The organism is Pantoea sp. GM01, assembly GCF_000282675.1.
GTDB lineage: Bacteria > Pseudomonadota > Gammaproteobacteria > Enterobacterales > Enterobacteriaceae > Pantoea > Pantoea nemavictus.
In genome coordinates this window covers 1-57,671 of record NZ_AKIU01000033.1, presented here as the reverse complement: position 1 = coordinate 57,671, position 57,671 = coordinate 1, and the positions used below count along the sequence as shown (strand labels likewise).

Below are 57,671 nucleotides of genomic sequence, written 5' to 3'. Positions count from 1 at the left end.
GCAGGGCAAATCACGCTACGTCATCTTTAGCCAGGTGAACATCCATCAGGATGGCAGCTTCCTGAAGGTGATGCCGATGCAGCCGCCCGGTAAAAATGAAACCGTGGCGGAATATCTGTTTGGCTGTTACGGCTTTATTCAGACCAGCACCATTGTGCTGAAGCGTGAAGATGCCGCGCAGATTCAGTTTGATGCGCGTTATATCCGCCATCAGGATTACGATTTCTGCATCCGTGCCGATCGCATGGGTTACGCCTTCGTGATGATCGACCAGCCGCTGGCGACTTACCATCTGGTGACCAAGTTTGGTTCCAAGCACAAGGGCGAGTCGGTGAAATACTCCTTCTTCTGGCTGGATACCATGAAGCCGCATCTGACGACGCGCGATATCCATACCTACAAAGCGTTCAAGCTGCCGCTGCGCTACAAGATGGATGGTAAATCGCTGCAAGCCAGTCTCAGCTTTGCGCGCTACTTCTTCCTCACCAATCGTGATAACCGCGCTTACTTCATGAATCGCTTACTCGATAAGGTGAAGTCGCGCTTTTCTGGTAGAAGAGCCGTTTCCTGATTCACATTTTTTAGACTTTCACTTGCTCCCATCACGGGGGCAATTTTTTGGTTCCTGAAACTCCGGGTAGACAAATGACAAATCATGTTGGCACCATCGGTATTGTGATGCCGATGTATAACGCGCGAAATACGGTACTGCGTGCGGTGGATTCGATCCGCAATCAGACCTACAGCGACTGGCATCTTTACCTGATTAACGATAAATCGACCGATGACTCTCTCGCCGTGGTGCGTGAGCAGTGTCAGGATGCGCGCATTACCATCCTCGATAATGAGAAGAATCTCGGTGCGGCGGAAACCCGCAATGTCGGTTTGCGCGCGGCGCAAGAAGAGATTATCGCTTTCCTCGATAGCGATGATGAGTGGCATGGGGAAAAGCTGGCCGAACAGGCCGCTGCGATTGCCGCGGGTGACGATTTTGTTATCACGCATTATCACTACAAAACCAAAACTGCCGACCACGACATTAACTACAACAAACCCTATCTGCAGCAGGAAAACTTCGTGAAGAAGCAGTATCGCGTGTGCTTCTCTTCAGTGTGTTTCCGCCGTCCTCCGCAGGGCATCTTCTTCCAGCGCAAAGGCCACGAAGATTTCCTGTTCCTCTATGAGCTGTTCCTCCGCTACAAACAAGCCCGCGTGATCCAGAAAACCCTGGTCAACTATTACGAGTTGGGCGATTCACTGTCGCGCAACAAAAATAAAGCGGCGAAGTGGCACCTCGAACTATTAAGAATTATCTATAAAAACAATCCGTTAAAAGTATATTACTATTACACGTGGTACATGGTTAATGGCGTCCTCTTCGCTCTGAAGCATCGTTAGACCCGGCATCCTTCGCGCCGCAGCCGCGTTGGCCGCGCACGTCCACCCCGGTCACTTACTGAAGTAAGCTCCCGGGGATGAACGCACTTGCCGCCTTGCTGCGCCACGAATGATTTGGGTCTCTTTATTCGGTATTTTTGAGGTGGAAAGGATTTTATGAAAAAGATCGTTTTGGTGATTAAAGATGCCTACTCCTATGCGGGCACGGAAAACATCTGCAACTTTATGTCTGAGTGCCTCGGCGAGCAGCATGAAGTCACCATTTATTCGCTGGAAGGCAATGGCAAAACCTTTTATCCGTTCGATCGGGTAAAGAAAATTGTCAGCTTTGAAGGCCACAGCAATCCGATAAAAAGCGCCGTCGCTAGCATTCATCAGGAAGGCTTCGACAGCGTATTCCTGATCAGCATGGGCCGCCTGAGCGTGATGTTTGCGTTCTGGAACCTGATGGCACTAAAGAAAAAGCGTTTCAAAGCCTATGCCTGCGAACACATTGCAATTAACTCATTTAGTAAACCGATCAAGCTGCTGAAGTGGCTGATGCTGCGCTACTACGACCAGGTGATTGTTTTAACCGACAAAGATCATCAGGTGTTTAATCGCTGGAACATCGCCAGTCAGCAAATCCCCAATCCCGTGGTGTACAAAGCGTTTCAACGCCAGACGCGCAGCCGCCAGGCGTTAGCGGTGGGGCGTCTCGATAACCAAAAAGGTTTCGATCTGCTGCTGGATATCTGGGCTGATTTCAGTAAGAAACACCCGGAGTGGAAACTGGTGATTGCCGGTGACGGCGAACTGCGCCAGCAGTTGCACGATCAGGCGGCTGCACTGGGTATCACTAACAGCGTCAACTTCGTCGGCAAAGTCAGCAACATCAACGATTACTACCGCGAAAGTGACATGGCGCTGATGACCTCGCGCTATGAAGGTTTGCCGCTGGTGCTGCTGGAAGCCAAATCCTGGTCGCTGCCGGTGGTGGCTTACGACTGCCCAACCGGGCCGCAGGAGATCATCAACCACGGTGAAGATGGCTTCCTGGTACCGATGAATGATAAAGCCATGTTTATCAAGCGCATGGAGCAGCTCGCCAGTGATGATGGCCTGTTCTACGCCATGAGTGAAAAAACCAAAGAAACCGCGCTCAAGTTTGACGGTAACCAGATCAAACAGAGCTGGCTCGCGCTTGTTTAGTGCCAATTATCGTGCCTCGGGAATCCTTTTTGGCCGCATAACCACGGGAATTGAAGCATGAAAAGAAGAGAAGTCTTGCAGACCGCAGCCTCCTCCATTGTTGCCGCGCTCTCAGTCAGCGCGTTTTCCAGCTACGCCGCAAAAAGTGGTCAGCCAACGTTAAAAGCCGTCGATCCTTCCAGCGTTCCGCAGGGCGATGTGCCGATTCTGACGCCAGAAAACGTCTATACCATGCCGCCGCAGTTCTGGCAGAACTTCGAAGGCAAACTGTGGATTGGTAAGGCGGGCAGCGATGCCAGCCAAACCGGCAATCAAATCCCGGTATTCCTGCGCGATGCCAATGGCAAAGTGTCACAAATCAGTCAACCGATTGCGTTGAACAAGGGTAACTTCGCGCAGTTTATTCATGATAATGCCGCGTTGATTGCCAATCCTGCGCACTCAATGGTCGTCGAGGACGATCAGGGCAACACGCTGTTCTCGATCAGCGATGTGTCGCGTCCTAACCAAAGCAATTTCAGCCAGCGACTGGCGCAGCCGAACGGTTATCAGCTGATCGGTGAAATTCCGTCGGTGGAGGAGTTGCGTAAAACCCGTCCGCTGTTTGCCGGTGCCAAAATTAAGCTGAAAAGCTGGCATGAAGGGCTGGAAGTGGGCGGCGGTGAGTTTGTCGGCACCTTTGGCGATGCCAAAGATGATGGCGGTGTGAACTTCAGCGGCAACGGTTTCGCCTGGCGTCGCGTGGTAGAAGACTTCAATCGTCTGACGCTGTTTGATTTCGGCGCCATCGCCGATGGCAAAACCGATACTGCACCGGCGATCAAAGCCATGTATCAGTGGTCGATTGATGCCAGCCAGCAAATCTGCGTGCAGTTCCCAGCGGGCACATTCTTCGTGTCCGAGTGTGATTTCGGTGATACGCAACGTCGCTTCTTCCGTATTTCCGGTGCCATGGTCAACTTTGGCTATTTCCCGGCGACCACGCTGGTTTCCGATGGCCGCTCCGAATTCCTGTTCCAGGTAAATGCGCGCTGGACTGAAATCTCCAACCTGAACTTCAACGGCAACACCGACAAGCGTCCGAATAAACAGGGGTTGTTCCGCAATACCTGTCCGGGCGGCCAGTTCTTCCGTGGCGCGTGCTTGCGCTTCAATCAGGTGGGCGGCGTCTCGCTCAGCCTGCTGGATACGCTGGATTGTAAAATCGACCAGTGGTACGCCAACGCCTGTACCGGTGATGTGATTAAAGCCAGCTGGTCAGGTCAAAAGGCCGGTGCGTGGGATCACAGCACCGCGATTGAGCTCTCCAACTTTAATGCGCAGCACTGTAAAGGCGGCATGGTGTTGAACCTGCCGCGCTGTAGCCAATCGATCATTCACAACGGCTGGATTGAACACAGCGATTTTCCTGGCGATATCTCGAACGGGCAGTGGATTGTTGATGCGTTAAGCATTGAGGATTGTAAGAACCCGCTGAATGCGCGCAACTCGCGCCTGAATATGCGTCAGACCAACTTACAGGCAGGCAGCTGGATTGATAACTCGCTGGAAGGTGAGCGCTGGCTGAATATTTGGGAGATGGGTTCCACGCGCGTTGAATCTTATGGCGTCGCTATCGACGGCAGCCTGAAATACAACTACATCACTTCACGTTTCCGCCTCACCAATAACACCAACCAGGAGACCTGGTTTGAGCTGGGCAACTTCTATTCGCCAGCGGTGGGTGATAGCTGGGAAATCGAAGTGTTTGGTCAGTCTCAGTTCAGTAACGGTACCGCCAATCAACCGCTGATGGATCTTATCGACGGCAAAGGCACTGGCGGACGTACGGTGATCCATCTGCAGCGCAAGAAGAGTAAAGCGGAAGCCAGTTGGTCAGCCGAAGGCAGTTCGCCGGTGGTGGATGTACGTTTCGAACCGCGCACAGAAACGGACACCAAGGTGTACGTCAAGCTGGCGGGCTGGACGCCGACCACCGCGGTGTTGATCAAAAGCACCGCCAAGGATCGCTTCCTGACCGGTCGCTGTGCGCGCGTTGATGCCGTGATGGATAAAGGTGCGCCGGGCAGCGGTGCGCAACAGGCGCCGCAGCGCTTCAGCCTGCACAACGGCAAAGCCGGCGTCGGCGGTAACGAGCAGGGTGATTTGCTGTTGGCGTCGCGCGCGCTGAAGCCGGAACAGGTGGATGCGCGTGAGCCGAAAGGGTTTATTTCCGTCGTCATTAATGGCGAGCAAGTTGCGATGCCGTATTTCGCCATTAAGTCGTAACACGTAGGAACCCAACGTAGCGGCGCAATTTATTGCGCCGCTACGGAATATGCATAATTTGTAAGCAGTAATGAATAGAAATGCATTTAGCAGCGCTTTTTTGGGGTTTATTCCCATTGCAGTCATTTAACACAGAGTTCATTTTGCCAGTGCGGTTATTGGCGGCTTGTAAAATTACAAAAATTTTTCCGGAGTTTTTTTATGAAAATCTTATTGGTAGGAAACCATACCTGTGGAAATCGCGGGGATGGCGCGATTTTACGAGGACTGATTGATTCGCTCAAATCTGCGCGCGCGGATTTGGATATCGATGTCATCAGCCGTTATCCAACAAGCTCAGGCTATTTACTGCAGCAGCACATCCAGCAGGATTCCCTGTTCCTGCACAACAGCAAATCGGGCAAGGGTTTGGTGGGCAGCCTCAAGCGCAAAGTGGCGAACCGTCTGATGCCGGACATCATGATGGCGCACCTGGGCAAAGGCGGTTTATACAAATCGTTCTCGGTGCCACCGCACCTGGCGGCCTTCACCCAAAGCCTCGCGCAATATGATGCAATCATCCAGGTTGGCGGCTCGTTCTTCGTCGACCTGTATGGTGTAACGCAGTTCGACCACGCGCTATGTGCGCTGATGGCGAAAAAGCCGCTGCATATGGTTGGCCACTCGGTAGGACCGTTTGAAAACCCGCGCGTTAATGCGCTGGCAAACTTTGTATTCGATCGCGTCGACAGCCTGGTGCTGCGCGAAGAGGTGAGCCACGATCGTCTGAAACAAGATGGTGTGACCACCAGCAAAGTGAAGAAGGGCGTTGATACCGCGTTCCTGGTGCAGGCGCGTGAAGTGGCGAATCCTAGCCATAACCTGCTGCACTGGCAGGCGATTATCAGCGCACGTAAAACCATTGCGATTACCGTGCGTGAACTGGCGCCGTTCGATAAACGTCTCGGCGTGACGCAGAAAGAGTATGAAGCTGCCTTTGGCCGCGTGATCAACGCGATGATTGCCGAAGGTTATCAGGTGGTTGCGTTTTCTACCTGTACCGGTATCGACAGCTACGCGAAAGACGACCGCATGGTGGCGCTGACGCTGCGCGATCATGTCGAGCATCCCGAGCATTACCATGTCATCATGGACGAGTTCAACGACCTCGAACTCGGCATCCTGCTCAGCCATTGTCATCTGACCATTGGTACCCGCCTGCACTCCGCCATCATCTCCATGAACTTTGGTACGCCAGCCGTGGCCATCAACTACGAGCACAAATCGCTCGGCGTGATGAAACAGCTCGGCCTGCCGCAGATGGCCACCGATGTGCAGAGCCTGATGGACGGTTCACTCATCGACAAAGTGCAGACGGTGCTGGCCGACTACGACAACGTGAAACACAAAGTTGATACCGCGGTGGCGCAGGAGCGTGAGATTGGTAACCGCATTACAGCAGAAATTCTCAACGTCCTGGGGTGAAGTGATGAAGCTGACCTTTTTCACCATGCGTTTTCCTGTTGCCTCTGAGACGTTTGTGCTCAATCAGGTGACGCATTTCATCGACGCAGGCTACGACGTGGAGATTATCTCCGTGTTCCCAGGCGATATGATCAATCGCCACGCTGCGTTCGATGACTACAATTTGGCAGCGAAAACCCACTATTTACTGCCGGAAGAGAAAGTATCCAACCTCGATAAGCTAACGCAGCGTATCGGCTTGATACTGCCGAAAATCACCAAAGGCGCGCTACTTAAGTCGCTGAATGTGCGTCGCTATGGCGCACAGGCCAGCAAACTGCTGCTGCCGGCCATTGTCGCCAACACCAAGCAGCCTTATACCGCTGATGTGTTTCTGGTGCACTTCGGCTATGCCGGCGCGCTGGCCAACAAGCTGCGCGAACTCGGCGTGTTGAAAGGCAAGCAGGCGACGGTGTTCCACGGCGCGGATATTTCGCGCCGCCACATCCTCGAAGAGCACAAGCTCGACTACATCAACCTGTTCAAACAGAGCGAGTTGATGCTGCCTATCAGCCACTTGTGGGAGAACAAGCTGATTGAGATGGGTTGTCCGCGTGAGAAGGTACGCGTGACACGCATGGGCATCGAGCCGGAGAAGTTTAACTTCCGTCCGCGTGAAGCGTTCCATCAACCGCTGCGCATCGTTTCCGTCGCGCGTTTGACCGAGAAGAAAGGGCTGGATGTGGCAGTGAAAGCCAGCGAAATCCTGCGCAATAACGGTGGCCAGTTCCAGTTCACCATCATCGGTAACGGCGAGCAGGATGGCATGATGCGCGAGCATATTGCGCGCGCCGGATTGCAGGAGTTCGTCACCATGCCGGGCTTTAAGCCGCAGGATGAGATTCGTCAGGCGTTGAACGAGGCGGATATCTTCCTGCTGCCGTCCAAAACCGCTGCGGATGGCGATATGGAAGGCATTCCGGTGGCGCTGATGGAAGCGATGGCGGTGGGTTTACCGGTGGTGTCTACCTATCACAGCGGCATTCCTGAGCTGATTGAGAATGATGTCAGCGGCTGGCTGGTGGCGGAAAACGATCCGGACGAGCTGGCGGCCACGCTGCTGCGTCTGTCGCGCGGGGATGTCGATGTGGCACCGGTAGTCGCGGCAGCGCGGCAGAAAGTCGAAACCGAGTTCAATCAGCACATCGCCTACGGTGAGCTGGCGAAAATTCTGGAGCGCATGGTGTGAGCGGATTAAAAAAACAGGCCGTTTGGCTGTTTGGTAGTACCTGTTTTGCCGCATTGCTTCAGGTGTTACAGCTCGCCGTACTGGCGCGCAAACTCGAAACGCACGAGCTGGGTTTACTGGCGATCATCAATGCGATTCTGGCGGTGGCGACCGTGCTGCAGGATATGGGCATGAGCAGCTACATCGTGCATCGCCAGGATATTAATCGCCGCGAGCAGAGCACCATTTACTGGGTGAACGTCTCGCTCAGTTTCTGCACCGGCTTGATTATGTTGGCGATCGCTTATCCGGTGGCGTGGTTCTATCACCTGCCGGAGCTGGTGGGTTTGATCATGCTCACCAGCCTCAACTTCCTCGTGCTGGGACATCTGTCGCAGTATCAGGCGCACTATGTAAAAACCAAACGCATGGTGACGCTGGCAAAGATTGAGATGGCCACCAAGCTGTTTGCCTTCCTGTGCACCGTCGCGATGCTGTATTACACCTCGTTAACCGTGGCGGCGGCGATTCTTGGCCTGTTCATCAACGCCTTCACGCGCATTCTCTGCATGATCTACTTCGGCGAGAAGTCGTGGCGTCCAACCTGGGAATTCGACGGCAAAACCTTTGTTAGCGCAGTGCGTTACGGCGTGTATCAGCTCGGTTCGCAAACCATTAACCAGCTGCGTACCCAGGCGGATGCGCTGATCGTCGGTAAAGTGATGGGCGCCGAGATGCTGGGGATCTACTCGCTGGCAAAAGAATTGATCCTGCAGCCGCTGAAACTGGTTTCGCCGGTGATTAACCGCCTGGCGCTGCCGCGTTTTGCTGAGAAGCAGCACGATCCTGAGCAACTGAAAAAGCTGTTCCTGAAGGGCACCTTCGTCATCATGCTGTTCAGCAGCGTGATGTATCTGGCGATTGGCATTCTGTCACCGGTGATTGTGCGCGTGCTGTACGGTCCTGCACATGAGCAGGTTTACCATCTGATTCCGCTGATGCTGCTGTTCGGCATGCTGCGTCCGATGGGCGGCTTAACCGGTGCGATCTCACAGGCTAACGGGCGCACCAACGTTGAGTTCTACTGGAACATTGTTGCCAGCCTGGTGGTGGTGGCCGTGTTGGCGACCACCTACATCTGGCCGAACGTGCTGTATGTGGCGCTGACGCTGTCGATCTCGCAGGTGCTGATCTCGGCCTTTGCGCATCCATTCTTCATCAAACCGGTGATTGGCATCCGCTTTATGCCGTATGCGCGCCAGTGGGTTTCGGTGTCGGTGGTGTTTGTTGGTCTGATGATGCTGGTAAATCATTTCAATCTGTTCGTCATGCCGGAATGGTTTGAAGGCATGCTGTAATTGTGTCACCCAGGCGGGTGACCCTGCCATCTTCCCAGGGTTCGCATGAGTGCGAACCCTGTTCATTTCCGCAGGACTATTTTCACACCTCACTATTCTGAAAATCTCTGGTCTCACTCGTCGCAATGTTGACCCAATCCTTCCACTGTTTTTCAGCGGTTTAGCGTAGCCGATTGCCTGGTAAATCAAGCTGCAGTTGAAGGGCAAATTGGCGTTTTTTGATGGTGCGACAGAGAGTTAGTGCCGGTTTTTCAGATTAAGATTATACTTGCTCGACCGGCCGATCCTGCATAATCGACCTCACGCATTCACTTCATGAAATGGAATAAATATGACCAAGCTTAAAGCAGTAATCCCCGTTGCAGGTCTCGGTATGCATATGCTTCCTGCGACCAAAGCCATTCCGAAAGAGATGCTGCCAATCGTCGATAAACCAATGATTCAATACATTGTTGACGAATGCGTCGCGGCGGGCATCAAGGAGATTGTGCTGGTCACCCATGCTTCCAAAAATGCAGTGGAAAACCACTTCGATACCACTTACGAGCTGGAAGCGCTGCTCGAAGCGCGCGTTAAGCGTCAGCTGCTGAGCGAAGTACAGTCAATCTGTCCGCCAGGCGTGACCATTATGAACGTGCGTCAGGCCAACCCGCTGGGTCTGGGCCACTCTGTTTTGTGCGCGCGTCCGATGATCGGCGATAACCCGTTTGTCGTGGTGCTGCCAGACGTGCTGCTGGATGATTCTACCGCTGACCACCTGCGTTATAACCTCGCATCGATGGTTGCTCGCTTCGAAGATACCGGCCACAGCCAGGTGCTGGCGAAACACATGCCGGGTGCAGACCTGACCGAATATGGCGTGCTGACCACTGAAGAGCCAATTGATAACCCAGGCGACATCAGCACCATCACCAGCTTTGTTGAGAAGCCAGAAGCCGGTTCAACCGATTCTGACCTGACTGCCGTTGGCCGTTACGTGCTCTCTGCGGATATCTGGGAAGAGCTGGAGCGCACTGAGCCGGGCGCATGGGGTCGTATCCAGCTGACGGATGCCATCGCATCGCTCAGTAAGAAGAAGCCGGTAGATGTGCAACTGCTGACCGGTACCAGCTATGACTGTGGCCGTAAACTGGGTTACATGCAGGCCTTCGTCTCTTATGGCTTACGTAACAACGCACAGGGCCGTGATTTCCGCGAATCTATTCAGAAAATCCTGGCGAAATAAGCTTCCTCATTCTCTACCGCGCCATTCGCGCGGTTTAAAGGAGTACACATGGCTATTTTGGTAACGGGCGGGGCAGGTTACATCGGCTCCCATACGGTGCTGGCGCTGTTAGAGCGCGGCGACGACGTTGTGGTCCTGGATAACCTTTGCAATGCTTCCCGCGAAGCCATTAACCGCGTGGAAAAGTTGTCGGGCAAGAAAGCGGTGTTCGTTGAAGGCGATATTCGCGATCGTGCGTGTCTGCGTGACTTGTTTGCCAGCAACGATATCAGTGCCGTGATTCACTTCGCCGCGCTGAAAGCCGTGGGCGAATCCACGCGCATGCCGCTGGAATACTACGAAAACAACGTAGCGGGCACCGTGGTGCTGCTGGAAGAGATGCGCGCTGCTGGCGTGTGGAACTTCATCTTCAGCTCTTCTGCTACCGTGTATGGTGCAGATGCGCCGGTACCTTACGTAGAAACCACGCCAATCGGCGGCACCACCAGCCCGTACGGCACCTCAAAGCTGATGATCGAATTCGTGATGCGCGATTTCGCTAAAGCGGATCCGAATTTCAAAGCTATCGCGCTGCGCTACTTCAACCCGGTTGGCGCGCATGAATCTGGCGAAATCGGTGAAGACCCAACCGGCATCCCGAACAACCTGCTGCCGTACATCGCACAAGTGGCGATTGGCCGTCTGGAAAAGCTGGGCGTGTTTGGCGACGATTACGACACGCCGGATGGCACCGCTCAGCGCGATTACATCCACGTTGTCGACCTGGCAGAAGGGCACCTGAAGGCGCTCGATCACCTGGCCAAAGTTGAAGGTTACAAAGCTTACAACCTTGGCGGCGGCGTTGGTTTCTCGGTGCTGGAGATGATTAAGGCGTTTGAGAAAGCCTCTGGTAAGCCGATTCCGTTTGAGTTCAAACCGCGCCGTGACGGCGACTTGCCAGCCTTCTGGGCCGATGCCACACTGGCGAACAACGAACTGGACTGGCGCGTGACGCGCGGGATCGACGCCATGATGCGCGATACGTGGAACTGGCAGTCGAAGAATCCGAACGGGTTTCGTTGATTCTTAATTTATTGCCAAACCTGACGTTATCAAGCTAAAAATTTATTGGGGTAATCACGAGTGATAACAAACTACGTGATTACCCCAATTTTTTTGCAAAAATTATATTCTTATCCAGGTTGGGTAAGTTATAAGCCAACCGTCATACTCGCAACAGCTCAGAGTATTCCGAATCACCCAGATGTGTATAAATTAAGCGCATGAAACTGTATTAACTAAATTTTAAACAGCTGGTCTGCAATACATGTCTTTAACGCTTGTAACTCGCCATTCAACGTACGAGAATCATTAGCTGTTTTGTTTCGCTACGTCTTAACGCAAGCATTGTTCACCACAAAATCTGGGGTTTGTACTTCCTTAGTGCACACTTAGGGAGCAAGTTGACTGGTAGCTTCAAGCCAGGGGCGGTAGCGTGGTGTTTTTTCAAGTATCCGATAGAGAGATGATTAAGCGTGAAAATACTGGTTACAGGTGGTGCGGGGTTTATAGGATCAGCCGTTGTCCGTCACATTATCAATGAGACTCAAGACTCGGTCATCAACGTTGATAAGCTAACATATGCAGGTAATCTTGAGTCACTTGTAGATGTGGCTGCATCAGAACGTTATGCCTTCGTACAGGCTGATATCTGTGACCAATCTGCAATGATAAGTATTTTTGAACAGCATCAGCCAGACGCAGTGATGCATTTAGCTGCCGAAAGCCATGTTGATCGCTCAATCACTGGACCAGCAGCATTTGTCGAGACCAATGTTGTTGGTACTTACACACTTTTAGAAGCGACACGGCAATATTGGGCAAATCTGGAGCCGACGCGTAAAGCTGCATTCCGCTTTCATCACATTTCCACAGACGAAGTTTATGGTGACTTACCTCATCCAGATGAATGGAAAGAGGATGCTCCCCTGCCTTTATTTACGGAAAACACACCGTATGCTCCGAGTAGCCCATACTCCGCATCTAAAGCATCCAGCGACCATCTAGTTCGGGCTTGGCAGCGTACTTATGGACTGCCTACGTTAGTAACCAACTGCTCAAACAATTATGGTCCTTATCACTTCCCTGAGAAGCTCATTCCCTTAGTCATATTGAATGCTCTGGAAGGAAAACCTCTTCCTGTATATGGGAAAGGCGATCAAATTCGTGACTGGCTATATGTAGAAGATCATGCTCGGGCGCTTTATAAGGTGGTAACCGAAGGAATCGTCGGCGAGACCTACAATATTGGCGGTCACAATGAGAAGAAAAATATTGATGTAGTGCAAAAAATATGCGAACTACTTGATAAAATGGTGCCTAAAAAAGAAACCTATAAAAACCAAATTTCATATGTTACTGATCGTCCAGGCCATGATAGACGATATGCAATTGATGCAAGCAAAATTTCAAAAGAATTAAATTGGCAACCGGATGAGACATTTGAAACTGGAATTGCAAAAACCATTAAATGGTATCTATCCAATACTGATTGGTGCCAAAGAGTTCAAGATGGTACTTATCAACGTGAACGTTTAGGGATAAATTAAGATGAAAGGAATTATACTTGCAGGTGGTTCTGGAACTAGATTGTATCCTATTACTCTAGGGGTCTCTAAACAATTACTGCCAATTTATGATAAACCAATGATCTACTACCCTTTATCAGTGTTAATGTTAGCAGGTATTAGGGATATTTTAATCATAACAACACCGGAAGACCAATCGAGTTTTAAACGATTATTAGGAGATGGAACGCAATTTGGCATTAAATTAAGTTACGAAATTCAAGCCAAGCCTGAAGGATTAGCTCAAGCTTTTATTATCGGCGAAGAATTCATCGGTAACGAATCAGTATGCTTGGTTCTAGGTGATAATATATTTTTTGGGCAAGGGTTTAGTCCTAAATTAAAAAGAATCGTCTCAAATAATTGTGGTGCAACAGTATTTGGTTATCAAGTAATAGATCCTGAACGTTTTGGCGTAGTTGAATTTGATACAAATAATAAAGCAATATCTATAGAAGAGAAGCCTATCAACCCAAAATCACACTGGGCCATTACTGGGCTTTATTTTTATGACAATGATGTAGTTAATATCGCAAAAACAATAAAGCCTTCTGTAAGAGGTGAGTTAGAAATAACGTCGATTAATGAAGAGTATTTACGATTGAACAAGTTGCAAGTAGAACAACTTGGACGTGGCTTTGCATGGTTGGATACTGGTACACATGACAGTTTAATTGAAGCTGGTTCTTTTGTTGAAACTGTACAGAAAAGACAAGGGATGATGGTCGCATGTCTCGAAGAAATCGCATGGAACAATAATTGGCTATCGACTGAAGAACTTGTCAACATAGCTGACAGTTTGAAAAAAAATAACTATGGTAAGTACTTAAGAAAAATCATTTCGCAAAAGTAATTTCTTGAGTTGCAGAGATATATCATGACAGAAAATAAAATTACGAGTAGTAATATATTGGTTTCAGTTGTTACAGCCACTTTTAACTCAGAAAGATTTATAATCGATACCTATAATAGTATTTTAAATCAGACTGTCACTAATTGGGAATGGATAGTTACCGATGATTGCTCATCGGACTCTACCATGGAAATACTTAAAGATATTCAATCGAAAGATAAAAGAGTAAAGGTTTTTACCAATGAAAAAAATTATGGTGCTGCCGTAAGCAGGAACAAATGTTTAGCTAACTGTAAAGGTGAATACATAGCGTTCGTGGACAGTGATGATATTTGGTATGAAAAAAAATTAGAAAAACAACTAAAATTCATGAATTCGAATATTGATTTTTCATTTACTGCTTTCGAAATAATCAGTGAGGATGCACAATCCAAACAATGCCTTATTGATATTAAAGAAATCCCGCCGTTATGTTATCGAGATATGCTTAAAAAAAGAGCTACACTTGGATGTTCAACCGTAATTTTAAGAAGTAGGTCATTTCCTAATTTGCAAATGCCATTATTACGCACTGGGCAAGACTACGCTACATGGCTTTTGATTTTGAAAAGTGGAAATAAAGCACATTTATTAACTGAAGCTTTAACGAAATACAGAATAGTAAATAACTCCATCTCAAGAAATAAGTTTAAAAAAGCATTAAGGCAGTGGCAAATTTATAGAGAAGTGGAAGGGTTAAGTTTATCTAATTCATTATATTATTTTTGTCATTATGCATATAAGGCTTTGTCTAGGTAAAAAATGAAAATTGAATTGTTAGATTTGAAAGAAATCGGTGATCAGCGAGGTTCATTGGTATCGCTTGAGTCTTTGATAAACGTTCCATTTGATATTAAGAGAATCTATTATATTTTTTCCACCAAAAAAAATGTTATTCGCGGTTTTCATGCTCATAAAGATCTGCAACAATTAGCTATAGCAATTAATGGCTCATGCACTTTCATTTTAGATAACGGTGTTGAAAGAATCGAAGTACTCCTTGATACACCTACAAAGGGTTTGCTAATTAATTCGTTAACGTGGAGAGAGATGAAAGATTTCTCTTCTGATTGTGTTCTACTTGTTCTTGCAAGTAATTACTATGATGAAAGCGACTATATAAGAGATTATAATGTTTTTTTAACTGAGGTTCATAAGCATGTCTCTGATAAGTAAAAGTATATTTTTTGAGTTAGTAACGGAGAGTGATGCTGGGTTTATTTTAAGCTTACGAAATGATAATAAATATAACCAACACCTCTCTCAAACTTCTAATGATTTTGAAGATCAAGTAGAGTGGTTGAGGAAATATAAAGAACGAGAAATAAATAATGATGAATTTTATTTCATCATAAAAAGAAAATTTGATGGGGAAAAAATAGGCACTGTTCGATTATATGATTTTACTGACAATCCACACTCTTTTTGCTGGGGGAGTTGGATACTAAATAATGATAAAACCTTATCTTCAGCAATTGAAAGTGCGTTATTGGTATACTCATTTGCATTTCGGGAATTAGGTTTTTTACAGTCTCATTTTGATGTTAGAAATGAGAATGTAAAAGTTATAGGTTTTCATAAAAAAATGGGGGCAATTGAAATTTCTAAAGATAATGAAAATACGTTTTTTATTTATAAAAAAGAAACTTTTGAAGCAAATTTTGAAAGTTACAATCGTTTTATGAGGTAATTATGGTTAACTTTTTAGATTTAAAGAAATTAAATGATAAATATAATGATGAATTGAAGAAAGCTTGCTCTAGAGTCATAGACTCTGGTTGGTATATCCAAGGAGAAGAACTTGAAAAGTTCGAGCAAGAATTTAGTGAGTATTGTGGTGCAAAATTCGCGATAGGTGTAGCAAATGGGCTTGATGCGCTATCGCTGGTTCTACAAGCATGGAAAATACAAGGAAAACTAAAAGACAACGATAAAATTTTAGTTCCAGCTAACACCTATATTGCATCAATATTAGCTATAACCCAAAACAATCTTGTTCCTGTATTTGTTGAGCCCGATGAAAGAACATTTAACTTGTCCTTAAGCGGAATTGAAAAATCAATCTTACCGGGTGTTAAAGCTATTCTGGTTGTACATCTATATGGGAAAATAGCGCCCATGCATGAGATAATACCTTTTGCTAGTAGTAATGACTTGTTGGTATTGGAGGATTCAGCACAGGCACATGGCTCAAGTATAGGCGGAAAAAAAGCAGGCTCTTGGGGCGCTGCTTCTGGTTTTAGTTTTTACCCCGGTAAAAACTTAGGAGCACTAGGTGATGCAGGGGCTGTGACAACAAATGATGACGAATTTGCCAATGTACTTAGAGCTTTAAGAAATTATGGCTCCATAAAAAAATATGAAAATATTTATAAAGGTTTCAATAGCAGGCTTGATGAAATGCAGGCCGCAATGCTTAGAGTTAAATTACCTTATTTAAATGATGAAATAAATAAAAGAAGGTATGTTGCCAATAGATATCTTAATGAAATCAAAAATGAAAATATCGCTCTTCCATTAAAAGAAAATGATGAAGGGCATGTTTGGCATTTATTTGTTATTAGAACCAATTACCGAAAAGAATTACAAGATTTTTTAAATAGTAAAAAAATCCATACTTTAGTACATTATCCAATACCACCACATAAACAAATGGCATATAAAGAATATAATGATTTATCTTTGCCAGTCACAGAATTAATCCACAATCAAGTTTTGTCTTTACCTATGGATCCTAATTTAACCGATAGTGAAGTAAGTGAGGTCATTAATGCATTAAACGAGTTTAAAGTATGAGAAAGATGTTGTCTGTAACTTTATCAACCGCACTGCTTACTTTTTATAGGATACTAAGTCAGTTTATAATTGCTAAGTTGGTTGCAATATATACTGGTCCAACAGGTATAGCAATGTTGGGTCAGCTCCAGAGTTTATTTTCTTTACTAAATGGAGTTGTAGTTTCTCCAGTAGGTAATAGTATTGTAAGGTATACTTCTGAAAATATTGATGCTGGGTTTGGAAAAACTGCTAATTGGTGGCGTGCAGCGATATTGTGCTCGAGTGCTCTATTTTTATTTTCACTACCACTGTGTTTGTATTTTAGAGATTTTTTAGCTGAATTTCTTTTTCAAAACTATAATTATAATTGGTTGATAATTCTAAGTTGTTTTATGTTGCCAATGTCGATTATTAATACTGCATTTATCTCAGTAATCAATGGATTACAACAATATAAAAAATTTATTCTTGTAGGTTTTGTTTCTGTGACAGTATCAACAATTCTTGTCTTATTTTTGATATATAAATATCATATTGTTGGTGCTTTAATCGCTGCGACTATCAACACTTCTTTGTCTGGCGTTATTGTATTAATAGTTTCATTTAGAGAACCGTGGCTTAAGTTAAGGTTTTGGTTAGGTCGCGTAAAGACTAGATATATCTATGATATATTGAAGTACGCAGCTATGGCTATTACTTCTGCTATAGCAGCACCTCTCGCTCTAATGTTTGTTAGAAAAATTTTAGTTTCCCACGTTGGTTGGTCCACAACAGGTCAGTGGCAAGCAGTATGGAAAATTTCAGAAGTTTATCTTTCAATAATCACATTAGCATTGAGTACATACTATTTACCGCAATTGTCTAAGTTAACAACTGCAAATGAGATAAAGCGGGAAATAAATAGTGCAATAAAAATTATACTACCTATTGTTACTGCGCTTTCACTAGCTGTATTTTTTATGCGTGATATAATAATTAAGCTTTTATTTACAAATGAGTTCGCTGCTGCGCGTGAATTGTTTAGTGTCCAACTAATTGGTGATGTAATAAAAATTACTGCCTGGTTATATGCATTTCCTATGATATCGAAAGGGGCTATAAAGTGGTTTATATCATCAGAAATATTTTTCTCGTTTACATTTGTTCTTTTCACATATTTTTTCGTTAGCAAAATTGGTGTTAATGGTGCAAATTGGGCTTACCTGACTAATTATGGATTGTATTTTATTTTTGTTTATTTAAACCTCAATAAGATTATTGGATTGCCAAGAACCTAATGGAAAATAAAGTTTCAGTAATGGTTGTCACTTTCAATTCTGAAGGCACAATTTTAGATACTCTCGAAAGTATTCGCGGGCAAAGTATCGGTTCGAATAATATAGAACTTATAATTAGTGATGATTGTTCGAGTGATAGTACATTGAAAGTAATTAATGAATGGTTACACTTCAAAGGAAGGGAGTTTTTTCGTTATAAATTATTGACGAAGCCTGTAAACTTAGGTGTTAGCTCTAATTGTAATGCTGGCTGGAAAGAATGCTCTTGTGATTGGATAAAGAGCATAGGTGGCGATGACTTACTTGAAAAGCAATGCTTAGAAAATTTTCTTGATTTTATTAAAGACAATTCAAATTGTTCTGTCGTTTTCTCTGCTATGCAATGGTTTGGCCGCATAAATAAGATTACCCCGGAACCGTTTAATATGCCTTTTTTTTCCATGGACTCATATGAACAATTTAGTTATCTGATGTTCCGAAGTTTTAATATTGCACCGACTTCATTCATAAAGAAAGATGCACTTAAAGCTATTGGTTATGCAGATGAAAAATTCACATTAATTGAAGATCTTCCTTTATGGTTAAAGTTCACATCAGCTGGATATAAGTTATACTTTTTACCTAAGATCACAGTCAAGTATAGAGTTTCTGACTCAACATCAAAACACTCAAAACGTTATGTTAATATAATTTTTTTAGAACAACTTATTCAAATTGATTCTAATTTCAAGTTTAACGAACTAAAATCAATTTCGCTTAAACTCGCTAAAATCGATACATTAACACTTTTATACGGTAAATTGTTGATATCAAAATTAACTAATAACAAAGTTAACACTTTATCTAAAGTATTAGATGTGTTTCACTTCATCTCCAGACCTTTTTATTTTTATTGGAAGTTACGTAGATATTACGTTAATTTTTTATACAAACATAGAAAAATTGGCAAGGGATAAAACTATGCTTGTGCTTTTTATTTTCACATCATTCTTATGTTGTTATATTGATTATCGAATTTGGCATAAGTTAACTCCTTTAATGATTTCGTATATAGGCGTATTTATTATTGTAGTAACTCACTATTTTATAGGAGAAAGATTAGGATTCGTATCAATTGATGAAAATGTTTTCCTATACTTATCAATATTCATTACAGTCGGCCTTATAGCAAGCTTAGCGTGTTATTGTGCTACTTTGTTTTTTGTTACATACGATCTCAATCATCATTCAACAAATAAATTTTATGATAGTAGCACAAGAATAAGCGTTATTACATTTTCACTTTTAATAGCTTTACTTTGTCTTTATTACATCATTAATTCTTGGTATAAGTTGGGGACTTTAGTTAGTGAAGATTTTGAAGGTTTATTGACTTACGGATTAGCTGGTCATTCATTTGCTATACTAGTATCGTTATTACCGTTTTTATTAAAAGCTTTTTTTAGTAAAAAAAATAAATATATATTATCGCTTATTATTTTTATTTTTTTGCTATTATTTATGAAGCAAGTAAAGTATTGGGTGATGATTCCATTAGTATGGATGATTTGGTATTCAATCTATTCAGGTTTTCTAAAAATAGATTTTTTGAAATCATTCTTTATTTCAATCGTTTGTGCATTAATGTTGTTCTTATTGTTTTTCCTAGTTTATTTCATGAAAGTTGTATTGAACGCTCAAAACCAAACGATCGATTATTCGATTTTAACTTATGATATATTAATTCATTTTTTTGGTTACCTCTACTCTGGTGTATTAACATTCTCTGCCTACATTGAGCAGGGCGTATTTTCTTCATTGTATCCTAAGGATATTTTGGGGCTCTTCTCTGGGCCTCTTAATGTTATTAATATTTTGGTCAATAATGATTTGATGACTCTCGATATTGTCAGACCATTTGTAACTTTAAATACAACTAGCAATTCTGTAGGTAATGTTCCTACATTGTGGGGAACCTTGCTAATTTCTGCTGGTTACGTATCATTCATTGTTTATTTTTTTGTTATGTTTTTCATATATTTTTTGCAGTGGTGTGCTCGTTTCTCAACATTGGCAGCTATAAATTATACATTTTTGACTTCTTTTTTATTTTTCAGCTGGTTCGATTATTATTATTACTTATTAATGCCATTTGAAGTTTGTGTTTTTTGTTGTATTTTTTACTGTTTATTTGATGGTCGTGAGATTTATAAACGTTACGTATCATATACTTTGGAGGAAAATAATGCGAACAAGAGATAAAATTAAAATGGTAATTTCCTCAATATTACTAACCGTTAAATTTTTTGCTTTGTCTTTATTTTCGCGAAGAAAAATTGTTGATGGTAATGAGCGTTTTATAGTCTCCCTTACAAGTTATGGTAAACGGGTAAATTATGTTTTTTTAACATTGGAAAGCATATTGCATCAAAATAGAGTACGGCCGATGAGGGTTATCCTTTGGCTGTACAAAAAAGACAAACCTTCTGGCTTTTCTAAATACATTATTAATAAACAGATAAGTAGAGGTGTTGAAGTAATATATTTAGAGGACGATTATAAATCTTTTAAAAAACTATCTTACATTCTTAATGTTGCTGAAAACTGTCCATATGTTGTTACTGCAGATGACGATATTCTTTATCCGGGTAATTGGTTGCAGGGTTTTAATGACTGCATTAATCAAGATCCTGATTCTATTTATTGTTATAGAGCTCGATTAATTAATTTTACCAATACCGATGAGGTGGCTTCTTATAATAGTTGGCAAGTTGTTAATGAAAAAAGATCACATAACAATTTATTGATCCCTACTGGTGTTTCTGGTGTTTGCTACCCTATAAAATATTTAGATAAAAGACTAGAGGATTTTCACTCTATTTCGAGTCTTTGTCCTTATGCAGATGATATCTGGTATAAACTATTGACAACTTCTAATGGATGCGTATCCCGTTTAGTCTTTACTTCAAGCATACACTTTACACCTGTTATAACTGGGTTTTCTAAAGGGTTGGAAATGATAAACGTTAAAACTGATTATAATACTCAGCAATTTAATAACGCTCTAACATATTTCAATTTGAAAAAATCTGACTTCATGTGAATTTGTAACATTACATTTATTTCATACTTTCTTCTTTATTTGATTCAAATGAGTTATCCTCACATTAAGTATCAAATACTATTAATTGGTAATCTCACTGACAGGAGTAAAAAATGTCTAAGCAACAAATTGGCGTTGTAGGTATGGCTGTTATGGGCCGCAACTTAGCTCTTAATATCGAAAGCCGCGGTTATACAGTCTCAATTTTTAACCGCTCTCGTGAGAAAACCGATGAAGTGATTGCTGAGAACTCAGGCAAAAAACTCGCGCCTTTTTATACTGTTGAAGAGTTCGTTGAATCGCTTGAAAAACCACGTCGCATCTTGTTGATGGTGCAGGCGGGTGAAGCTACAGATAAGACTATTGCTTCTCTGACCCCCCATCTCGATAAAGGTGACATTTTAATCGATGGCGGTAATACCTTCTATAAAGACACTATTCGCCGTAATAAAGAATTGTCAGATCAAGGGTTCAATTTCATTGGCACCGGCGTATCCGGTGGTGAAGAAGGCGCTCTTAAAGGTCCATCAATCATGCCAGGTGGCCAGAAAGAGGCTTATGAGCTGGTTGCTCCAATCCTGGATAAAATTGCTGCCCGTGCAGAAGACGGTGAAGCTTGTGTTGCCTATATTGGTCCAAATGGTGCTGGCCACTATGTTAAGATGGTGCACAACGGCATCGAATATGGTGATATGCAGCTGATTGCTGAAGCCTATGCTCTGTTGAAAGGTGCATTAGGTCTTAATAACGAAGAGTTGGCAGAAACCTTTACTGACTGGAACAACGGTGAGTTGAGTAGCTATCTGATCGATATCACCAAAGATATCTTCACCAAGAAAGATGAAGATGGAAAATATTTGGTTGATGTCATCCTCGATGAAGCCGCAAACAAAGGTACGGGTAAGTGGACTAGCCAAAGTTCACTGGATTTAGGTGAGCCGCTGTCTCTGATCACCGAATCGGTGTTTGCACGCTACCTCTCTTCATTGAAGTCTCAGCGTGTTGCTGCTTCTAAAGTACTGAGTGGCCCACAGGCTAAAGCTTTCACTGGTGATAAAGCAGAGTTCGTAGAGAAAGTACGCCGTGCTCTGTACTTAGGCAAAATCGTTTCTTACGCTCAGGGCTTCTCTCAGTTACGTGCTGCATCAGAAGAGAACCAGTGGAATCTGCATTATGGCGAAATCGCCAAAATCTTCCGTGCAGGTTGCATTATCCGTGCTCAGTTTCTGCAGAAAATTACTGATGCTTATGCGACCGATGCTGATATCGCAAACCTGTTGCTGGATCCTTATTTCAAAAACATCGCTGATGAATACCAGCAAGCGCTGCGTGATGTCGTGTCTTATGCAATTCAGAATGGTATTCCAACGCCTACCTTCTCAGCTGCGATTGCTTATTACGACAGCTATCGATCAGAAGTACTGCCAGCCAACCTGATTCAGGCTCAGCGTGATTACTTCGGTGCCCATACATACAAGCGCATTGATAAAGATGGTGTATTCCACACTGAGTGGTTAGATTAATTTATGAAGGGCCTCTAAATGTAGAGGCCCTTATTAATATAATAACCATTTAATATTTCATGATTAATATTTTAAAATTTTAAGGTGTATGGAGTATAGTCCTTTGATTAAATCTAATCTTCCCCAGAGTCAGTTTAATCCTGTATTTGTAGCGATTCAGTTATGGCGTGCAAAAGCGTTTATTTTATTTATAACAATATTATTTGTAATCCTCGGGTCTACATACTTAGTCTTTGCAAAAGAAAGATGGATTTCCAAAGCTACTATTACATATCCTTCATCTGGACAGATCGCAAATTATACGGCTCTTCTTAATGTTATCTATTCGGATAATGGTGCCGATAGGCCTACTATTAATGATTTACAGCATCAAGTTTTCAATAGATTTTCCGCATCGTTAAATTCTCTTGCATCTTCGCTTGCTAGTTTAGATACTCCAATTGACCTTCGCGTTGAACCTTTGAATAAAGGTGATAACAATTATTTAAGCGTTAGTTTAATTGGATCTTCAGCAAAAGATGCTCAGGAGAAGCTGGACGGTTATATCACTAAAATTAACAATAATTCCGTAAAAGAAATCGAAAATGACATTACATATAATGTTGGCGTAAGAACAAAAGAGTTATCTAATATTGTTTCGCTGAATGAACAAATAGCAATCGACAAAAAAAATCATCGGTTAGATGTGATTAATCAAGCATTAAAAATCGCTGATGCAACGAGCAATGCTAAGTTAAACTTGAACCAAGTAGAATCACTTTCTGATGATACCCTTTATTTGTTAGGTAGCGATGCTTTGAGATCTATGGTTCAAAATGAAGCTACGAAACCATTAGTCTTAGATGATAATTATTACAGTGCTAAACGGGCATTATTAGCTGTAACTCATATAAAGATTGATATGAGCAATGTTAAATCATTTCGTTATATAAGCAATCCTGACTTGCCTATTAAGAGAATTAGTCCTCAAAGATCATTGGTGCTTATTTTGTCTGCTATCTTAGGGGTTATTTTCGGATCAGTGATCGTTATTTCACGAAATAATTTTACTACTAAAAACAGTATGTAATTGGTTGTGATAGCTGCCTTAGACATATCTGAGGCAGCGAATTTTTTATATCGTTAGCCCACCAACAACTCCCCATGCCTCCCCGCATTCTCACCAGCCAGCCTGACCACCAACATTCCAGCCGTCACAAACTTGGTTAAATTCCTCGCATATAGCACGCCACCATACTCTGCTACCAGCGGCATCACCTGGTCAGTAATCGGGTCCACAATCTCCGCCACCACTTCACCGGCCTTAATCCATTCACCCAACTTACGGCGATACAACACCAATCCCGATTGTGCCGCATGGATATACTCACAACCTGCCAATGCAGTCGCCGGATTGATCAGGGCAGGGGATTCACCCACTTCACCTGCAATATAGCCGCTCTCAATCAGCGCACTGATGATCGCATCTGCATCCTTCTCCGCCATCTCAGGCGATACATCCGCAACACCACGTAGTTCCAACGTCACCGGCAGTAATCCCCGCGGCATAGGAAACTTATCGCCAAATCGTTCAGCCAGAGTCAACCACGGCTCACAACATGCTTCATCAAATGGCTCACCGCCCGAAATCTGCGCCAGCAACTGTACTTCGCTACCCAGCCAACGCGCCAGCGGTTCAATATCCGGCCATGCATGCGGCGTGGTATAGAGGTGCGGCAACGCATCCCAGTCGCAGTGCAAATCAACCATCAGGTCTGCCTGGCTCGCCATGCGCATCAGCGTAAAACGCTGAGCATCCAATTCGGTACGTGCGATGCGTTCACGGTAATGACGATCAATAGCATCCCTGATCAACCGTTTATTTTCATATTCGCTTTGGGTAAGTGAATCAGCTAACTCCTCAACCAATGCTTCACCTAACGCTGGAAAGCGGCGGTTAAAGTCTTGTCCCGACAAGGTATGAAAACGGCCCAAATGGCTGCCATGCCAGTGTTGGCCCATCGCCAAAGGATTGGCGACCGGTACTAGCGTGATCTTGGATTTCAGCTGTCCGGCAGACTCAAGCGCCAGCAGCTTCTGCTTCAAATACCACGCCACCGCCATGCCCGGCAGCTCGTCGCCATGCAATGCTGCCTGGATGTAGACGCGTTGCTGCGAATCCGTGCCGAAGTGAAAGCTAACAATTTCGCGTTGCGTGCCTAGTGAGGCGCTGAGTAGAGGATGATGTTGTTGTTGCATAACGCTTTCGATGTCCTTGCTCACGGCACGTTTCAATCGCGCCTATTTCATCAGATGATTGGAATTATAGTGCCGACTGGAAAAGGGCGGCACAAAAGCCGCCCAAAAGGTTACTGCTGAATGGAGATATCATTGGCGAAGTAATGTTTCTGGATTTTATCGAAGGTGCCGTTCTTTTTGATCTCGGCAAAAGCATTGTCCAGCGCGGTTTTCAGTTCGGCATCGCCTTTACGCAACCCAATCGCAGTACCCGGACCGATGATCGGATCCTGTACAATCGGGCCCGCCAGTTCAAAGTCTTTACCTTGCGGATGTTTCAGGAAGCCGATTGCAGCCTGCGCAGCGTCGGTAAACACTGCATCAAGTCGGCCAGAAATCAGATCGCTTTCAACCTGTGCCTGGTCGCCATAAGGCACAACCTGCACGCCATGCGGCTGCCATTTGGCGAGCGCGTAACGTTCCTGAACAGTGCCTTGCTCCACGCCCACGGTTTTGCCTTTTAGCGATTCAGCGGTTGGCAGTAGGCCAGAACCCTTTCGCGCAATCAGTTGGGTATGGGTGTCATAGAGCGGCACGGTGAAATCGATTTGCTTAAGACGTTCTTCAGTGATGCCCATATCAGACAAAATGGCATCGAACTTACGCGCCTTCAAGGCCGGAATCATGCCGTCGAACTGGCTCTCCACCCACACGCACTTGGCTTGCATCTGCGCGCACAGCGCATTGCCGAGATCGATATCAAAACCGACCAGTTTGCCCTGCGGCGTTTTGGATTCGAAAGGAGGGTAGGTGGGATCAACCGCGAAACGCACCTGATCAATGTTTGCCTGCGCGCCAAATGCGCAACCGGCCAGCACAGCCAGCGCCAGCGTCTGACGCAGGCGGGCACTAAAACGAGAGTTTGCCATAGTATCTGTCTTCTATTGTTGTAATGTTGAGATTGGCAGAGTAACCCGCGGTATCAGTCAAATCAAATTAGGCAATACTTTCAGATTGTTGCAATTGTGTACTGTAAGCATTACCTTGCTAATCTGTGCTATATTCTACATCTAGGTTGGTTTAATTGCGGTGAGTTGCTTAAGCAGGGCAATCATGGTAGAAAAGCCACCGTTCCAATAAGTTCTGCCTTAATTCTGCTTATAAAGACCAGCGATATACTGCAATGAGATCCAAAGCATGACGCTAACACCAAGTAAAATTCTCTTTGTAGCTGAAACGCTGAGCGGTCACGGTGGCATGGAAAACGTGACCAGACAGGTTATTGATCAACTTAACCGCGACAGTCACTTCAACGCTGGACTGTTTCTCTTCGAATCATCTAATAAGATTACGTCCGATAACTGGGCGAATGAGCTGGTATGGGGAAAAAGCCGTCGCTTGACTGGCAATTCTAAAATATACAATTTTGTCCACGTCCAGCGGTTGGCAAAATTCATCCGTCAGCATCGGCCCGATCACATCATTGCGCTCAATACTGTCCCCTGCATGCTAGCCCGCAAAGCGCTTAACTACAGCGGCCATAAGGCGACACTCTATTCCTGGATGCACCTTCCACCGAAGCAACGCTATCGCCCACACTATTTGATGTTGGCAGATCAGCATCTTGCAATCAGTGAGGCGATTAAGTCACAGCTGATTGAGCTTGGTGCCCATACTGAGCACGTACATGTGATATTTAACCCGGTACAAATGGTTAATATCGTGATTCCGCAGCCGCAGACTGCACGTTTCTTGTTTGTGGGGCGGGTGCACTTTGAAGAACAGAAACAGCTGAAAGATCTGTTTGATGCATTACGGCACGTTCGCGGTGACTGGCTATTGGATATTGTGGGTGATGGGGACGATCGCGCGAGATGTGAAGCCTATGCGCAACAGTTAGGTATCGCAGACAACATACACTGGCATGGCTGGCAGCAAAATGCATGGGATTATATTGCGTCTTATATCAAACAGGTGACAGCCTTAGTATTGACCTCGAACCATGAAGGATTTCCGCTGATCTTGCTGGAAGCGATGGCGCGCGGAATTTTTTGTATTTCTTCTGATTGCGTCAGCGGTCCGTCCGAAATCATTTCATCGGGCGTAAATGGATATCTCTATCCCGTCAATGATGTGGTCCGATTGACCGCAATTTTACAATCCATTGTTGAGGGTGAAGTACTGCCAGATGCGCAGAGCATCAAAGACAGTGTTATAGCATTCAACGAGCAAAATTACATGGAAAAACTAACAAATATCATCGATCAGGACGCTCCGATTGAACATAGTTAAACCCAACTTACCTATGATAGGAAAGGCAGCAACGGTAAATACGATTGTGATCTTACTTTGCTGCACGCTTGCCACTAATTTGTTTACCTACGGTTTCGCGCAGAAAGTATTCTACATTGCTGCTTATCTTTCAGGATTTCTATTTATTTATACGCTTGCCTCACCATCTAACCGCATGCGGATGAATAGATATATACTTCTGTTATTCTCAGCGCTGTTCATTATGGGGGCGCTGCGTTTTGGTTGGGCGGTTTATATCAATGACAATTATGCTAATTTTACTACGCCAACCAATAATATCCTGAATAATTACAGGCTGGGTGGTAAACGACTGATGTTAGCTGCCTTTGTTGTTGCTGTGATTGCTATGTACAATAATGATATTTCTGAGCGTACTCTTTATTTAAGCAAAATGCTGCTGTGGCTTGGTGCAGCAGGCGCGCTGATATTCGGCATACATGAACATTTACGGACTGGAGTCCGCATTAAACTCACTGCCGATGCCGCATCAAGTTCATCTTATATGGTGATGTTTCTTTATTGCACTTATCTTTGGTTATCAGTCAAAGACGCAAATCGTAAATGGATTTTTGCGGATGCCTCATTTGCACTTATCGTATTAGCTATAGTGGTGTTGAGCGGAACACGCGTGTCACTGTTGGCTTTTATGTTCATCACGCTGTGTCAAATTAGTCGGTTTTACGGCCTATTAGAAATCCTGCGACCCAAGCGAAACCGGCTATATGCACTTATTCTCTTTGCATTATTAGCCGGGTTGACAGGGCAGCGTTGGATGCAGGCTTATAATAATATTGAAAATTACAATAATAATAGCTCAACATCGGTTGGAGCACGCGTTGCTATTTGGGATAGTGGAATTCACTTTATACCGCAACATCCTGGTTTTTCTTCACCAGATGTCCGTACGGTTACGGCAAGGCAATATATTTCACGCGTTCATCCAGGCAATAAAATTGGCTATACTAATGTTAAATATAATATGCATAACGAATTCCTCGAAGTTGCCACTTTGCAAGGTATCGCAGGGTTGGCGTCGCTCATCTTCTTATATGCTGCGGTACTTATAATCTGGTTCAAGCGCGATGCATTAATGGGTATTTCCATGCCGGTAGCCGCATTGTTCATTATGGGAATGACCGATTCTGTGTTGATCTATTCACCAACATCAATGCTGTTTACTATCGCCGTGGCGTTGTGCACTATTCAACCCAAGCAGCATAAAGCATAATCTTAAAGGCGCGTGTTATTGCTCCGCAATAATGCGCGCCACGCGTGAACTTCCCGCGCAGATCAATTGGTAATCCGCAATATTCAGCACCACCGATTTCTCCAGCACGCCCGCATTAAAGGCGATTTCGTCATAGCGCTCGAACAGCAGCGGATCGACCACCAGCTGCAAATCCGCATGAAAACTAAATGGCGGAATTGCACCAAACACGCAACCGGTGAGTGCATCGACTTCCGCAGGCGAAGCCAGAGAAGCGCGCCGACCGCCAACTGCAGCTGCTACTTTACTGAGATCGGCCTGCTGATCGGCCGGTAGCACCGCCAGCACATGCTGTTTAACGCCATTACCTTTCACATGACACACCAGCGCCTTCGCGCCTTGCCCCACTTCGGTGCCACGAATCGCTGCCACCGCTTCACACTTGCCAGTCGCTTCATGCTCCATCACGCGATAGCGCGCCTGATGTTGCTCGAGCAGCGCGAGCAGTTTTTCATGCGTGGTCATGGCTTTCTCCGTGTTGAGTGAGTTGAGTAAGCAGTGCCTGCATCATATGTGTTTGGCGTGGCAGTAAACCGAGTTTTAAACCTAATGGCTTAAAAGCGCGATTCAGCATGGTTAAGGTAACGCTCTCTTTGTCCCGCTCAATATCGGATAGCGTACGGCGGCTAATCCCTGCCAGCGTTGCATAGCGCTCCTGTGATAAACCCAGCACCTTTTTGCGCAGTTGCATTAGCAACACACCTTGGGTGAATTTGTCTTCAATAAACTGCTGAAGCAGCTCCAATAACAAGGCTTCGCGTTCAAATGGCGACATGTTTTTTATCATAACTGCCATCCCGCGATGCGTTTATCCAAATAGTTAAAGCCGATACCCGGCATCTCCAGTAGAGCGGATAGCTCATGGTAAAAATGGTATTCCGCTCGCAGGATGTCGCAATCAATTGGCGTGCGTGCGCCGCGAGGATATTTGACCAGATAAGGTGTGTCTTGATTCAGCTGATCATCTTGCCAGGTATCGATCCACACTTCGCTGTTGCTATTACGACGCAACAGTAATTTTGGTGCTTCACCGCCTGCGCCCGTTGCACCACCGCTTGCCGCGCCCATTTGCTGCGCGTACTCAAGAAAGTCGGTATCCCGTTCAATCGCCCATTCGGCGGGAAAACGCCGGCTTTTCAGTCGGCTGTCTGGCGGCAGTTGCGGCAATGACTCTTTTATTCTCAGGTTGCCCACAGGCGCGATGGTTCCAGCCTTCAACAGCGTGTAATCTTGCTCGTTCGCAGGTTTACCTTGCAGACCCAGCTGCGTAATCCAGTAACGTCTGCTGGCACCGGCGGGAATGATGTCATCAAGAAAACCAAACCAGGGTTTAGCAAAATGGCTGCCAATCAGCATGACCGGATAGTTGATGCTGCAGCTGGCCATATCGTTGCGGTCTAAATGTTCAACGGCATAGTTGAAGTCGTATGCAAGCAGGGCTTCGCCGTCGCGGCCTTTGAGCGGCGCTTTAAAATCAAGCACCGCGGCATCATGCCAGCATCCATCCAGGTAGATCTTCAGAGTGAGCATGGGAAACCCAAGTTGAGCAGTATATTGCTCAATTCAAGTTTATTTTGCTTTTTTTGAGAAGCATGCTGCTCAATTTTGGCTTCATCAGCCAATTTTGAGCAGCATATTGCACAATCAGTTATTTATGACGCATGCGCAGATTATTGATGATGGTACTCAAATCCAGATCCTGATCCTGCAGCAGCACCAGCAGGTGATAAAGCAGGTCCGACGCTTCATTGGTCAGCTCGTGACGATCGTTAACCGTAGCCGCCAGCGCGGTTTCCACGCCTTCTTCACCCACTTTCTGGGCGATGCGCTTGGTGCCGCTAGCGTAAAGTTTCGCAGTATACGAGCTCTCGGGATCGGCGGTTTTGCGCGACGCCAGCAGTTGCTCCAGCTGGTAGAGGAAAGTCCAGTCGGGCGCAGCCGGCGAGAAGCAGCTTGAGGTGCCGAGATGGCAGGTTGGGCCAATCGGATTGGCCAGCACCAGCAGCGTGTCGTTATCGCAATCCGGCGTGATGCTCGCCACTTGCAGGAAGTGGCCCGAGGTTTCGCCTTTGGTCCACAAGCGGTTTTTGGTGCGTGAGAAGAAAGTCACGTTGCCCTCGCTGAGGGTTTTTTGCAGCGCTTCCTCGTTCATATAACCGTGCATCAGCACTTCGCCGGAAACGTTGTGCTGGACGATAACAGGCATCATGCCCGCAGTTTTGACCCAATCCAGCTTGCTCAGTTGTTCTGCAGTTAACACGCGCGAATCTCCACACCGTTGTCGATCAGGAAGTTTTTCAACTCACCGATATTAATAATTTGTTTGTGAAACACTGAAGCGGCCAGCGCGCCATCGACGTTCGCTTGTTCAAAGGCTTCAAGGAAGTGCGGCATGGTGCCCGCGCCACCGGACGCGATCAGCGGCACTTTGCAGACATCGCGCACTTTCTTCAGCTGCACCAGATCATAGCCATTCCGCACGCCATCCTGGTTCATCATGTTGAGAACGATTTCACCCGCGCCAAGCTTCTGCACTTCCTGCACCCAATCAAGAGTTTCCCATGTGGTGACTTTGGTGCGCGCTTCGTCGCCGGTGTACTGATTGACGTGATATTTGCCGCTCGCTTCATCAAACCAGGTATCAATGCCCACCACGATGCACTGCACGCCAAAGCGATCGGCCAGGCGCGTAATCAGTGTTGGATCGGCCAATGCCGGTGAGTTGATAGAGATCTTGTCGGCACCGAACTGCAGAATGCGTGCCGCGTCCTCCTCACTTTTGATGCCGCCCGCCACGCAGAAAGGAATATCGATCACTTCCGCCACGCGCGAGACCCAGCTTTTGTCCACTACGCGGCCATCTGAAGAGGCGGTGATATCGTAGAACACCAGCTCGTCCGCGCCTTCCTGCGCATAACGCTGCGCCAGCGGCACGATGTCGCCGATGATTTCGTGGTTACGAAACTGAACGCCTTTCACCACTTGCCCGTCACGTACATCAAGACAAGGAATTATCCGTTTTGCCAGCATGCAATCGCCTCCGCCACCGTGAATTTATCTTCCAGTAAAGCGCGACCGACGATCACGCCCTGCGCGCCGCTGCCGCGTAACGCCGCGATGTCATCCAGCGAACCGATGCCGCCAGAAGACTGAAAGGCGATGTCCGGGAAGGCCGCAGACACTTCTTTATACAGTTCAACGTTAGAGCCGCTCAGCGTGCCGTCGCGCGAAATATCGGTACACAACACATGCTTGAGGCCCACCGGCTGATACCAGCCAATCACCTCTTCCAGCGTTACGCCGGCCGCTTCCTGCCAGCCGCTGATCGCCACTTCTTTGCGGTTGTTGCCATCAATGCGCACATCTAATGCCAGCACGATGGCGTCCGCGCCAAACTCGTTAAACCAGCTCTTCACCTCTTCCGGTTGCTTCACCGCGGTGGAACCCACCACCACGCGCGTAGCGCCAGCTGCCAGCAGCGCCGCTACGTCATCGCGATTGCGGATGCCGCCGCCAACCTGCACCGGCACGTTCACGCCGCGCAGTAAGCTGGTGAGCAGAGGAATCTGACGTTTGGCCGGATCTTTCGCGCCGGTCAAATCCACCAGATGCAGCACTTCGGCGCCCTGGCGTTCGTAATCCTGTAAGCGCGGCAGCGGATCGCTGCCGTAATCGCGCTGCTGGCCGTAATCGCCCTGATGCAGGCGCACCACTTTGCCGTCGATTAAATCTAATGCGGGGATAATCATTACATCTCCAGGAAATTTTTCAGCAGCTGCGCGCCGGCTTTGCCTGAACGCTCGGGGTGGAACTGCACGCCGAAGAAGTTATCTTTTTGCAGGGCGGCGGTGAACGGATGGCCGTAATCGCATTGGGCGATGGTGGCGGCATTCACCGGCATGGCGTAGCTGTGCACGAAGTAGAAGTAGCTGCCATCGGGAATATCGCGGAACAGATGGTGGCCCGCTTTGGCGGTGATCTGGTTCCAGCCCATGTGCGGCAGCGGTAAATCCTGCGTGTCCATCAGCGTGACCGGCTCATCAACCAGGCCCAGTGTAGCGATGCCACCGTTCTCATCGCTGCCGCGACCAAGCAGTTGCATACCGAGGCAGATGCCGAGCACCGGCTGGGTACAGGCTTTGATTAGATCAATCAGATCGCGCTCCTGCAGCTGATTCATTGCCGCCTGCGCGGTACCCACGCCCGGCAGCAACAGCTTGTCGGCATGCAATACCACGTCGGGATCGCGGCTGACCTGCGGCGTGTAGCCGAGGCGCTCAATTGCCCACTTCACCGACGACAGGTTGGCGCAGCCGGTATCGAGGATCACCACGTTCATCACAGCACTCCTTTCGAGCTCGGCAAGGTGTTGCCTTCCACGCGAATCGCCTGGCGCAGCGTGCGGCCAAAGGCTTTGAACAGGCTCTCCACACGATGGTGATCGTTGCGGCCTTTGGTTTTCAGGTGCAGCGTGCTCATCATGGCGTAGGAGAGCGAGCTGAAGAAGTGCTCAACCATCTCGGTGCTGAGATCGCCGACGCGCTGATAGCTGAACTCGGCTTTGAATTCGATGTGCGGGCGGCCGGAGATATCCAGCGCGCAGCGCGCCAGGCACTCATCCATTGGCAGCACGAAGCCAAAACGGCCGATGCCACGTTTGTCGCCCAGCGCTTTCAGCAAGGCTTCGCCAAGTGCTAAACCGGTATCTTCCACGGTGTGGTGATCGTCGATGTAGAGATCGCCTTTCACATCGATGTTCATGCGGAAGCCGCCATGCACCGCAATCTGATCGAGCATGTGGTCAAAGAAGCCGACGCCGGTATTGATTTTGCTGCCGCCTTCGCGGTCCAGCCACACTTCGACTTTAATCTGCGTCTCTTTGGTGTTGCGCTGCACCAGCGCGTAGCGGTCACGTTTGGTCAGGCGCGCCTGAATGGCATCCCAATCTTCGCCTTCCGCGCCATAGCGCAGGCCCTGAATGCCCATGTTCTGCGCCAGCTGAATGTCGGTGAGACGATCGCCAATCACATAGCTGTTGGCGGTATCCAGCGCGCCAGCGGCCAGCCAGGCTTCCACCATTTTGGTTTTCGGCTTGCGGCAATCGCAGTTCTCTTCCGGCAGGTGCGGGCAGATCAGGATGTCGCTGAAGTTCACGCCTTGCGAGCTGAGGATCTGCATCATCAGGTTGTGCGGACCATCAAAATCAGCCTGCGGGAAGCTATCGGTGCCGAGGCCATCCTGATTGGTGATCATCACCAGCTGATAACCCGCTTCCTGCAACGCCAGCAGCGCTGGAATGGCGTTCTTCTCAAACGCCAGCTTCTCCATGCGATCCACCTGATAATCGGTAGGTGGCTCAGAGATGATGGTGCCGTCGCGGTCGATAAAAAGGATCTTCTGACTCATGCTTGCTCCACTGATAAGGCTTGCAGCGCGGCGATCAGGCGCTCGCACTCTTTACGGGTGCCGATGGAGATGCGCAGGCATCCCGCAAGGCCGGGGTTTTTATTTTGGTCGCGCAGAATAATGCCTTGATCCCACAGCGTTTTAAACACTTTTGGTGAATCAGTGAAGCGCGCCAGAATGTAGTTGGTTTCGCTTGGGAAAACCTGCTGCACCACCTTAATCTGTGGCAACTGTTCAAACAGCCAGCTGCGATTGGCGTTCAGCTCGGCGACATGCTGGCGCATCAGCGTAATGCCTTGATCGCTCAGCGCTTGCCCGGCCACATCGGCGACTGGCGTGGCGAGTGGATAGGGCGCAATCACCTTCATCAGCAGATCGATCACCGGCTTATTCGCCAGGGTGAAACCGCAGCGCAATCCGGCCAGCGCAAAGGCTTTGGACAGCGTGCGCAGAATCACCAGATGCGGATAATCCTGCAGCCAGCCCGCGAGCGTCGCTTCCGGGCAGAACTCGATGTAGGCTTCATCAGCCACCACCAGCGCTTTACCGGCGGTCATCGCCAGCAGCTCGCGGATGTCATCCTGATTGATCAGGTTGCCGGTGGGATTGTTCGGGCTGCACATATAGACAACTTTTACGCCGTCGAGCTGCTCGGCAATCGCTGGCAGATTCAGCTGCCAATCGTCGAGCGCGGCCACGGTGCGATATTCAATGCCGATGGTTTCGGCGCTGACGCTGTACATGCCGTAGGTTGGCGGGCAGAACAGAATCGCATCTTTGCCCGGCTCGCAGAAGGCGCGCATTAGCAGTTCGATGCCTTCATCCGCGCCGCGGCTGACCAGAACCTGCTCCGGCGTTAAACCGGCGTAGGCGGCGTAGCGCTCAATCACCATCTTCGGCTGGCATTCCGGATAGCGGTTCAGCGTCTGCTGCGACAGCTCAAACGGCACCGGCAGCGGGAATTCGTTGGCGTTCAGCCACACATCACCATTGCCACCCAGACGACGCGCCGATTGATACGGCGTCAGTGCACGCACGTTAGCGCGCGCTAATTCTTCAATATTCAGGCTCATGCTTGCTCCTTCAGCGCGGTAACACGCAGGGTAACGGCATTTTTGTGGGCTTCCAGCTGCTCGGCGGCGGCTAGCGTTTCAATCGTCGCGGCAAGATTGAGGAAGCCTTGCGGCGTCAGCTCTTGCACCGTCATGCGTTTCTGGAAATCAGCCAGGCCGAGGCTGGAACAGGTCGCGGTGTAACCGTAAGTCGGCAGCACGTGGTTGGTGCCAGAAGCGTAATCGCCCGCCGATTCCGGTGACCAGTCGCCAAGAAATACCGAACCGGCGCTGGTGATGCTATCGACCAAATCGCGCGGCTGGCGCGTCTGAATAATCAGGTGCTCCGGGCCGTACAGGTTGGAGATCTCGATGCACTGTTCCAGGTCGCGCAGCACAATCAAACGGCTGCTCTCTAACGCCTGGCGCGCGGTAGCGGCACGCGGCAGCTGCGCCAGTTGTTCCTCAACCGCTTGCGCCACGTCTTCAGCCAGCTGCAGCGACGGCGTTAACAGAATCACCTGTGAATCCGGACCGTGTTCCGCCTGCGACAGCAAATCGGATGCCACGAACGCCGGCGTGGCGCCTTCATCGGCAATCACCAGCACTTCCGATGGACCGGCAGGCATATCAATTGCCGCGCCATCTAAACGCTGGCTGACCTGACGTTTCGCTTCAGTCACGTAGGCATTGCCCGGGCCAAAAATCTTGTCCACTTTCGGCACGGTTTCGGTGCCGAAGGCGAGGGCGGCGATGGCTTGTGAACCGCCAACCTGAAACACCTCTTTCACACCGCACAGCTGCGCGGCGTAAAGAATCTCATCGGCAATCGGCGGTGGCGAGCACAACACCACGCGACCGCAACCGGCGATGCGCGCAGGCGTCGCCAGCATCAATACGGTCGAGAACAGCGGAGCGGAACCGCCAGGAATGTATAAACCCACCGATTTCACCGGTCGGGTAATCTGCTGGCAGCGCACGCCGGGCTGGGTTTCTACATCCACTTCGGCAAGGATCTGGGCGTTATGGAAGGTTTCGATATTTCCAACCGCCACCGCCATCGCCTGCTTGAGCGTGTCGCTAAGACGATCGCTGGCCGCCTGCATCTCTGCAGCGCTGACGCGCAGATTATCCACCTGTACATTGTCGAAGCGCGCACTGAATTCACGCAGCGCCGTATCGCCTTCTTCTTTTACTTTCACCAGCACGTCGCGCACGATTTGGCTGATGCTTTCTGAAGCTGAAATTGCCGGACGCATTAGCAGCGCTTGCTGCTGCTCTGCGTTGCACTGCTGCCAATCAATCGGTGTCATCAGGTTGCTCATCGTGTTACTCCAACATTTTTTCGATTGGCAGTACGAGGATCGAGCTGGCGCCCAGCGCTTTCAGTTTTTCCATGGTTTCCCAGAATAGGGTTTCGGTGCTCACCATGTGCATCGCCACGCGGCTCACGTCACCAGCCAGCGGCAGCACGGTTGGACGCTCAGCGCCCGGCAGCAGGGCAATCACTTCTTCCAGACGCTCGCTTGGCGCGTGCAGCATGATGTACTTAGACTCGCGCGCTTTGATCACGCCCTGAATACGCGTCATCATTTTATCAATCAGCTCTTGCTTGGCGGCGGGCAGTTCGCCATCGCGCTGAATCAGCACCGCTTTCGAGCGGTAGATCACTTCCACTTCGCGCAGACCGTTGGCTTCCAGCGTCGCGCCGGTAGACACCAGGTCACAAATCGCATCGGCCAGGCCAGCGCGTGGCGCGACTTCGACAGAACCGTTCAGCAGGCAGGATTTGAAGGTGACGCCTTGTTTATCGAGGTATTTTTTCAGCAGGTGCGGATAAGAGGTAGCAACGCGGGCATTATTCAGGCACTGCGGACCGGTGTACTCGGCATCCACCGGCATCGCCAGCGATAGGCGACAACCGCCGAAATCCAGACGACGCAGCGTGAAGTAGCGCGGGTCTTCACCTTGGGCACGGCGGTTCAACAGTTCTTCTTCCAGTACGTTTTCACCGACGATACCGAGATCCACCACGCCATCCATCACCAGGCCAGGAATATCGTCATCACGCACGCGCAGGATGTCGATGGGCATGTTCTCCGCAAACGCAATCAGACGCTGCTGCTGAAGGTTGATTTTGATACCGCAGCGGGCCAGCAGTTCGCGTGATTCATCGCTTAAACGGCCAGATTTCTGCATAGCTATGCGAATACGGGTGTTATCTAACATGGTTCCTATCCTCTTATTCAATCCTGTCTGAGCTTGTTGGGTTGCGTTCGCCCATAAAAAAACCCCCGGAAGATGATCTTCCGGGGGCTCTCTTTGCGTTCGCACCACTGGAAGATCCTAATCGTCTCCCAGCACACATCGCCTGAAAGACTAGTCAGGGTGATGGTGATGATGGTGGTTGAACTGAACGCGTGTCATAGTAAATTCCGTTGCTGAATGAGTATTCATTTGCGTGCTGATTAACCTAACGAAGATGATGACAATTGGCAACCCTTTTTTAACTGTCAATTTCCGGAATCTCCCGAAACAGTTTGCGCTGGTTTGCTACATCTACCGGCACTAAGATGAAGTGTGAGCCCATAGCAGGAGTCGATATGAAAAAGGTCGCGATTGTAGGTCTGGGATGGCTGGGTATGCCGCTGGCGATGGCGCTAACGGCACGCGGCTGGCAGGTAACCGGCAGTAAAACGTCGCCGGATGGCGTGGACGCTGCACGACGCTGCGGCATTGCCGCCTTCCAGTTGGTGCTGACGCCCGAGCTGGAGTGCGAAGCCGAAGATTTAGCGATGCTGATGGCGGTGGATGCGCTGGTGGTGACCTTGCCCGCCAGCCGCACGGTCAAAGGCGGTGAAGATTACATGCAGGCGGTACAGAACGTGGTGGATACCGCGTTAGCGAATAAAGTACCGCGCATCATTTTCACCAGCTCGACGTCGGTTTACGGCAGCGGCGCAGGTGTGATGAAAGAGAGCAGCCCGCTGCAGCCGGAAACCGTCGCCGGTAAAACGCTGGTGGAGCTGGAGAACTGGCTGCACGATCTGCCGGGCACCAGCGTGGATATTGTACGCCTCGCGGGATTAGTCGGGCCGAATCGTCACCCCGGCCGTTTTCTGGCGGGCAAAACCGGCCTGGAAAACGGCGGCCATGCGGTCAATTTGGTACATCTCGACGACGTGGTAGACGCGATTGTGCTGCTGCTGCAAACGCCAAAGGGCGGGCACGTTTACAATCTTTGTGCCTCGAAACATCCGTCGCGCGACAGTTTTTATCCGAGCGTGTCAAAGCAGTTAGGGCTTGAGCCACCAACGTTTGTCGCTGAATCAGAGCGTTCTAACGGGAAGGTGATTGATGGCTCGAAGATCGCTAATGAGTTGGGGTTTGAGTACAACTATGATGATCCGATGAAAATGCCGTTGGAGTGATTTCCCCCTCACCCTAACCCTCTCACGCAGGCGGGCGAGGGAATCTTTTGCTCCCTCTCCCGTGGGAGAGGGCCGGGGTGAGGGCATCAGCGCGCAGTTGATTAAACCCCCAACCGATCCCTCAGCGCATACCAAACCGCCCCCATCGCCGTGAGCGGCACTTTAAACCGTCTCCCACCTGGGAACGGCAGATGCGGCAATTTCGCGAACGCATCAAACCGTTCCGCATGCCCGCGCATAACCTCAGCAATCAATTTCCCCGAAAGATGGGTACAGGTGACGCCGTGGCCGCTGTCGCCCTGCATAAAGAACGCGTTCTTCTCGATTTGCCCGAACTGCGGCATGCGCGACAAGGTGAGCAGGAAATTGCCACTCCAGCGGTGGCTGATTTTGATATCACGCAGCTGCGGAAAGGTGCGCAGCAGCTTGGGACGAATCAGCGCTTCGATATCATCCGGCTCGCGCGCGCCGTACACCACGCCGCCGCCATACAGCAGCCGGTTATCCGCGGTGAGGCGGAAGTAATCAAGCAGATAATTACAATCCTCCACGCAATGATTGTTTGGCAACAAACCCAGCGCCTGGTCACGCGTTAAAGGCTCGGTGGTGACGATCTGCGAGCCGCACGGCATGCTTTTGCGCGTCAGGCGCGGTTCAAGTTGTGACGGTAAATAGGCGTTGCCGGCAAAAATCACGAAGGTAGCGCTTACTTCACCTTTGACAGTTTTCACCCGATGCGGTGCGCCGTATTTCACTTCGAGCGCTGCCGACTGCTCATAAATGCGCCCGCCATGCCGACGAATCGCTTCCGCTTCACCAAGCGCCAGATTAAGCGGATGCAGATGTCCACCACGTTTATCAAGTAAGCCACCGACATAACGATCGGTCGCCACTTCGCGACGAATACCGCGTTCATCCAGCAGTTCCAAATCGTGATTGCCGTAGCGCGCCCAGCTGGCTTGCTGGCTGCGTAGATGGCCCATTTGCCGTTGATTGAGCGCGGCGAAAATGCCGCCGGGGCGATAGTCGCAGGCGATGGCGTATCGGTCGATACGGTCGCGGATAATGTCTGCGCCTTCAAACATCATGCTGCCGAGCATCTGTGCAGTTTGTTTGCCGTAGCGCTGCTCAATCACATCCACGTCGCGGCTATACGAGTTGACCACCTGGCCGCCGTTGCGGCCGCTGGCACCAAATCCGATTTTTGCCGCTTCAAGCAGCACCACGTCGTAACCGGCTTCGGTCAGAAATAGCGCGGATGAAAGCCCGGTAAAGCCGCCGCCAATAATGCAGACATCGCACTGTACCGACTCCTGCAGCTCCGGCCAGGGCGCATGGGCGTTGGCGGTAGCAGCGTAATAACTTCCCACATGTTGCATTCAATCCTCCTTAAGCGCGAAACCTTAAAAATTGGCGGGCGTATGCGCGCTAACAATGCGACACGGCTGATCTGAGGTATTGGTAAAACTGTGCGGCAGGCCGGTGTCAATCACATAGCTTTCACCGCGGTATAAGTGATAACTCTGGCCGTTCACCACCAGCGTGATCTCGCCTTCCAGCACCGTGCCAGTCTCCTCGCCGGGATGCCGCAATTTTTCCCCGGTACTGGCGCCGGGTTCATAACGCTCCAGCAGCATCGCCAGCGCGCGTCGCGCGGCACCGTTATCTATCAGCAGCAGCGATACGCCCAGGCTGCCGATCTCCACGCACTCTTCCGGGCGCACAATCACCCGCGGCGTGGCATGGGTTTTGGGTTCGGAGAAAAACTCCGACAGCGATAACCCGTAAACCTTCAGCAGCTTCTGTAAGGTGCTAACCGCCGGGCTCACTTTGTCCTGTTCGATGGTGCTAATCGCGCTGTGCGTTAAACCTGACAATTCAGCGACGCGACGCTGAGACAATCCCAACTCTTGCCGGATCTGCGATAAGCGCCGTCCGGGGGCCAGAGTGGCATCATTCATGGCTGTTTTTCCTTGTGATAACCGGCAGCGGCGTGGATAAAGGCCTCAAATAAACGGCGCGAAACCGGATCGCGCTCAGAATGCCATTCCGGATGCCATTGCACCGCGAGGGCGAAAGGGTGCTGGCGCAGGCTAACCGCTTCAATCAGTCCGTCGGGCGCGCGCGCTTCCACGCGCAGCTGCGGACCGGTTTCACGAATGCCCTGACCGTGTAACGAATTGACGGCGAAGGCCTCAGTGCTGCCGAGCAGTTGGCTCAGCATGCCGTCGGCATCTGGCTGCACCTCATGCACCGGCGCATATTGCTCATCCAGCGAGAGCGTGTCGTTTTCCCGGTGTTCCTGAAAAAGATGCGTCATATGTAACTGACGATGCAACGCGCCGCCGTTGGCGACCACCAGCTCCTGCAGGCCACGACAAATGCCAAACATCGGCATCTTTTTACCAGCCGCATGTGTGATCACGCCGAAGGCAAGGCGATCGCGCGCCGGATCGGCATGCGCCTCTTTGCCGTCTTCGCCATAGTGCCAGGGTTCAATGTTACTTGGGCTGCCGGTCAGCAAAATGCCATCCAGCACGGTCATACTGTTTTCTAATAGATGAGGCGCCTGTATTAGCTGATGCGGCAAGGGCAGCGGTACGCCACCGGCGAGTACGATAGCGTCGAGATATTTATTGTGAACCGTTTGACTGGCATGGCTGCCGATAACGTTCTGGCACATCACTACACCAATCAAAGGCTTGTCAAAAATAATGCCCATAACGTCTCCACGCTGCTGTTCAATATTTTCGCCGAAATGGCACGGCTGGCGTTAAAAGTGTGCAATATTTTGTCAATCTAGCAATCAGTCGTTCATTCCTCCAGCAGAATTGTTACATTTGCACACTTTTTGCGTTAGCGCTATGTTAGAGCAGTGGCTGTTATTTTGAGCATTGCGCGCACCAATTCTAAACGGTAAAGGGCGGGTGGGATCATGACGAACCTCGTAGAAGTAGAAGACTTCACGCGACACAGTGAAGAGAAACGAACAAGCGCGTTCCAGCTGGAGGTCAAAACCTGGCTGGAACGCCATCCTGAAACGCAGTATGTCGATATTCTTCTGAATGATTTAAATGGGGTATTTCGCGGTAAACGCATTCCCGTCTCAGCGCTGGCTAAACTGGAAAAAGGGTGTTACTTCCCAGCCTCTGTTTTCGCCATGGATATTCTCGGCAACACCGTCGAAGAAGCCGGACTTGGACAGTCACTGGGCGAACCCGACCACCTCTGCATTCCGGTTCCCGGAACCTTAATTCCCTCTGCCGCCGATCCCACACACATCGCCCAGCTGCTGCTGACTATGTGTAACCAAGATGGCACTCCCTTTGACGTTGAACCCCGTAATGTCCTCAACCGGTTGTGGCAACAGCTGCGCAATCGCGGATTATTCCCGGTGGTAGCGGTAGAGCTGGAGTTCTATCTGGTGGATAAAAAGCGCGATGCGGAGGGGTTTATCCAGCCGCCGTGCTCGCCGGGCAGCGACGATCGCAATATGCAGAGCCAGGTTTACTCGGTCGATAATCTTGACCATTTTGCCGACGTGCTGCGTGATATCGATCGTCTAGCCAAACAGCAGGGCATTCCGGCGGATGGCGCGCTGGCGGAAGCGTCGCCTGGTCAGTTCGAGATCAATCTGCATCACGCGCGCGACGTGCTGAAGGCGTGCGACCATGCCATCCAGCTGAAACGGCTGGTGCGTCAGGTGGCAGAAAATCACGGTATGACCGCCACTTTTATGGCTAAGCCGTATGAAGAGTACGCGGGCAGCGGCATGCATGTGCACATCAGCATGCTGGATGCCGCCGACCATAATGCCTTCGCCCTCGATGACGGCAGCGATTCTCCACTGATGAAACGCGCGCTGGCGGGCATGATCGACCTGATGCCGGCCTCGATGGCGCTACTGGCCCCCAACGTGAACGCCTATCGCCGCTTCCTGCCGGAAGCCTACGTGCCGCTGCAGGCATCGTGGGGCCACAACAACCGTACGGTTGCCCTGCGCGTGCCTTGCGGCGATGCCGATAACCACCGCATCGAGTATCGCGTGGCCGGTGCGGATGCAAATCCCTATCTGGTGGTGTCAACAATTCTTGCCGGAATATTGCACGGTCTGGATAATCAGCTACCTTTACCGCCTGCGGTGCAGGGCAACGGACACGAAGCTGAAGGGCTCGCATTGCCGATTCGCCAGAGCGATGCGCTGTATGAATTCGAGAATAGCTATCCGCTACAGAAGCTATTGGGCGAGCGATTTAGCGGGGTGTGGCACAGCTGCAAACAGTACGAGTTAATGCAGTTTGAACGGCTGATCACCTCGACGGAAATCGACTGGATGTTGAAGAACGCCTGAGCCTGAGAAGAATTGATCTAACGTCTTGTGCCGGTGGCATAAGTTGGGGCAAAATACGCGCCCTGCAAAAAGAGAACTAACCGACGTTAACCGCGTCGGTTATTTTTTTGCATGATGTACTCACTGAAATTTAAACGAGGCCGGACACGCATCCGGATAGATAGATACCGACAAACACGCTTGAGCGTGAGATTTGAGGAAAACAAAGATGGGACTGTTTAACATTGCACCAGCTCAGGCTGGTTCTCGCTTCCGTGATGACTACGGCGCCGCGACAATCGTAAACACTTATATCACTTCTCACTGCAGCAAATTGCGCAGTATCCCGGTAGCTCAGCCGATCGCGGTTGTCGCTTGCGGGGGCCTGAACAATGTCGCTTAACACCTCTGCCGCACCTCAGCGTGCACACCTGAAAAAATCCCTGACCTTGATCCCGGTTGTCATGATGGGCCTGGCGTATATGCAGCCAATGACCCTGTTTGATACCTTCGGTATCGTGTCTGGATTGACCGACGGCCACGTCGCCACCGCTTATGCTTTCGCCCTGATCGCGATTCTGTTTACTGCCGTGAGCTACGGCAAGCTGGTACGCCGCTTCCCATCTGCGGGCTCCGCTTACACCTATGCTCAGAAGGCAATCAGTCCGCACGTCGGCTTTATGGTTGGCTGGTCATCACTGCTGGACTACCTGTTCATGCCGATGATCAACATCCTGCTGGCGAAAAGCTACTTTGAAACGCTGGTGCCGGGCATTCCGTCGTGGATCTTCGTGGTGCTGCTGGTGGCCTTTATGACCATCTCCAACCTGCGTGGAATCAAAACCGTTGCCAACTTCAACAGCGTGATTGTCGTGCTGCAAGTGGTGGTGATGGTGGTGATTACCGGCATGGTGGTTTACGGTGTGGCGCACGGTGTTGGCGAAGGAACGTTAACCAGCAGCAAGCCGTTCTGGTCTGAGAATGCGCATGTGGTGCCGATGATTACTGGCGCGACCATTCTGTGCTTCTCGTTCCTCGGTTTTGACGGCATCAGTTCGCTGTCGGAAGAGACCAAAGATGCAGAACGCACCATCCCGCGCGCGATTTTCCTCACCGCGCTGATTGGTGGTGTGATCTTTATTGGTGTCTCTTACTTCCTGCAGCTGTACTTCCCGGACATCTCGCGTTTCCAGAATCCGGACTCTTCACAGCCAGAAATCATGCTGTTCGTAGCGGGTAAAGCGCTGCAGATTGGCATTCTGATTTTCTCGGTGGTGACGGTGCTGGCTTCCGGTATGGCCGCACACGCCGGTGTTTCACGTCTGATGTACGTGATGGGCCGCGATGGCGTGTTCCCGCAGCGTTTCTTTGGTTTCGTGCATCCGAAATACCGCACGCCGTCACTGAACGTGCTGCTGGTGGGTGCCGTGGCGCTGATGGCGATCAACTTCGACCTGGTCACGGCAACCGCGCTGATTAACTTCGGTGCGCTGGTCGCGTTCACCTTTGTGAACCTGTCGGTGATTGCCCAGTTCTGGATCCGTGAGAAGCGTAACAAGACGCTGAAAGATCACCTCAACTATCTGGTGCTGCCGGTAATGGGCGCCCTGACAGTCGGTGCGTTGTGGATTAACCTGGAAGAGACCTCGATGGTGCTCGGCCTGGTGTGGGCGGCGATTGGTATTATCTACCTGGCGTTTGTCACCCGCACGTTCCGCAATCCGGTACCGCAGTTCAGCGAAGAAGTGTGATTTGATTGAAGTCGCTGTCCCCCATCCCGGCCTTCCCCCGCAAGCGGGGGAAGGAGACGCTGCCACATGCAGCTTCAGCACTGACATATGGCAGCATCTTCCTCCCCCATTTATGGGGGAGGACCGAGGAGGGGGACAGCGAGCACGGACCGAGGAGGGGGACAGCGAGCACAATTTAAAAAACTCATCCCGCAATCACCAATTCCCAACTCCCCGCACTTAACGCCTCGCGTCCAGCTTTACTCAACTCCGCATCCGTAACCAGGATATCAAATCGCTCCAGCGGCAACGCCAGATGCGTAGCTATCTTGTTGTACTTTGAGCTGTCGCTCAGCAACACGCGCTTACTGCTAACATCGCTCGCCGCCTGCTTCACCGGCACTTTATCCTCATCCGGCGTATACAGCCCGCGTGGGCCCCAACAGGAAGCGGAAATAAAGGCGATATCAATCGCCAACTGACGCAAACTGCGCGCCGCCGCTTCACCCACGCTGGAACGGTTCTCACGACATACCGTACCGCCCGTGTGAATCAGCTTGCAGTCGCTACTCTCCATCAGCAGCCGCGCAATCACGAAATCATTGGTCACCACCAGCAGATCGTCACGCTCAACCAGTTCACGCGCCAGCGCTAACGTGGTGGTGCCGGCGTCCAGATAAATGCAGCTGTTGCGTGGAATGTGACGCGCAGCATACTGACCAATCGCCATCTTCTCGCCGCTGTACATGTTGGTTTTCGCCAGATGCGACGGTTCTGCCGCCAGCCGATCGGCCGAACGCACACCGCCCGATACCGACAGTACCGCGCCTTGCTCTTCCAGCTTCTGCACATCGCGACGAATCGTCATATGCGATACGCCCAACCGCTCAGTCAGCTCGGCAATGCTCACCACGCCGCGTTCAGCAACCAGCGTTAGAATTTGTTGATGACGTTCAACCGGAATCACCATGCTCTCCCTGAATTATCATTTTTTCACATTGTAGATCATCGATTCACAGCCCGCAGCACAATTTATGTTGCCGAAATCTAACAAGAAAGCCGGGCTACCAGGGAATTTCGCGTCAGGGCGGTACTGTGAATTGATGTTAATCATTACACATCTAAGTTAATTTTTGTGATGCTACGCACGTTTATTGCCCAGTATCTGCGGCAGACTTAACACCAATGAACAAATTATCACTTAAATTAACAATGGAGGTTTGCTGTGTCAGCAACCGTGAATAACATCGGCGTGATTGGTTTAGGTTCTATGGGCATGGGTGCCGCGCAGTCTTGTATCCGTGCAGGATTGAATACCTGGGGAGTTGATCTGAATCCACAGGCGCTGGAATCCCTACGTCAGGCCGGTGCACGTGATGCACAGACCTCCGCTGCCAGCTTTGCTGCAGAACTGGATGCGGTGCTGCTGCTGGTGGTTAACGCCGCGCAGGTGAAGGCCATTCTGTTCGGTGAAAACGGTGTGGCGGCGCAGCTCAAGCCGGGCACGGTGGTGATGGTGTCGTCCACCATCTCTTCACAGGATGCGCAGGCGATAGAACAGCAGCTGGCTCAGCATCAGCTGCTGATGCTGGATGCGCCCGTTTCCGGTGGCGCGGCCAAAGCGGCGGTTGGCGAGATGACCGTGATGGCGTCCGGCAGCGATGAGGCTTTTGCGCTGCTCAAGCCGGTGCTGGATGCGGTGGCGGCGAAAGTCTATCGCGTGGGCAGCGAAATCGGTCTGGGCTCCACCGTCAAAATCATTCACCAGCTGCTGGCGGGTGTGCACATTGCCGTGGGCGCCGAAGCGATGGCGCTGGCCGCGCGTGCCGGTATTCCGCTCGACACCATGTACGACGTGGTGACCAACGCCGCCGGTAACTCATGGATGTTTGAAAACCGCATGCGTCACGTGGTCGATGGCGATTACTCGCCGAAATCTGCAGTCGATATCTTCGTCAAAGATCTCAACCTGGTGGCGGATACCGCCAAGTCGCTGCACTTCCCGCTGCCGCTGGCGTCCACCGCGCTCAACATGTTTACCGAAGCCAGCAATGCCGGTCACGGTCGTGAAGATGACAGCGCGGTAATCAAAATTTTCAGCGGCATTACGCTGCCGCAGGCGAAGGAGCAGTAATCATGCGTTTAGGCGTAATCGCGGACGACTTTACTGGTGCCACCGACATTGCCAGCTTCCTGGTACAGAACGGTCTGCCGACCATTCAGTTCAACGGCGTGCCAGAAGGTCACGATGAATTAAGCGCGCAGGCGATTGTTATCAGCCTCAAGTCGCGCTCGTGCCCGGCCCAGCAGGCCATCGACCAGTCGCTGGCGGCGCTGCAGTGGCTGCAACAGCAGGGCTGCGATCGCTTCTATTTCAAATATTGCTCCACTTTCGACAGCACCGAGCATGGCAACATCGGTCCGGTGACCGATGCGCTGTTGCAGGCGCTAGGCGAAACGCAAACGGTGATCTCGCCGTCGCTGCCGGTCAACGGTCGGACGGTGTATCAGGGCTATCTGTTTGTCGCCGACCAGCTGCTGTCCGAATCGGGCATGCGCCATCATCCGGTGACGCCAATGACTGACAGCAATCTGGTGCGCCTGATGACGCGTCAGGCCAAAGGTCAGGCAGCGGTAATCAATGCAGCACAGCTGGATCAAGGTGCCGATGCGGTGCGTACGCAGCTCGATGCGCTGAAAGCGCAGGGCATCAACTATGTGGTGCTGGACGCGTTGCACGAGCAGCATCTGCTGACGCAGGGCGAGGCGCTGAAAGAGATGCGTCTGGTGACCGGTGGTTCAGGACTGGCGATTGGGATTGCCCGCGCCTGGGCGACGCAGCAACAGAACCGCGATGCCGAACAGGCTGGTCGTCCACAGGGCGAGCGCGCGGTGGTGATTTCTGGATCCTGCTCGCAGATGACCAACCGTCAGGTAGAGGCCTATCGCCAGCACGCGCCATCGCATGAAGTGCGGGTTGAACGCTGCCTCGACGATGTTGCTGGCTATGCGCAGGAGCTATGCGATTGGGTTGCCGCCCATCATCAGCCCGATCTGGCACCGTTGCTGTTTGCCACTGCCGATGCGCAGCAGCTACAGGCTATTCAGCAGCAGTACGGTGCGGCACGCAGCAGTGAAGCGGTTGAGCAGCTGTTTGCCGCCGTCACGCGCGAACTGAAAGCGCGCGGCTGGCAGCGCTTTATCGTCGCCGGCGGCGAAACCTCGGGCGTGGTAGCGCAAAGCCTGGGCGTCACCGCGTTCCATATTGGACCGATGATTTCACCGGGCGTGCCGTGGGTGCGTGACATCCAGCAGCCGCTGTCGCTGGCGCTGAAATCAGGCAACTTTGGCGACGAACAGTTCTTTGCCCGCGCACAAACGGAGTTTTCACGATGACCGAACAACAAGCACGCGAAGAGATGGTCCAGCTCGGCGCGTCCTTCTTCCAGCGCGGTTACGCCACCGGTTCGGCAGGTAACCTGTCGCTGCTGCTGGAGGATGGCCATCTGTTAGCTACGCCTACCGGCTCCTGCCTCGGCGAGCTGCAGGCCGATCGCCTGTCGAAAGTGACACTACAGGGCGAATGGCTTTCCGGCGACAAGCCCTCAAAAGAGGTGGCATTTCATCGCGCACTCTATCTCAACAATCCAAACTGCAAAGCGGTGGTGCATCTGCACAGCCACTATTTGACGGCGCTCTCCTGCCTGAGCGATCTCGACAGCGAAAACTGCATTCGCCCCTTCACGCCGTACGTGGTAATGCGCGTCGGTGATGTACCGGTGGTGCCATATTACAAACCCGGCGATCAGCGGCTAGCGGACGATTTGGCCAATCTGGCCTCGCGTTATAACGCTTTCCTGCTGGCCAATCACGGCCCGGTGGTGGTGGGAAAATCCTTGCGCGAAGCCGCTAATAACACTGAAGAACTGGAAGAGACCGCGCGTTTGATGTTCACGCTCGGCGACCGCCCGATTCGTTATCTGACCGATAGCGAAGTGGCGGAATTGAGGAACTACTGATGCCTAAGTTTGCAGCCAACTTATCGACCCAATTCGGCGAACTGCCGTTTATCGAACGCTTTGCCGCCGCGGCAAACGCCGGTTTTCGCGCCGTCGAATTCCTGTTCCCGTATGACTTTCCCGCCGAGGTGATTAAAGCCGAGCTGGAGAAACATCAGTTGGAGCTGGTGCTGTTCAACACCGCGGCAGGCAATGTGCAGGCGGGCGAATGGGGCGTTTCGGCGATCCCAGGACGTGAAGATGAGGCGCGCGCCGATATCGATCGGGCGCTGGAGTATGCGCTGGAGCTCAATTGTCAGCAGGTACATATCATGGCGGCAACGGTGCCAAACGGTGCCGATCGCGCCGCTTATGAAACCACTTTTGTGCAGAACATGCATTACGCCGCTGAACGTTTCGCGCCGCACGGTATTCGCCTGCTGCTGGAAGCGCTGAATCCCGTCACCAAGCCGAACTATCTCTACTCCAGCCAGTATCAAACGCTGGCGATGATGGCGCGTATCGATCGTCCGAACGTCTTCACCCAGCTCGATCTGTTTCATGCGCAGCTGGTGGACGGCAATCTGACCCATCTGATTCGCGAATATGCCGGGCGGTATCGTCATATCCAGATCGCCTCGGCACCGCATCGTCACGAACCGGATGAAGGCGAGATTAACTACACCTATCTGTTCAATCTGCTGGATGAGGTGGGCTACGACGGTTGGGTGGGATGTGAATATATCCCGCGCGGCCGCACCGAAGCCGGTCTTGGCTGGTTCGCGCCATACGCTAAATAACCCTTGTTTTACCCCCAGCACAGCGCTTTAACGCGCTGTGCCAATGACGTCTTACTCCAATACCTTAAAAAAACAAATTCCAACCCTACCGTAAATACTTCGAGCTGCAGGAAGGCGGCAAGTGGGTGAGTCCCCAGGAGCTTACTGAAGTCAGTGACAGGAGCGAGCACATGCAGCCAACGCACCTGCAGCTTGAAGTATTCAGGGTAGTTAAATTAGAGGGATACCATGTCTACCGCGTTGTTATTAGCTATCGCTACCGCCAGCATCGTGATCTTGCTGCTGCTGGTGATTAAAACCAAAGTGCACCCTTTCGTGGCGCTGCTGATTGTCAGCCTGCTGGTGGCGATTGCTACCGGCATTCCGGCGGACAAAATCATGGAAACCATCTTTAGCGGGATGGGCAATTTGCTGGGGCATATCACTATCATCATCGTGCTGGGGGCGATGCTGGGCGCGGTGATTGAAGCCTCGGGCGGAGCGGAGTCACTGGCGCAGCGCTTCAGTAAATCGCTGGGTATCAAACGTACCGTGGCGGCGTTGACCATGGCGGCCTTTATCCTCGGCATTCCGGTGTTCTTCGAGGTCGGCTTTATCATCGTGATTCCGCTGATTTATGGCTTCACCAAGGTGGCGCGCGTCTCGCCACTGAAGTTTGGTTTGCCGATGGCGGGCGTGATGCTGACGGTGCACGTGGCGCTTCCAACCCATCCGGGTGCGGCGGCAGCGGCGGGTATTCTGCATACCGATATGGGCTGGTTGATGATGCTGGGCATCCTGATCTCGATTCCGGTGGGCATCGTGGGCTACTACGTGGCGAAAGCGATGAACCTGCGTCAGTACCACCTTTCGGTCGATGTGCTGGAGCAGTTGCAGCTGGCGAAGCCGGAAGGGCAGGCGAAAAATGACGCGCCACCGCCGGGTGCGCTGACCATTACCGGCCTGATTGTGGTACCGATCCTGTTAATCGTGATGGGGACTCTGGCACACACCACGCTGGCAGAAGGCAGCATGCTGCGCTCAGTAATGACGGTAATTGGTACGCCAGCGATTGCGTTGCTGATTGCCCTTGGGCTGGCGGCATGGCTGCTGGGCGTGCGTCGCGGCTGGAGTAAAGAGAAGCTGGAAGATTTGACTGGCCGCGCAATTCCCAGTTCCGCCAGCGTGATTCTGGTGGCGGGTGCGGGCGGTGCATTTGGTAAGGTGTTGGTGGAGTCTGGCGTGGGTAAAGCGTTGGCGTTGACGCTGGAAACCCTGCATCTGCCGCTGGTACCGGCTGCGTTTATTCTGTCGCTGGCGCTGCGTGCCTCGCAGGGATCGGCAACGGTAGCGATTCTCACCACCAGCGGTTTGCTAAGCCAGGCGGTCGGTGATGTGACGGATATGCAGCGCGTATTGGTGACGCTGGCGGCCTGTTTCGGCGGGTTAGGCTTGTCTCACGTCAATGATGCGGGCTTCTGGGTAGTGACGCGCTATCTGGGCTTATCGGTAGCGGATGGACTGAAAACCTGGACGGTGCTGACTACCGTGATGGGCCTGAGCGGTTTTGCGCTGACGTGGCTGGTGTGGGGAATGATTTAAGTTCTCAGGTCGCCATGAATGGCGACCCTAAAAACGGGCATTGCGTAGGGTCGCCATTCATGGCGACCTCTCACCAGACCGCAGAGGACTAAGACACCAGCTCCTGCGCATACAAATACAGCGCCTTCAGCTGCGCCATCTTCTCGCTGTTATCCTCATGCAAACTCGCCAGCGACTCCAGCTCCTGCAGGAACGCCTGCACACGATCGGCATTAAGCACTTCGCGGCGATGTTGCAGCCAGCGCTGCTGCTCTGCGTCATCCAGCGTGCCGGGGAAATTACGTGCACGATAGCGGAACAGCAGTTTGCCAATGCGCTTATCTTCGAAGGTCAAATCCAGGGCCGGTAAGTTCTGCGGCGGCGTCTGGCGCAGAATATTCATGCCCGCGCGATCGGCATCGCTAAAGAATCCGTCATACAGCTGCGCATCCACGTCATCTGTAGGTTTAAACGGCTCCGCTTCGGCAAACAGCGCCACCACTTTTTCCCGTACTTCCGCATGCTCGCGCAGCACCTTGAGGTTCGCCAGGCAGCGTTGGCGATCGATACCTAAGCGCGCAGCATCTTCCGGACGCAGCGTGCTCGCCGGCGCCAGCACCGGACATTTATTGATATGCACCAGCTTAATCGGCACCGCTGCCAGATCGCCTAAATCACTGTGGCGCGTATACAGGCGCTCACGCAGTTCCTCTGATTCCAGCTCAAGCAGCGGCGACATATCACCGGCCAAATCAGCGACAATCAGCGCATTACGGTTATCCGGATGCCACGCCAGCGGCACAATCCAGCTGGTGTTGCCGCGCGCCGCGCCGAACATGCCGGAAACGTGCACCAGCGGCTTCATCTGCGGGATATCAATCAGCGTCATCAATTTCTGCTTGTTGCGATGGGTAAACAGAAACTCAAACAGCTTCGGCTGCTTCTCTTTCACCAGTTTCGCCATCGCCAGCGTGGCGTAAACGTCGGACATCGCATCGTGCGCCTGTTCGTGCGCCACGCTGTTGGCCTTAGTGAGATGCTCCAGCTTAAAGCTCGGGAAGCCATCATCATTCTCTGGCCACACGATCCCTTCCGGACGCAGCGCGTAGCAGGCGCGCATCACGTCCAGTAGATCCCAGCGCGAATTGCCGTTCTGCCAGCTCCAGCCGTAAGGATCGAAGAAGTTGCGGTAGAAAATATTGCGCGTCACTTCATCATCAAAACGCACATTGTTGTAACCAATCACACAGGTTTGCGGTTCGCTAAACAGGCCATGAATGCGTTCAGCAAACGCCGCTTCTGTAACGCCGCGCGCTTTGGCGGTTTGCGGCGTAATGCCGGTGATCATCACCGCTTCTGGCTGTGGCAGATAATCGTCGGCGGGCTGGCAATAAAAGACCTGCGGTTCACCTACTGCATTGAATTCTTTATCGGTACGCAGGCCGGCAAACTGCGCCGGACGGTCCAGCGACGGACTTTTACCGAAGGTCTCATAATCGTGGAACAAGAAGGTGAACTCAGAGGCGGGCACGGCGTTATCCTGGCTAGATAGAATCAACGCACAGGATAGTCGTCCCTGGTTAGCAGTACAACCTTCATCCTGTTCGCTGCGAGCGGGCGCGCAGCATTTATGCGCAGTTCATACTTTTTTTCAATTTATTCAGATCTGTAAGCGCTATTTGCCGTAAAACGTGCGGCGGTAAATTCATTTTTTGATTTCGAGGAAGAAGTGTTGAAAAGGCGTCTGCTGGTTACTGTATCTGGAATGATTGTTTGGGCATCGTTGGCGCAGGCTGACGACAGCATGCCGTTTCCCCTGACGCCGCCGCCGATTGATGCGGCTTCGTGGGTGTTGATGGACGCCACTACCGGTCAAATTTTGACAGCCGGTAACCCGGACGAAGAGCGCAACCCGGCGAGCCTGACGAAATTGATGACCGGCTACGTTGTTGATCGCGCCATCGATCAGAATAAAGTCAGCCGCGATGACAAAGTCACCATCGGCAAAGATGCATGGGGCGCGGGCAATCCGGTGTTCAAAGGCTCTTCACTGATGTTCCTCAAACCGGGCGATCAGGTCACGGTGCGCGATCTGATGCGCGGCGTGATCATCGATTCCGGTAACGATGCATGCGTGGCGCTGGCGGATCACGTGGCCGGCAGTGAAGGCAGCTTTGTCACCATGATGAACAACTACGTGCAGAAGCTCGGTCTGACGCACACCCATTTTGAAACCGTGCACGGCCTTGATGCGCCGGGTCAACACACCACGGCACGCGATTTGGCGGTGCTGTCGCGCGCGATTATCAGCGGCGAGCCCGATTTCTACGCCATGTACGGCGAGAAAACCCTCACGTGGAACGGCATCACCCAGAACAACCGTAACGGTTTGCTGTGGGATCAAAATCTGCACGTCGATGGCCTGAAAACTGGTCACACCGAAAGCGCGGGCTTTAACATCATCGCTTCCAGCGTGGTGGGACGTCATCGCCTGATTGCGGTGATCATGGGCGGCAAGAGCCCGAAAGGCCGTGAAGATCAGGCGCGTAAGCTGCTGGTGTGGGGCCAAAACACCTTTGATACCGTGCAACTGTTCCACGCCGGCAAAAAAATCGGCACGGAAAACGTCTGGTACGGCAATCCGCATAAAGTCGATGTTGGCACCACGCAGGATATCTACCTGTCGCTGCCGCGCACCGAAGTCTCTAATGTGATGGCGAAGTACGTGATCGATCGCAAAGACCTGGAAGCGCCGCTCAAAGCGGGTGAGCAGATTGGTGAAATTCAGGTGATGGACAAAGATAAGCAGCTGGCCAGCTATCCACTCTATACCCTGCAAGCGGTTGAACAGGCTGGCATCATTACGCGCATCAGCGATTACGTGAAACAGAAACTGTAATCCATCGCGTATTTCAGCGCCGTCACGCGTGCCGTGGCGCGCTGGTGGTGGCACAATCGTGCTTTCGGCGGCTGAATTGAGGCGAGGTATGAAAGCATCGATTGTTGAACGTAATCCGCAAAGCTGGCTGGGCTACTCTCTGCAAGGCCCGTGGCAGGAAACCGTGCCGCGCGGCTTTAACCGGCTGAAACGCTGGGTGAGCGAGCACCAGGCAGCAGGCGAATGGCTGGCGATTTATTACGGCAATCCGCAGGAGTTGCCGCCTGAAGCGCTGCGCGTCGAGACGGTGATTACCGCAGCGGAGGACGCAATCCCTGCGGTGGGCGACGATATCGAAAAAGGATTATTGCCCGGCGGACGCTATTTCCATGCGCGCATCGAAGTACTCGAGAATGATTTTTTCAGCGCGTGGCACAGTTTGTTCGACAGCTTAAAAGCGCAGGGCGGCTGGCAAGTGGACAATCGTCCCTGTTTCGAACACTACCTTACTGATGGATCTGACAGCGGCACCTGGCTGGTGGATATGTACATTCCGGTGCGCGCGGCTGAATAAAATACGCGGTCACCATAAATGGCGACCGATTCAATCACCGCACAAAACCCGATGCGTTACATCAATGTTTCTATTGAGGAAATTAGATGTAACGCGCATGTTGAATTTCAGCCAAAGACAAAAATAATTGCGTTCAACCCTGATGGTTCGCGCATCGCCAGGGTAACATAGCGCGCAAATTTGTATCGTTCCCGGACAACCATGTTACGCGCTGACAAGCCCATCTCGCAGATTGAGTTCTGGTTCTACCGCCACTATCGCGCCGTACACGGCGTGCGCATCGCCATCGCCTTTGTACTGTGCTTCCTGTTTGTACGCCTCACCGACATTCCTGAAGGCACCTGGCCGCTGATTACGCTGGTGGTGGTGATGGGGCCGATTTCAACCTGGGGCAATGTGCTGCCGCGCGTGGTGCAGCGCATTAGCGGCACCTTTGCCGGTCTGATCTCCGGTTTGATTGCGCTGAAGCTGGAACTGTTTTCGCTGCCGGTGATGCTGGTGTGGTGCGCCATCGTTATGGTGGTGTGCGGCTATCTGACGCTGGGAAAACATCCCTATATGGCGTTGCTGATTGGCATTACGCTCGGTGTGGTGGTCGGCGCGCCGGCGGGCGATTTCACAATCGCTATGTGGCGCGGCGGCGATGTGATTCTGGGTTCGCTGATGGCGCTGCTGTTTAGCGCTATCTGGGCACAGCGGGCTTACACCCATTGGCGCATCCAGCTGTCGGACGCGTTTATCGCCATGGCCAAGCTGCATCACACCGGTTTCTCTGCCAACCTGCTGGAAAAACCGCGGCTGAATAAGCCCTTTCAGAAGCTGCTAAGTAGCGTGATTAAAATGCGCTCGCTGCTTGATCCCTCCAGCAAGGAGACGCGTATTCCGAAATCGGTGTTTGAGGCCATTCAGACCATCAACCGGAACATGGTCAACACCATGCAGATGCAGATTGATGCGTGGTGGTCATCGCGCGAGAGTCATCTGATTATGCTCAACGCGCCGACGCTGCGCCGCACCCAGCAGATGACGGAAGACACGCTCAATGCGCTGGCGACGCTGATGGTAAAAGGCGAAACCGAGGAGATCACCGCTAACAGTCACGCGCTGGAAGAGATCACCCAGGAACTGGAGCAGCTGATTGCCAATCGCAGCGGACGCTCTGAAACCACGGCGATCTACGGCTATGTCTGGCTGAGCCTTGAACAGGCGCGTCAGCTGGAGCGTATGACGGATTTAGTGCGTCTGGCGCTGCGTAAATAGTTTTCTCAGGCAATGACTTAATGTGAATCACGCTTTCTTTGCGCTAAGATAAGCGCCAGTCCGAATTTAGCTGTGAGAATTGCAACCCTTGCGGCCAACCCGCTAAGCTAAACGTTATGACTATTCCGCCTGCCGATGCAGGCCTTAAGAAAGGTGCCAACATGGAAAATGCCAAGCAATCATTTCAGGACGTACTGGAGTTTGTGCGTATGTTCCGTCGTAAAAACAAACTGCAGCGCGAAATCGTGGATAACGAGAAGAAAGTCCGTGATAACCAGAAACGTGTGTTGCTGCTGGACAACCTGAGTGAATACATCAAGCCCGGCATGAGCATTGAGGCGGTTCAGGAAATCATCGCCAGCATGCGTGTGGACTATGAAGACCGCGTGGATGAGTACATCATCAAAAACGCTGACCTCTCTAAAGAGCGTCGCGAGCTGTCGAAGAAATTGAAAGCGATGGGCGAGCCTAAACCGCAGTAATTCTCGTTTTAGCTTCCACACTGAGGTCGTCATTTATGACGACCTTTTTTATTTCTGCATCCCGCTCAACGTAACAGCTGACGCGCCAGCGCCTGCAGCTGCTGTGCAATCTCCGTCACATTCACCCGATCCTGCTGCGGTGCCGCCGTGGTCTCACGCAGCACCAGCTCGGTCTCCAGCGTTTTCTCAGCGGCATCGCCGCCTTCCAACTGCGCCAGTAATCGCTCGACGCTGACCGCGCCTAACTGCTGCAAATCCTGACGCACGGTGGTTAACGGGGGCTGATACCACGCGCTTTCTGCCGTGTCGTCGTAGCCAATCAGCGAAATCTCTGCGGGGATCTTCACGCCGTGCTGATGCAGGGCACGCATCGCGCCGAGCGCCATCTGATCGTTAGCAACCAGCAGCGCCTGTGGCAGCCGATCGGGCAACTGCGTCAGCAGTGCCTGATAACCGGATGCCGCGCTCCAGTCGCCGCTCAGCACGCAGCAGGGCGCCAGCTGGTGTGCGGCCAGCGCCTGCTGCCACGCCGCATAGCGCGCGCGGGCTGAAGCGGAACTGGCGGGGCCATTCAACACGCCTATCTGCCGATGGCCGAGCGCTACCAGATGATCCACCGCCTGCTGCGCGCCAGATTCGCTCTGATATTGGCACTGCGCGACTGCGGCGTGGCGCTCAACATCAAGAAATAGCACCGGTTTGCGATCGCACTGCAGCTGAATCTGCGCCGCTTGCTCCGCATCCAGCGGCAGATTAATCAGCAGCGCATCAACCCGCTGCGCCAGCAGCTCGTTGACCGTATCCTGCGGCGCGCTGCCCGCATTCGCCATGGCGATCACCAGATGATAGCCCTGCGCCGCGGCACGTTGCTGAATTGCCGAAGCAATTTGCGCCGGTGCCATCAACGCCAAATCGCTGGTGGCGAGACCCAAAGTGCGGGTGTTTTTCCCCGCCAGCTGCTGCGCTACGCGATTTGGCACATAGTTGAGCTGCTGCATCGCCGCTTCCACTTTGGCGCGGGTACGCGGCGAAACCTGCTCAGAATGGTTAAGTACGCGGGAAACGGTTTGATAGGAAACCCCAGCCAGATGAGCGACATCGTCAAGGGTTACGGAACGCGCAGTCATTGATCTCTCCTGAAGATTGAGCGGCGAGTGTAGCAAATTTTTCCCTGCTGCCGCGCGCTTAAGCCGCTACACTGCCAGAGGAAACGTGAGGAGAATGGGATGCAGCTCAACAACGATCAGATTCAGGATATCAACACCCTGGCGGCCTGGCTGGCACTGGATCACATGCCTGCCGACGGCACGCTCGATATCGATTTAGCGATTTTAGCTGGTCACGCGGTACTGCCGAATGTGGAAGCGGTGATTGCCGTAGCGAAAAAGTATCAGCTGCCGCTGCTAATCAGCGGGGGTATCGGCCACTCAACGCCGCTGTTGACGGAGATGCTGGCGGCACATCCGCTGTATCGGCAAATCGACAGCAACGATAAAAGCGAAGCCGCCTTGCTGGCAGACGTAGCACGCGTATTCGCCGCGCTGCCGGACGATCAGCTGCTGCTGGAAACCGCATCGCGTAACTGTGGCGAAAACGCCGCCTTCAGCCAGACATTACTGGATGAGCACAACTGGCAGCCGCAGCGCGTGCTGCTGGTGCAGGATCCGCTGATGCAGCGTCGCACCTGGGAAACCTTCCGCTACCAATGGCGCGATCGCGCAGATGCACCGGAATTTATCAGCTGGCCGGTGTTTAAGCCCCAGGTGATGATGGATGCGGGCATGCTGCGTATTATCGGCGCGCCGCCGCAGGGCTTGTGGTCGATGGAGCGTTTTCTGTCGCTGCTGATGGGGGAAATCCAGCGCCTGCGTGACGACGAAAGTGGTTACGGGCCGCGCGGCAAAGGTTTCCTCGGTCACGTTGAGGTGCCAGAGGAAGTCGAAGCCGGCTGGCAGCGGTTGAAACAGCTGCCGGGCGTGCAGTCACGCTTGTGATGTTTCGGTCGCCATAAATGGCGTAATGCTCGTCAGTTAAGCAGCGTACTGGCATCGCAGGGGTTCCGCCCGCTAAGCGTATGGCAGTTTCAGAATGTGTGAAGCCGGCG

56 protein-coding genes and 1 other annotated feature (1 of these 57 running past the window's edge) are annotated in these 57,671 nt (G+C 50.8%); of the genes, 36 read left to right on the top strand and 20 right to left on the bottom strand.

Annotation, left to right across the window (positions count from 1 at the left end; genetic code table 11):
- The 21 genes from PMI17_RS09965 to wzzB form a co-directional block, all read left to right on the top strand.
- Positions 1-571, top strand: partial view of a glycosyltransferase family 2 protein gene (locus PMI17_RS09965; RefSeq protein ID WP_007888930.1) — the 3' portion only. 347 nt of this gene lie to the left of the window's left edge; the window shows 571 of its 918 coding nt (coding positions 348-918); the start codon falls outside the window, past its left edge; the stop codon is at positions 569-571.
- Positions 572-645: 74 nt separating this feature from the next.
- Complete coding sequence (locus PMI17_RS09960) at positions 646-1,398, top strand: glycosyltransferase family 2 protein (protein WP_007888929.1); 753 nt, start codon at positions 646-648, stop codon at positions 1,396-1,398.
- Positions 1,399-1,554: 156 nt separating this feature from the next.
- Positions 1,555-2,589: a glycosyltransferase family 4 protein gene (locus PMI17_RS09955; protein ID WP_007888928.1), complete on the top strand. Its 1,035-nt coding sequence runs from the start codon at positions 1,555-1,557 to the stop codon at positions 2,587-2,589.
- A 57-nt stretch (positions 2,590-2,646) separates the two neighbouring features.
- Positions 2,647-4,857 (top strand): phage tailspike protein, encoded by a 2,211-nt coding sequence (locus PMI17_RS09950; protein WP_007888927.1) that lies wholly within the window; start codon positions 2,647-2,649, stop codon positions 4,855-4,857.
- Between the two features lie 201 nt (positions 4,858-5,058).
- Complete coding sequence (gene wcaK / locus PMI17_RS09945) at positions 5,059-6,321, top strand: colanic acid biosynthesis pyruvyl transferase WcaK (protein ID WP_007888926.1); 1,263 nt, start codon at positions 5,059-5,061, stop codon at positions 6,319-6,321.
- A gap of 4 nt (positions 6,322-6,325) precedes the next feature.
- Entirely contained in the window at positions 6,326-7,549 is a 1,224-nt protein-coding gene (locus PMI17_RS09940) for a glycosyltransferase (RefSeq protein WP_036620816.1), read from the top strand.
- A complete protein-coding gene (locus tag PMI17_RS09935; RefSeq protein WP_007888923.1) occupies positions 7,546-8,886 on the top strand; it encodes an MOP flippase family protein in 1,341 nt (446 codons plus the stop codon). The genes PMI17_RS09940 and PMI17_RS09935 overlap by 4 nt, the downstream gene beginning before the upstream one ends.
- 331 nt (positions 8,887-9,217) lie before the next feature.
- Entirely contained in the window at positions 9,218-10,111 is an 894-nt protein-coding gene (gene galF, locus PMI17_RS09930) for a UTP--glucose-1-phosphate uridylyltransferase GalF (RefSeq protein ID WP_007888920.1), read from the top strand.
- Between the two features lie 48 nt (positions 10,112-10,159).
- The gene (gene galE, locus PMI17_RS09925; RefSeq protein ID WP_007888918.1) at positions 10,160-11,173 is read left to right on the top strand and encodes a UDP-glucose 4-epimerase GalE; all 1,014 of its coding nucleotides are present in this window, start codon (positions 10,160-10,162) and stop codon (positions 11,171-11,173) included.
- Between the two features lie 452 nt (positions 11,174-11,625).
- Positions 11,626-12,699 (top strand): dTDP-glucose 4,6-dehydratase, encoded by a 1,074-nt coding sequence (gene rfbB / locus PMI17_RS09920; protein WP_007888916.1) that lies wholly within the window; start codon positions 11,626-11,628, stop codon positions 12,697-12,699.
- A 1-nt stretch (position 12,700) separates the two neighbouring features.
- Positions 12,701-13,570: a glucose-1-phosphate thymidylyltransferase RfbA gene (gene rfbA / locus PMI17_RS09915; protein ID WP_007888914.1), complete on the top strand. Its 870-nt coding sequence runs from the start codon at positions 12,701-12,703 to the stop codon at positions 13,568-13,570.
- Between the two features lie 24 nt (positions 13,571-13,594).
- Entirely contained in the window at positions 13,595-14,368 is a 774-nt protein-coding gene (locus PMI17_RS24810; RefSeq protein WP_007888913.1) for a glycosyltransferase, read from the top strand.
- A gap of 3 nt (positions 14,369-14,371) precedes the next feature.
- Complete coding sequence (locus PMI17_RS09910; RefSeq protein ID WP_007888912.1) at positions 14,372-14,785, top strand: FdtA/QdtA family cupin domain-containing protein; 414 nt, start codon at positions 14,372-14,374, stop codon at positions 14,783-14,785.
- Positions 14,769-15,299 (top strand): GNAT family N-acetyltransferase, encoded by a 531-nt coding sequence (locus tag PMI17_RS09905; RefSeq protein WP_007888908.1) that lies wholly within the window; start codon positions 14,769-14,771, stop codon positions 15,297-15,299. Before PMI17_RS09910 ends, PMI17_RS09905 begins: the two co-directional genes overlap by 17 nt.
- A 2-nt stretch (positions 15,300-15,301) precedes the next feature.
- Positions 15,302-16,405: a DegT/DnrJ/EryC1/StrS aminotransferase family protein gene (locus tag PMI17_RS09900; protein ID WP_007888907.1), complete on the top strand. Its 1,104-nt coding sequence runs from the start codon at positions 15,302-15,304 to the stop codon at positions 16,403-16,405.
- Positions 16,402-17,664, top strand: coding sequence for an O-antigen translocase (locus PMI17_RS09895; protein ID WP_007888906.1), 1,263 nt, complete (start codon positions 16,402-16,404; stop codon positions 17,662-17,664). The genes PMI17_RS09900 and PMI17_RS09895 overlap by 4 nt, the downstream gene beginning before the upstream one ends.
- The gene (locus PMI17_RS09890; RefSeq protein ID WP_007888905.1) at positions 17,664-18,620 is read left to right on the top strand and encodes a glycosyltransferase; all 957 of its coding nucleotides are present in this window, start codon (positions 17,664-17,666) and stop codon (positions 18,618-18,620) included. The genes PMI17_RS09895 and PMI17_RS09890 overlap by 1 nt, the downstream gene beginning before the upstream one ends.
- A gap of 4 nt (positions 18,621-18,624) precedes the next feature.
- Positions 18,625-19,905 carry a DUF6337 family protein gene (locus PMI17_RS09885; RefSeq protein ID WP_007888904.1) on the top strand — a complete coding sequence of 427 codons (1,281 nt, stop codon included), beginning with the start codon at positions 18,625-18,627 and terminating at the stop codon, positions 19,903-19,905.
- Positions 19,889-20,746 carry a hypothetical protein gene (locus tag PMI17_RS24805; protein WP_007888903.1) on the top strand — a complete coding sequence of 286 codons (858 nt, stop codon included), beginning with the start codon at positions 19,889-19,891 and terminating at the stop codon, positions 20,744-20,746. The genes PMI17_RS09885 and PMI17_RS24805 overlap by 17 nt, the downstream gene beginning before the upstream one ends.
- A gap of 113 nt (positions 20,747-20,859) precedes the next feature.
- On the top strand, positions 20,860-22,269 hold the full coding sequence (gene gndA, locus PMI17_RS09880; protein ID WP_007888902.1) for an NADP-dependent phosphogluconate dehydrogenase: 1,410 nt from the start codon (positions 20,860-20,862) through the stop codon (positions 22,267-22,269).
- Between the two features lie 103 nt (positions 22,270-22,372).
- On the top strand, positions 22,373-23,338 hold the full coding sequence (wzzB, locus tag PMI17_RS09875) for an LPS O-antigen chain length determinant protein WzzB (protein WP_007888901.1): 966 nt from the start codon (positions 22,373-22,375) through the stop codon (positions 23,336-23,338).
- A 53-nt stretch (positions 23,339-23,391) separates the two neighbouring features.
- Here wzzB and PMI17_RS09870 read toward each other — a convergent pair whose 3' ends face one another.
- Positions 23,392-24,507: a succinylglutamate desuccinylase/aspartoacylase family protein gene (locus tag PMI17_RS09870; protein ID WP_036620808.1), complete on the bottom strand. Its 1,116-nt coding sequence runs from the start codon at positions 24,505-24,507 to the stop codon at positions 23,392-23,394.
- Between the two features lie 110 nt (positions 24,508-24,617).
- A complete protein-coding gene (locus tag PMI17_RS09865; RefSeq protein ID WP_007888897.1) occupies positions 24,618-25,415 on the bottom strand; it encodes an ABC transporter substrate-binding protein in 798 nt (265 codons plus the stop codon).
- Positions 25,416-25,683: 268 nt separating this feature from the next.
- Between PMI17_RS09865 and PMI17_RS09860 the strand changes: the two genes are divergently transcribed.
- Both PMI17_RS09860 and PMI17_RS09855 read left to right on the top strand, forming a co-directional pair.
- Positions 25,684-26,778, top strand: a complete 1,095-nt coding sequence (locus tag PMI17_RS09860) for a glycosyltransferase (RefSeq protein WP_007888896.1) — start codon at positions 25,684-25,686, stop codon at positions 26,776-26,778.
- On the top strand, positions 26,765-28,027 hold the full coding sequence (locus PMI17_RS09855) for an O-antigen ligase (RefSeq protein WP_007888890.1): 1,263 nt from the start codon (positions 26,765-26,767) through the stop codon (positions 28,025-28,027). Before PMI17_RS09860 ends, PMI17_RS09855 begins: the two co-directional genes overlap by 14 nt.
- Before the next feature lie 15 nt (positions 28,028-28,042).
- Here the strand turns inward: PMI17_RS09855 and PMI17_RS09850 are convergent, their stop codons facing one another.
- The 12 genes from PMI17_RS09850 to hisL all read right to left on the bottom strand — a co-directional run bounded on the left by PMI17_RS09850 (position 28,043) and on the right by hisL (position 36,951).
- Positions 28,043-28,531 carry a YbaK/prolyl-tRNA synthetase associated domain-containing protein gene (locus tag PMI17_RS09850; RefSeq protein ID WP_007888889.1) on the bottom strand — a complete coding sequence of 163 codons (489 nt, stop codon included), beginning with the start codon at positions 28,529-28,531 and terminating at the stop codon, positions 28,043-28,045.
- Positions 28,518-28,853: a helix-turn-helix domain-containing protein gene (locus tag PMI17_RS09845; protein ID WP_007888887.1), complete on the bottom strand. Its 336-nt coding sequence runs from the start codon at positions 28,851-28,853 to the stop codon at positions 28,518-28,520. Before PMI17_RS09845 ends, PMI17_RS09850 begins: the two co-directional genes overlap by 14 nt.
- Positions 28,850-29,596: a hypothetical protein gene (locus PMI17_RS09840; protein ID WP_007888885.1), complete on the bottom strand. Its 747-nt coding sequence runs from the start codon at positions 29,594-29,596 to the stop codon at positions 28,850-28,852. The genes PMI17_RS09845 and PMI17_RS09840 overlap by 4 nt, the downstream gene beginning before the upstream one ends.
- A gap of 118 nt (positions 29,597-29,714) precedes the next feature.
- Positions 29,715-30,326: a bifunctional phosphoribosyl-AMP cyclohydrolase/phosphoribosyl-ATP diphosphatase HisIE gene (gene hisIE, locus PMI17_RS09835; RefSeq protein ID WP_007888883.1), complete on the bottom strand. Its 612-nt coding sequence runs from the start codon at positions 30,324-30,326 to the stop codon at positions 29,715-29,717.
- Positions 30,320-31,096, bottom strand: a complete 777-nt coding sequence (hisF, locus tag PMI17_RS09830; protein ID WP_007888882.1) for an imidazole glycerol phosphate synthase subunit HisF — start codon at positions 31,094-31,096, stop codon at positions 30,320-30,322. The genes hisIE and hisF overlap by 7 nt, the downstream gene beginning before the upstream one ends.
- Positions 31,078-31,815, bottom strand: a complete 738-nt coding sequence (gene hisA / locus PMI17_RS09825) for a 1-(5-phosphoribosyl)-5-[(5-phosphoribosylamino)methylideneamino]imidazole-4-carboxamide isomerase (RefSeq protein ID WP_007888879.1) — start codon at positions 31,813-31,815, stop codon at positions 31,078-31,080. The genes hisF and hisA overlap by 19 nt, the downstream gene beginning before the upstream one ends.
- Positions 31,815-32,405 carry an imidazole glycerol phosphate synthase subunit HisH gene (gene hisH, locus PMI17_RS09820; RefSeq protein WP_007888878.1) on the bottom strand — a complete coding sequence of 197 codons (591 nt, stop codon included), beginning with the start codon at positions 32,403-32,405 and terminating at the stop codon, positions 31,815-31,817. Before hisH ends, hisA begins: the two co-directional genes overlap by 1 nt.
- The gene (hisB, locus tag PMI17_RS09815) at positions 32,405-33,472 is read right to left on the bottom strand and encodes a bifunctional histidinol-phosphatase/imidazoleglycerol-phosphate dehydratase HisB (RefSeq protein WP_007888877.1); all 1,068 of its coding nucleotides are present in this window, start codon (positions 33,470-33,472) and stop codon (positions 32,405-32,407) included. Before hisB ends, hisH begins: the two co-directional genes overlap by 1 nt.
- On the bottom strand, positions 33,469-34,545 hold the full coding sequence (gene hisC, locus PMI17_RS09810; RefSeq protein ID WP_007888876.1) for a histidinol-phosphate transaminase: 1,077 nt from the start codon (positions 34,543-34,545) through the stop codon (positions 33,469-33,471). The genes hisB and hisC overlap by 4 nt, the downstream gene beginning before the upstream one ends.
- On the bottom strand, positions 34,542-35,849 hold the full coding sequence (gene hisD, locus PMI17_RS09805) for a histidinol dehydrogenase (protein WP_007888875.1): 1,308 nt from the start codon (positions 35,847-35,849) through the stop codon (positions 34,542-34,544). Before hisD ends, hisC begins: the two co-directional genes overlap by 4 nt.
- 4 nt (positions 35,850-35,853) lie before the next feature.
- Positions 35,854-36,753 (bottom strand): ATP phosphoribosyltransferase, encoded by a 900-nt coding sequence (gene hisG, locus PMI17_RS09800; RefSeq protein ID WP_007888873.1) that lies wholly within the window; start codon positions 36,751-36,753, stop codon positions 35,854-35,856.
- Positions 36,754-36,806: 53 nt separating this feature from the next.
- Positions 36,807-36,928, bottom strand: a sequence feature (His leader region).
- Positions 36,904-36,951 carry a his operon leader peptide gene (gene hisL, locus PMI17_RS25375; protein ID WP_100396937.1) on the bottom strand — a complete coding sequence of 16 codons (48 nt, stop codon included), beginning with the start codon at positions 36,949-36,951 and terminating at the stop codon, positions 36,904-36,906. Its footprint overlaps the feature before it by 25 nt.
- A 176-nt stretch (positions 36,952-37,127) precedes the next feature.
- On the opposite strand from hisL, the gene PMI17_RS09795 reads away from it, so the two are divergent.
- Positions 37,128-37,955 carry an SDR family oxidoreductase gene (locus tag PMI17_RS09795; RefSeq protein WP_007888871.1) on the top strand — a complete coding sequence of 276 codons (828 nt, stop codon included), beginning with the start codon at positions 37,128-37,130 and terminating at the stop codon, positions 37,953-37,955.
- Between the two features lie 101 nt (positions 37,956-38,056).
- Here the strand turns inward: PMI17_RS09795 and PMI17_RS09790 are convergent, their stop codons facing one another.
- The 3 genes from PMI17_RS09790 to puuD are packed head-to-tail and all read right to left on the bottom strand — an operon-like array spanning position 38,057 to position 40,677.
- On the bottom strand, positions 38,057-39,334 hold the full coding sequence (locus PMI17_RS09790; protein WP_007888869.1) for an FAD-binding oxidoreductase: 1,278 nt from the start codon (positions 39,332-39,334) through the stop codon (positions 38,057-38,059).
- A gap of 24 nt (positions 39,335-39,358) precedes the next feature.
- Positions 39,359-39,916, bottom strand: coding sequence for an HTH-type transcriptional regulator PuuR (gene puuR / locus PMI17_RS09785; protein WP_007888866.1), 558 nt, complete (start codon positions 39,914-39,916; stop codon positions 39,359-39,361).
- Complete coding sequence (gene puuD / locus PMI17_RS09780) at positions 39,913-40,677, bottom strand: gamma-glutamyl-gamma-aminobutyrate hydrolase (protein ID WP_007888865.1); 765 nt, start codon at positions 40,675-40,677, stop codon at positions 39,913-39,915. The genes puuR and puuD overlap by 4 nt, the downstream gene beginning before the upstream one ends.
- Before the next feature lie 213 nt (positions 40,678-40,890).
- Between puuD and PMI17_RS09775 the strand changes: the two genes are divergently transcribed.
- Both PMI17_RS09775 and PMI17_RS09770 read left to right on the top strand, forming a co-directional pair.
- On the top strand, positions 40,891-42,306 hold the full coding sequence (locus PMI17_RS09775) for a glutamine synthetase family protein (RefSeq protein ID WP_007888864.1): 1,416 nt from the start codon (positions 40,891-40,893) through the stop codon (positions 42,304-42,306).
- Between the two features lie 371 nt (positions 42,307-42,677).
- The gene (locus PMI17_RS09770) at positions 42,678-44,036 is read left to right on the top strand and encodes an APC family permease (protein WP_007888862.1); all 1,359 of its coding nucleotides are present in this window, start codon (positions 42,678-42,680) and stop codon (positions 44,034-44,036) included.
- 184 nt (positions 44,037-44,220) lie between these two features.
- Here the strand turns inward: PMI17_RS09770 and ygbI are convergent, their stop codons facing one another.
- Positions 44,221-44,982, bottom strand: coding sequence for a DNA-binding transcriptional repressor YgbI (gene ygbI / locus PMI17_RS09765; protein ID WP_036620801.1), 762 nt, complete (start codon positions 44,980-44,982; stop codon positions 44,221-44,223).
- A gap of 258 nt (positions 44,983-45,240) precedes the next feature.
- Between ygbI and ltnD the strand changes: the two genes are divergently transcribed.
- The 5 genes from ltnD (at position 45,241) to PMI17_RS09740 (ending at position 50,394) form a co-directional block, all read left to right on the top strand.
- A complete protein-coding gene (gene ltnD / locus PMI17_RS09760) occupies positions 45,241-46,149 on the top strand; it encodes an L-threonate dehydrogenase (protein WP_007888859.1) in 909 nt (302 codons plus the stop codon).
- A gap of 2 nt (positions 46,150-46,151) precedes the next feature.
- Entirely contained in the window at positions 46,152-47,411 is a 1,260-nt protein-coding gene (otnK, locus tag PMI17_RS09755; RefSeq protein WP_007888858.1) for a 3-oxo-tetronate kinase, read from the top strand.
- On the top strand, positions 47,408-48,034 hold the full coding sequence (locus PMI17_RS09750) for an aldolase (protein WP_007888852.1): 627 nt from the start codon (positions 47,408-47,410) through the stop codon (positions 48,032-48,034). The genes otnK and PMI17_RS09750 overlap by 4 nt, the downstream gene beginning before the upstream one ends.
- Positions 48,034-48,813: an HPr family phosphocarrier protein gene (locus tag PMI17_RS09745; RefSeq protein ID WP_007888851.1), complete on the top strand. Its 780-nt coding sequence runs from the start codon at positions 48,034-48,036 to the stop codon at positions 48,811-48,813. The genes PMI17_RS09750 and PMI17_RS09745 overlap by 1 nt, the downstream gene beginning before the upstream one ends.
- Before the next feature lie 228 nt (positions 48,814-49,041).
- Positions 49,042-50,394, top strand: a complete 1,353-nt coding sequence (locus PMI17_RS09740) for a GntP family transporter (protein ID WP_007888850.1) — start codon at positions 49,042-49,044, stop codon at positions 50,392-50,394.
- An 88-nt stretch (positions 50,395-50,482) separates the two neighbouring features.
- On the opposite strand, the gene sbcB is transcribed toward PMI17_RS09740, so the two are convergent.
- Complete coding sequence (sbcB, locus tag PMI17_RS09735; RefSeq protein ID WP_007888849.1) at positions 50,483-51,904, bottom strand: exodeoxyribonuclease I; 1,422 nt, start codon at positions 51,902-51,904, stop codon at positions 50,483-50,485.
- A 201-nt stretch (positions 51,905-52,105) separates the two neighbouring features.
- Between sbcB and dacD the strand changes: the two genes are divergently transcribed.
- The 4 genes from dacD (at position 52,106) to tmaR (ending at position 55,567) form a co-directional block, all read left to right on the top strand.
- Positions 52,106-53,272, top strand: coding sequence for a serine-type D-Ala-D-Ala carboxypeptidase DacD (gene dacD / locus PMI17_RS09730; RefSeq protein WP_193372777.1), 1,167 nt, complete (start codon positions 52,106-52,108; stop codon positions 53,270-53,272).
- Between the two features lie 88 nt (positions 53,273-53,360).
- Positions 53,361-53,825, top strand: coding sequence for a GyrI-like domain-containing protein (locus PMI17_RS09725; RefSeq protein ID WP_007888847.1), 465 nt, complete (start codon positions 53,361-53,363; stop codon positions 53,823-53,825).
- Positions 53,826-54,026: 201 nt separating this feature from the next.
- Entirely contained in the window at positions 54,027-55,085 is a 1,059-nt protein-coding gene (locus PMI17_RS09720; protein ID WP_007888846.1) for an FUSC family protein, read from the top strand.
- A gap of 161 nt (positions 55,086-55,246) precedes the next feature.
- Entirely contained in the window at positions 55,247-55,567 is a 321-nt protein-coding gene (tmaR, locus tag PMI17_RS09715; RefSeq protein WP_007888845.1) for a PTS system regulator TmaR, read from the top strand.
- A gap of 65 nt (positions 55,568-55,632) precedes the next feature.
- Here the strand turns inward: tmaR and PMI17_RS09710 are convergent, their stop codons facing one another.
- Positions 55,633-56,694, bottom strand: a complete 1,062-nt coding sequence (locus PMI17_RS09710; RefSeq protein ID WP_007888844.1) for a LacI family DNA-binding transcriptional regulator — start codon at positions 56,692-56,694, stop codon at positions 55,633-55,635.
- A gap of 99 nt (positions 56,695-56,793) precedes the next feature.
- On the opposite strand from PMI17_RS09710, the gene PMI17_RS09705 reads away from it, so the two are divergent.
- Positions 56,794-57,561 (top strand): YdcF family protein, encoded by a 768-nt coding sequence (locus tag PMI17_RS09705; RefSeq protein WP_007888843.1) that lies wholly within the window; start codon positions 56,794-56,796, stop codon positions 57,559-57,561.
- Positions 57,562-57,671 lie beyond the last annotated feature (110 nt).

Excerpts from the sequence above, each read along its gene's own strand:
- PMI17_RS09960 (WP_007888929.1), top strand. The coding sequence starts at position 646 with ATGACAAATCATGTTGGCACCATCGGTATTGTGATGCCGATGTATAAC.
- PMI17_RS09955 (WP_007888928.1), top strand. The coding sequence starts at position 1,555 with ATGAAAAAGATCGTTTTGGTGATTAAAGATGCCTACTCCTATGCGGGC.
- PMI17_RS09950 (WP_007888927.1), top strand. The coding sequence starts at position 2,647 with ATGAAAAGAAGAGAAGTCTTGCAGACCGCAGCCTCCTCCATTGTTGCC.
- wcaK (WP_007888926.1), top strand. The coding sequence starts at position 5,059 with ATGAAAATCTTATTGGTAGGAAACCATACCTGTGGAAATCGCGGGGAT.
- PMI17_RS09940 (WP_036620816.1), top strand. The coding sequence starts at position 6,326 with ATGAAGCTGACCTTTTTCACCATGCGTTTTCCTGTTGCCTCTGAGACG.
- galF (WP_007888920.1), top strand. The coding sequence starts at position 9,218 with ATGACCAAGCTTAAAGCAGTAATCCCCGTTGCAGGTCTCGGTATGCAT.
- galE (WP_007888918.1), top strand. The coding sequence starts at position 10,160 with ATGGCTATTTTGGTAACGGGCGGGGCAGGTTACATCGGCTCCCATACG.
- rfbA (WP_007888914.1), top strand. The coding sequence starts at position 12,701 with ATGAAAGGAATTATACTTGCAGGTGGTTCTGGAACTAGATTGTATCCT.
- PMI17_RS24810 (WP_007888913.1), top strand. The coding sequence starts at position 13,595 with ATGACAGAAAATAAAATTACGAGTAGTAATATATTGGTTTCAGTTGTT.
- PMI17_RS09910 (WP_007888912.1), top strand. The coding sequence starts at position 14,372 with ATGAAAATTGAATTGTTAGATTTGAAAGAAATCGGTGATCAGCGAGGT.
- PMI17_RS09905 (WP_007888908.1), top strand. The coding sequence starts at position 14,769 with ATGTCTCTGATAAGTAAAAGTATATTTTTTGAGTTAGTAACGGAGAGT.
- PMI17_RS09900 (WP_007888907.1), top strand. The coding sequence starts at position 15,302 with ATGGTTAACTTTTTAGATTTAAAGAAATTAAATGATAAATATAATGAT.
- PMI17_RS09895 (WP_007888906.1), top strand. The coding sequence starts at position 16,402 with ATGAGAAAGATGTTGTCTGTAACTTTATCAACCGCACTGCTTACTTTT.
- PMI17_RS09890 (WP_007888905.1), top strand. The coding sequence starts at position 17,664 with ATGGAAAATAAAGTTTCAGTAATGGTTGTCACTTTCAATTCTGAAGGC.
- PMI17_RS09885 (WP_007888904.1), top strand. The coding sequence starts at position 18,625 with ATGCTTGTGCTTTTTATTTTCACATCATTCTTATGTTGTTATATTGAT.
- PMI17_RS24805 (WP_007888903.1), top strand. The coding sequence starts at position 19,889 with ATGCGAACAAGAGATAAAATTAAAATGGTAATTTCCTCAATATTACTA.
- gndA (WP_007888902.1), top strand. The coding sequence starts at position 20,860 with ATGTCTAAGCAACAAATTGGCGTTGTAGGTATGGCTGTTATGGGCCGC.
- PMI17_RS09870 (WP_036620808.1), bottom strand. The coding sequence starts at position 24,507 with ATGCAACAACAACATCATCCTCTACTCAGCGCCTCACTAGGCACGCAA.
- PMI17_RS09865 (WP_007888897.1), bottom strand. The coding sequence starts at position 25,415 with ATGGCAAACTCTCGTTTTAGTGCCCGCCTGCGTCAGACGCTGGCGCTG.
- PMI17_RS09860 (WP_007888896.1), top strand. The coding sequence starts at position 25,684 with ATGACGCTAACACCAAGTAAAATTCTCTTTGTAGCTGAAACGCTGAGC.
- PMI17_RS09850 (WP_007888889.1), bottom strand. The coding sequence starts at position 28,531 with ATGACCACGCATGAAAAACTGCTCGCGCTGCTCGAGCAACATCAGGCG.
- PMI17_RS09845 (WP_007888887.1), bottom strand. The coding sequence starts at position 28,853 with ATGATAAAAAACATGTCGCCATTTGAACGCGAAGCCTTGTTATTGGAG.
- PMI17_RS09840 (WP_007888885.1), bottom strand. The coding sequence starts at position 29,596 with ATGCTCACTCTGAAGATCTACCTGGATGGATGCTGGCATGATGCCGCG.
- hisF (WP_007888882.1), bottom strand. The coding sequence starts at position 31,096 with ATGCTGGCAAAACGGATAATTCCTTGTCTTGATGTACGTGACGGGCAA.
- hisA (WP_007888879.1), bottom strand. The coding sequence starts at position 31,815 with ATGATTATCCCCGCATTAGATTTAATCGACGGCAAAGTGGTGCGCCTG.
- hisH (WP_007888878.1), bottom strand. The coding sequence starts at position 32,405 with ATGAACGTGGTGATCCTCGATACCGGCTGCGCCAACCTGTCGTCGGTG.
- hisB (WP_007888877.1), bottom strand. The coding sequence starts at position 33,472 with ATGAGTCAGAAGATCCTTTTTATCGACCGCGACGGCACCATCATCTCT.
- hisC (WP_007888876.1), bottom strand. The coding sequence starts at position 34,545 with ATGAGCCTGAATATTGAAGAATTAGCGCGCGCTAACGTGCGTGCACTG.
- hisD (WP_007888875.1), bottom strand. The coding sequence starts at position 35,849 with ATGAGCAACCTGATGACACCGATTGATTGGCAGCAGTGCAACGCAGAG.
- hisG (WP_007888873.1), bottom strand. The coding sequence starts at position 36,753 with ATGTTAGATAACACCCGTATTCGCATAGCTATGCAGAAATCTGGCCGT.
- PMI17_RS09795 (WP_007888871.1), top strand. The coding sequence starts at position 37,128 with ATGAAAAAGGTCGCGATTGTAGGTCTGGGATGGCTGGGTATGCCGCTG.
- PMI17_RS09790 (WP_007888869.1), bottom strand. The coding sequence starts at position 39,334 with ATGCAACATGTGGGAAGTTATTACGCTGCTACCGCCAACGCCCATGCG.
- puuR (WP_007888866.1), bottom strand. The coding sequence starts at position 39,916 with ATGAATGATGCCACTCTGGCCCCCGGACGGCGCTTATCGCAGATCCGG.
- puuD (WP_007888865.1), bottom strand. The coding sequence starts at position 40,677 with ATGGGCATTATTTTTGACAAGCCTTTGATTGGTGTAGTGATGTGCCAG.
- PMI17_RS09775 (WP_007888864.1), top strand. The coding sequence starts at position 40,891 with ATGACGAACCTCGTAGAAGTAGAAGACTTCACGCGACACAGTGAAGAG.
- PMI17_RS09770 (WP_007888862.1), top strand. The coding sequence starts at position 42,678 with ATGTCGCTTAACACCTCTGCCGCACCTCAGCGTGCACACCTGAAAAAA.
- otnK (WP_007888858.1), top strand. The coding sequence starts at position 46,152 with ATGCGTTTAGGCGTAATCGCGGACGACTTTACTGGTGCCACCGACATT.
- PMI17_RS09750 (WP_007888852.1), top strand. The coding sequence starts at position 47,408 with ATGACCGAACAACAAGCACGCGAAGAGATGGTCCAGCTCGGCGCGTCC.
- PMI17_RS09745 (WP_007888851.1), top strand. The coding sequence starts at position 48,034 with ATGCCTAAGTTTGCAGCCAACTTATCGACCCAATTCGGCGAACTGCCG.
- PMI17_RS09740 (WP_007888850.1), top strand. The coding sequence starts at position 49,042 with ATGTCTACCGCGTTGTTATTAGCTATCGCTACCGCCAGCATCGTGATC.
- PMI17_RS09725 (WP_007888847.1), top strand. The coding sequence starts at position 53,361 with ATGAAAGCATCGATTGTTGAACGTAATCCGCAAAGCTGGCTGGGCTAC.
- PMI17_RS09720 (WP_007888846.1), top strand. The coding sequence starts at position 54,027 with ATGTTACGCGCTGACAAGCCCATCTCGCAGATTGAGTTCTGGTTCTAC.
- tmaR (WP_007888845.1), top strand. The coding sequence starts at position 55,247 with ATGGAAAATGCCAAGCAATCATTTCAGGACGTACTGGAGTTTGTGCGT.
- PMI17_RS09710 (WP_007888844.1), bottom strand. The coding sequence starts at position 56,694 with ATGACTGCGCGTTCCGTAACCCTTGACGATGTCGCTCATCTGGCTGGG.
- PMI17_RS09705 (WP_007888843.1), top strand. The coding sequence starts at position 56,794 with ATGCAGCTCAACAACGATCAGATTCAGGATATCAACACCCTGGCGGCC.